The sequence below is a fragment of the Leuconostoc lactis KCTC 3528 = DSM 20202 genome (assembly GCF_014651235.1).
GTDB lineage: Bacteria > Bacillota > Bacilli > Lactobacillales > Lactobacillaceae > Leuconostoc > Leuconostoc lactis.
This window is the reverse complement of record NZ_BMWM01000003.1, coordinates 1-57,671: the sequence shown is the minus strand read 5'-3', so window position 1 is coordinate 57,671 and position 57,671 is coordinate 1. Positions and strand designations below refer to the sequence as shown.

The window sequence follows — 57,671 nt, the reverse complement described above, 5'->3', positions numbered from 1 at the left end:
GCCGTCAAACCAATCAAACTAATGAGTGTGACAGTTGAGACACGAATGATTTCTGAACGGCCTTCACGCAAGTAAACGCCGAAGACGATATCCCAAAATGAAGCGCCTACAGATTGTGCGGCTTCAACAATACCGCCGTCGACTTCTGATAAAGCGACTTGCATTTGGCGCGCATAGAAAGGAAAGACACCAAGTGACAACGGTACCAACGCTGCGGTTGTCCCGATTTGTGTGCCAACCAAGAGCTTCGTAAACGGCGCAATGGCGGCCAGCAAGATAATAAACGGTACGGCACGGAAGATTGAGACGATTTTATCTAGCAGCCAAAAGAGCGTGCGATTTGGGGTGATCCCGTTAGGCGCTGTAATCACCAAGCCAACCCCAAAAATCAGGCCAAGCAAACCGCCAAATAGCGCAGACCAGAAGGTCATAAAGAGTGTTTCGTTAATAGCCGTTAGCCAACCAGTATCACCAGTCCAGCCTTGATAAACCACATTTGGAAATGTCTGTGCGAACCATGTCTGCATGATTATTGCCCTCCTTTAAGGATTTCAATTTCAACGTGATGATCAGCTAAGGTTGAAATCGATGCTTTAAGTTGTTCAGGGGTTCCTGATAGAATGACGAGTAGTGAGCCAACCGGTGTATCTTGTAAGACTTCGATGTTACCGTACAAAATATTGGCCGTCACATTGAAATCACGGAAAAGCCCAGCGATAAGTGGTTCATCGGTTGTCTCGCCGACATAAGACAAGCGGACAAAGATTTCGTTGGGTTGTAAGTTTTGCACCATTGGTTGGGCTGTAACTGTCTCAATCGCCTTATCAATGTTCGTCGCCGTTTCGATGAATTCTTTTGTTAATTGTTCCTTTGGTTGGGCAAAGATATCTAACAGTGAGCCACGTTCAATGATTTCACCATTTTGCATGACCGCGACTTTATTGGCGATTTCTTTGACGGCCTGCATTTCGTGGGTGATGAGCACAATTGTCAAACCAAATTCTTGGTTGAGCTTTTTGAGCAAGGCCAAAATTTGATTCGTTGTCTTGGGATCCAGTGCAGAAGTGGCTTCATCGGAAATTAAAATTTCAGGATCATTGGCCAAAGCGCGGGCGATGGCCACACGTTGCTTTTGACCACCAGACAATTGTGATGGATATTGTTGCGCGCGATCAGATAAGTCAACCAATTCAAGGAGCTCAGCCACTTTTTTAGCTTTTTCTTTTTCAGATAGTGGGCTGTGTTGGAGGGCAAACGCCACGTTTTCTGTTACCGTGCGTTCGTTTAGCAAGTTGAAATGTTGGAAAATCATGCCGATTTTGCGTCGGCGATCACGGAGCTTTTGGCTAGAAATGCGGGTAATTTTACCGGTCTTATCATCACTTTGAAAGAAAACTTCGCCGTTGACGACCACAGAACCACTGGTTGGTTCTTGTAGGAGGTTAATGACACGTACTAATGTTGATTTACCAGCACCTGAATAACCAACAATACCGTAAACGTCCCCCCGTTCAACATGGACAGAGACGTTGTTTACCGCAGTAATCGTCCGTTTTTTTTGATGGAAAGCGACAGTAATATTGTCTAATGCAATAATGGGTAGACTCATTCATTTACTCCTTTAGTTGAGATGCTTGATAACTCTTAATTAAAGCTTTGACGGCATCAATATGTTGGTCATAATCAACCAAACGAATATGCTCGTTTGGCGCATGGTCGAGGTTATTGGCATAACCAACGCCAAGGCTGGCAATTGGGGCCTGCAAAGCCGCATAAATTGTTGCCATTGGACCCGTGCCAGGTGATGTCGGCATGACCACGGGTTCTACCTGATAATAAGCTTTGGCCACAGAGATGACCCGTTGAATTTCTGGGTCAGACATATCGCTGCGATAACCAGCTAGCCCCAATGTTTTGGTAACAGTGATATCCGCAAAACCTTGTGCAGTCAAATGATCAGCAATGCGTTGTAACGTGATGTCTGGTGACATATTGGGGACTAAGCGCGCTTCTAATTTAGCCGTGGCGGTCGCGGGTAAGACAGTTTTAACACCTTTATCATTATAACCTGAGATGATGCCTTGGACATTAAGGGTTGGTTGGAAATACAAGGTTTCTTTTAAATCTTGGCCGTTACGATCTGTATAAAGTGGTACTTTTAGGCCGTGCTGTGCCACTAAATCTTCTCGTGTTAGCGGTAACTGGCCAATTAAAGCTTTTTCACGTGCGTTTGGTGCGATGACTTCATCATAAAAATGCGGTACGGCAATATTGCCTTGTTGGTCAAATAAAGCGGTAATAGCTTGGGATAAGCGGATAGGGGCCGAGTCAACAACAGCCGACAATGATGAATGTAGGTCACTATCTGCTGTGTTAGCGGTTAATTCAAAGGTCACAATCCCTTTATTCCCGCCATAAATTTCGACAATGTCGTCCGCATTTTTACCACCAGATTCCCAAAGTACCAAATCAGCCTTGATGGTGTTGGCATGTTTTGCCAAATATTCTGGTGAGTATTGTGAGGCAGTTTCTTCGGCACCTTCGACGATAAAGATGATATTAACCGGTAAGGTTTGGTTATTTTCTTTTAAATACTCGGCAACTGCCGCTAGACGCGCAGTTAAATTGCCTTTATCGTCGTCAACGCCGCGGCCATATAGCTTACCATCCCGTGCTGACAATGTCCAAGGCGCCGTCGTCCACAGGTCAAGGGGTTCGGCAGGTTGGACATCATAGTGGTTATAAATCACAAGGGTCTTGGCATCGGGTTGGTCACTGGTGAATTCAGCCAGTACAAAGGGGGCAAAATAGGTGTCATCGTAGGTTACTTTAGCACCAAGTTGGCGAAAAGCGTTGGCAATCGTTGTGGCTGCTTCGGGTAGTGACGCTGCCTGAGCGGAAACACTCGGAATGGCCACAAGTTCTTCAAGTAAAGTGAGGTAGTCTTGTCGGATTGTCATATGTGTTCTCCCGTTAAACATATGTACCTGTAAGCAAGCTTACAGATGGTAAGGATTTGTGGTTACTTCTTGTAATCCCAAACGGTAATTTCGGCATTACCGTAGTACTTTTTCACTAATTCTTTTGTTTTCTCAGTTTGCAATGACTTCACCACGTCCTTTAGGACTTGCTTATCTTTGTCCTTTTTGTTGGCTGCGATAAAGTTGAAGTATTGCTCAGAGTTCTTATTCAAACTTTCAACAAAAATGGCTGAATCAATATTCAAGTTGGCCGACTTGGCATAATTGGTGTTGACAACCGCAGCGCCAACCTTAGGATCATTTAGGGATGCTGCTGTTTGTGAGCCATCAACTGGGGTGATCTTCAAATGCTTTGGATTTGAAATAATGTCCTTTGGTGTGGCTTGGGTCGTATCTTTGAGCTTGATAAGACCAGCATCGGCCAATAAATGGAGACCACGGTTTTCGTTTGTTGGATCGTTGGCAATGGTGATTTGGTCACCATCTTGAATGTCACTAACTTGCTTGTATTTATCGGAGTAAATACGTAATGGTGTCGTCCAAGTGTCACCAATTGGGACAATATCTGTTTTATATTGCTTATTCCAGTTTGCCAAGTAAGGGTAGTTTTGGAAAGCGTTCAAGTCAATTTCTCCAGCAGATAAAGCCTTGTTAGGTTGGAGATAATCCGTGAACTTCTTGGTCTTTAAGGTGATACCGTACTTCTTCTTGGCGGTTTCCTTGACCGATTGCCAAATTTCGTCCTCGTTCTTGTCACCAGCCATGACACCAATTGTGACCGTTTTGTTGGCCGTTTCTTTGCTGTGACCACCAAAACTAAAGTAAGCACCTACGGCAATGGCTGCAACAGCAACACCGCCAATAATCCAATTCTTTTTTTGACTCATGCGACAATCTCCTTTATAGCGGGGGTGGGTGGTTAGCGAATGATTCGCTGATCTGAACGTCCCATGCCAACTGATGTGACGCTCAGATCAGTAAACCAATCGTTACTGATCAAACTTTACTTAGAGAAATCTTTTCCCCAAGCGGCGAGTTCGGCGCCGTCATAAACCTTATCGATAACAGTTTTTGTGGTTTGTGTTTGGTAAGCCTTAACAACATCTTTGAGGGCTTGTTTGTTCTTATCTTTTGCATTAGCGGCGATAATGTTGACCCATTGATGAGAATCTTTGTTGATGGGTTCAACGAAAATGGCCTTTTTATAATCCAGACCAGCAGTATCAGCGTAAGTCCCGTTAACCACGGCACCTTGTACATCTGATAACGCACGCGCTGTTTGATCAGCGGCTAATTCCTTAATTTTTAAGTCTTTTGGATTCTTAGTAATGTCCTTGACAGTTGCTGTTTTTAAGCCTGGCTTCAAATCAATGAGGCCGGCGGCCTTCAAAACGTAGAGGGCACGACTTTCATTTGACGCATCGTTTGGAATGGCAATTGTATCACCAGCTTTGAAATCAGAAACATTCTTATAAGTGTTACTATACAAACGAATTGGTGAAATAACCGTGTCACCAAGTGCGACGATCTTGTTACCCGTTGCTTTATTAGAGGCATCAAGGAACGCATAATGTTGAAAGGCGTTAATATCAATGTCGCCATTGGCAAGGGCTTTGTTTGGTTGGTTATAATCTGAAAATTCTTTGAATTTCAAGGTAATGCCGTAATCCTTTTTGGCTGTTTTAGCCACTGACTGCCAAATTTGGCTATCTTGCTTGGAACCAGACATAATACCGACAGTGACCACTTTGCCGTCAGTCTGTTGGGCTGGCTTACCAAAACTGGCGTAGCCAATTCCGCCAATGGCCACAATTGCGGCGCCACCAATTAACCAATTTTTTACTTTACTCATGTGTTATTCTCCCAAATGTTGTCATGAATGATGTGATTTTAGAAAAGACAGATCAGTTTAACAGGGACAAAAAAACCGCCTCTGTATGCCTAAATACAGAAGCGGCTAAAAAAGCGCGTTACCATTCTGAGTTGTCAGTCAATATTACTATTGACTTGCTCACTAACCATCGGGCATCGGGAGATGATCCTAGCCGAATGGTGTGCCCAGTAACGAGGGCCAAACCGTTGCCGACTAAATGGTAAACCAATTCGCCGACACCAATCACAGGTCATTTTCACAATCTCACGCACGCTAATTTTCATCAACCATTAGCTTTCTGGGCTTTGCTCAAGTGCTACTTTTCTGTTCAACTTGTTTATTTCTAAAATCGTTAAGTTTTATAATACGCACTGGTTTAATATTTGTCAACACCTTTTTTTGAAAAATCAAAAAGTAATGTGAAAATCGTGAGTAAAATCACGCTAGAGCCAATCAACGTGTAATGATCAAAGAGGTACACAAAGCAAGTTGAGACAAACGCGCCAACCAAAAAGGCTAAGACAATGAGGGCAAACAACCACGCATCGTGCCGAGCTTGCCGGTCTTTGGTGTAAAAGAAAGTCATCAGGTTAGCGCCAACATTGCGGAGATTACCAGTTGACATCACGCTGGTAAAGGGCAACCCTTTAACCTTAGGAAAAGCGTCTAATTGGATAGCTAAAAAGAAGGACAGTAACGTGATATAAAGGGTACTTGAGATATAATGACTCAAGCACACAACGAGCAAGACGCCAAAAGTTTCGACAAGTAGGCTGTGTTGTTGTTGGGAGAGTTTTCCAATCTTGAATTCTCGTTTGAGAATACCGTTAAAAGCAGCGCCTAATACGAAAAAAATAATGGGTAAAATAAAGCTTTGTGCGGCAGTAAATTGCCCTTTGGCCAGTAAGAAGCCGGCTTGAATAATATTACCCGTTTGTAAGCTGGCAAAACGCTCGCCGTGATATTGAAAGGTATAGGCATCGACAAAGCCAGAATTAGCTGCTAAAAGGAGTGCGATATAGAGACGCTCATGAATCGGATGAGTCGGTTTTTTTGACATAAAATAAAGCGGCACGCAATTATAACTGCCAATGACAGTGATCGTTGCGTGCATCCTTCCAATGATTTTTATCATTCCATTTTACGCTATTTTCAGGGTAAAAGACATTAAATTCTGTCTCATAGTGAACCGTCGGTAACTTGCGTCATAGGCGTCCCTTTGTTATAATAAAGGTATAATCATTCCTGAGGGAGTAACTGGCGGATTTTCCGCGATAATACCGTCAAAGCGAGTAAGGTTAAAGACCTTACTTATATCGAACATGTGGTTCCGGTATTGTCTTAAATAGTGAGACTCATGTAAACAACTCGTGCCGGCGCATTGTGTTGTTTATGTGGGTCTTCTTTTTTTAAGTGAGACGCAGGGATGAAGGCACAAAGCCTAGGAGGAGAAATATGGCAGAGAAGCCACTATATAACCAAGATGTGACGACCATCATTGCCGAGTTGAACACGGATGGGCAGCGGGGGCTAAGCACACAAGAGGCTGCCAAGCGTTTGGCTGAAAATGGTCCAAATCAGTTAAAAGAAGCGACCAGCACGTCATTGCTACAAAAATTTATCAATCAATTTAAAGATTTGATGATTGCCATTTTGTTAATTGCAGCGATTGTTGCTGGCTTTACTGGCGAAATGGTTGATGCGATTTTCATTTTGGCAATCGTGATTATTAACGCCGTTTTTGGTGTTTTTCAAGAAGCGAAGGCTGAAGACGCGATTAATGCGTTAAAAGAAATGTCGACGCCGAATGCGAATGTTATTCGTGACGGCAAAGACATGGTTATCAAGTCAACAGATTTGGTAGTTGGTGACATTGTGCGTTTGGAAGCCGGCGATATTGTACCGGCTGATCTGCGGTTGATGGAATCAGCCTCATTGCAAATTGAAGAAGCCTCATTAACTGGTGAGTCTGTACCAGTTGATAAAATTGCGGCTACTTTAAAGGCGACTGACTTGCCATTAGGTGATCGCAAAAACTTAGCTTTCATGAACACTAACGTCACGTATGGTCGTGGTGTGGGGATTGTCGTGCACACCGGTATGCAGACTGAAATTGGTCATATTGCTGGGATGTTAGACGCAGCTGCAGAAACACGCACGCCTTTGCAAGATAATTTGATCCAACTTGGTCGTGTCTTGACCTATTTGATTTTGGCAATTGCAGCCATCACGTTTGTTGTGGGACTGTTGCGTGGTAAAGAAACAATTCTAAACATGCTGCTCACGTCAATTTCATTGGCAGTTGCGGCGATTCCGGAAGGACTTCCAGCGATTGTGACGATTACGTTGGCATTGGGAACAACCCGAATGGCAACCCGTCAAGCCTTAATTCGTAAGTTACCAGCAGTGGAAACACTGGGATCAACTGATATTATTGGTTCTGATAAAACGGGTACGTTAACGCAAAACAAGATGACAGTTGAAAAGTTGGTTGTGAATGCTGAAATTTCCGATGCGGCAACGACAGAAGAACTAACAGGCACTTACGCACGACTAGCTGATATTTTAGCGTTAAATAATGATACAAAACGTACGGATAATGGTTATGTTGGTGACCCAACTGAAACGGCATTAATTGCGTTTAATGAAAATCATCAACGTGATTTGGATAAGTTGTTTGCCAAAATGCCGCGTGTTGCTGAAATTCCGTTTGATTCGGAACGTAAGCTCATGACAACCATACATCCCGCACCACAAGGTTACATGATCACGGTTAAGGGTGCACCGGATGAATTATTAAAGCGTGCGACACAAATTGAAATGCATGGTGAAATTGTCCCATTGACACCAGCAATTCGTGAAAAATTGTTGGCGATTAATTCTGAATTAGCCATGCAAGCCCTACGTGTCTTAGGTTTTGCTTATAAATTATCTGATACGATTCCACCGGTGATGGATCCGGATGCCGTCGAAAATGATCTTGTCTTTACAGGTTTCGTGGGGATGATTGACCCTGAACGTCCGGAAGTGTCTCAAGCCGTGGCGGAAGCTAAAATGGCTGGTATTCGCCCAATCATGATTACGGGTGATCACCGTGATACAGCGGCAGCGATTGCGATGCGTTTGGGTATTTTAGATGAAGCGGATATGGATAAGGCCGTTATCTCAGGTTCTGACTTGGATAATATGAGTGATGCTGAATTCGCGGACAAAGTTGACCGTTATAGTGTTTATGCTCGTGTGGCACCAGAACACAAGGTTCGAATCGTGACGGCTTGGCAGAAGAAGGGCAAGGTGGTTGCCATGACTGGGGATGGTGTCAACGATGCGCCAGCATTGAAAGCCGCTGATATCGGTATTGCCATGGGGATTACCGGAACTGAAGTGGCTAAGGGCGCTTCGGATATGATCTTGGCTGATGATAACTTTGCCACAATTGTGCATGCGGTTGAAGAAGGCCGTAAAGTCTTTGCCAATATTCAAAAAGCGCTACAGTATTTGTTGGCATCTAACTTAGCCGAAGTGATTTCAATCTTTGTGATGACGTTGCTTGGTTGGGAAATTCTCGCACCAATTATGATTTTGTGGATTAACTTGGTGACTGATACCTTACCAGCGATTGCCTTAGGTCTTGAACCAGCGCAAAAAGATGCGATGACGAAGAAGCCACGTGGTCGTGGTGCTAGCTTCTTGTCGGGTGGTGTTGGCCCAGCCATTATTTGGCAAGGTATCTTACAAGCTGTAATCGTGTTATCAGTTTACGGCTTCTCATTGGCTTATCCTGTTCATGCCGGTGAAACAGCGGCGCACCAAGATGCCCTAACCATGTCATTTATGACACTTGGTTTGATGCAAATGTTTAACGCGATCAACGTGAAGTCAGTTTATGGTTCAATGTTAGGCCCACAAGCCTTCCGCAATAAGTTATTCAACTGGGCCTTGGTTGGCTCATTGGCTGTGATGGCGGCAGTTGTCGTGATCCCACCGTTGAACCCAATCTTCCACGTGTCGCATTTGGATGCTTACCAATGGGCAGTTGTCTTAGTTGCTGGAATTAGTATCATTCTGGTCGTTGAACTGGTAAAATTAGTACAGCGAAAAATTTTCAAAAAAGGATAAGAGACATTGCCAAAATTTAATCCAAAACAAGCCCAAATTTATATTCAAACATTACAAAATGTTTTGACGAATACGGAAGATACTGCAACACGCGTTTCACCTTTCTTTACAAAGTTAGATGATGCGAAGGAAGCAGGTCAAATTGCTGATATTCCTACTGCAGAATTTGCTGAAATTAAAGCCGAATTCGAAGATGCGGTGGCAAACTACAAGGCCAATGCGGCACAATTAAATGCTGCTTCAGCACCAGTACGTTTGTTAGGCGTGCACAAGTCACTGGCAACGGCGTACACGAAGTATGCCGAAGCGACGCAACTAATGGCTGACGCCGTGGTTGTGGCTGATCAAAGTGTGGATGCTGATAAGTATGCCCAATCTGAAGAAGAACAAGGTATTTACTTAGAAAAGATTCATGCAGCCGTAGCCAAGATTATGAACGCTAATTTGTAATCAAAAAGCCGACATCGTGTCGGCTTTTTTATTTGGCGTCTTCAGGCGCAATACCATACACTTCGATGTGAAAACCAGTAATATTTAAGGCACTAGCTTGTCGGGCAGCTTCAAGTAGTGGTCCGACATCAAAGTTTTCCGCATCAATAATGGCATTTGTTTGGGTATTGATAATATGATAGTGTGGCTGGCCGTAGTAATCAAAGTGACGTTTACCATCATTTAAGGTATCAATTGCGATGACGATGCCAGCCGCTACTAGGCGTTCTAAAGTGTTGTAGATTGTAGCTAAACTAATCTCTGATAAATCACGGTGGATCATTTCCGCGGTGGGGTGGGTTTCATGGGTCATGAGATAGTCTAAAATGGCGAGACGTTGGCCAGTTACCCTCAGCCCATGTTTTTTTAAAATGTCGCGGTGTATCAGCTCTGTCATAACGGCCACTCCTTTGCTTGTCATGTTTAGTATACCATGCCAAATCGCTTGTTTCTCAGTTAAACCCTGTACATCGTCACCAGGATTATGCACATGAGTTGAACACTTTTTAGGTCATCTGCCGTTTTTTTTGGCATAATAGAGATATGTTAAATCAAGTGAAATATTATTGGCAGAAACTAGATAATCGCTGGCAGTTGGCGACGTTAGGAGCGTTGTTTTCGCGTGCCCAAATTAATTATGTTGGTCCAACTTTTGCGTACTACGCCTTGCTAACGGTTTTTCCGATGCTGATGTCAATTGCCATGATTGTCTCGCTTGCCAATGTGAGTCAAGCCGCCTTAATGACAACACTTAATAGTATGTTGCCACAGGATGTTGCCGCGATTGTTCGCCCAATTTTCAAATCGGTCATGGCGTCCAAGCAAGTATCGCTGTTGTCTTTTTCGGTGCCCTTCACTTTATGGACCGTGTCGCGGGTGATTGCAGTTTTCCGGTTGTCGTTTAATCGCATTGCGGATACTGACGAGCGAATTAGTACCATGTTAACGCGATTTTGGTCATTTTTGTGGCTGTTGGGCATTTTAGCTGGGTTTGGCGTGTTGTTGATTGGCGGCAATGTTTTAACCCTTGTCGTCAATCGTCTGCCAAGCAATCAGTTACCGCTGTTTATCCTACATCAGACGCGTTGGTTAATTTGGTTGGGGCTGTGGTTAGCGCTGATCATGCTAAACTACTTTTTACCGACCAAATCAGGTCGTGCGCCATTTAAAATAGTCATGTTAGGGAGTCTCATTGAATTGGGATTGTTGGAGATTTTGAATGTTGCCTTTACTTGGTATGTCAGGTTTGGGCTAAAGCGTTATGATTTCTATCAGTCAATGAGTTCAATTATTGTCTTGTTGATTTGGTTAAACTTAATTGCCACGATTTTGGTCACGGGGTATGTTTTGATTCATTGGTTAACCGTCTTGTCGGCACAACGACAAGCACGACAGGAGGATTCACATGTTTAATGCGCAGGATTTTGATATTTTTAACGAGCCGACACTCTCTGGCCGCATGACGGCGATTCGGGACGTGATCGACCCTAAGTTTGAGCAGGCTGCTGCAGTCATTTTGCCAATTTTAGCGACAGATGGGCAACACTGGACAGCCCACATTGCCAAGCATTTACGGCGGACAACCAATGCGCCAGACAACACATGGGTCGCTTTTGCGCCCAATAAACGTGGCTACAAAATGATGCCGCACTTTGAACTGGGCTTGTGGGCTGATCACCTCTATCTTTATTTGGCAGTTGAAGAGAATATGAAACCGCAACAAACACCTGACATTGTCGCTAAGTTACAACGCGCACGTGAACAAGTGGCACAACTACCTGCAGGATATGTGTTAAGTGCTGATCACATGGTCAACGCGACGCAACCGCTAACCTTAGCAGCTTATGATGACCTGGTTGACCGTTTTGCTAACGTACGGCATAGTGAAGTGCTAATTGGCTTAACAATGCCGCGCGGTGATGCCAGTTTACAAGGCGATCAGGCAACTGAAGTGCTTAGCACTGTCGTCAAAACTTTATTACCAATTTATCAAGTCCTCAAATAAAAAAACCGTGATGGGTTAATACCATCACGGTTTTTTAACGATAGATGAGAAGTAGGGATAAAGCAAACATTAAGACATACCCCATCTGTTGCCAGCTACCGATTTTGGCTTTGACGAATTGTAAAATAAAGGCCAGTAGACTAAAGAGGATGACAAAAATCGTCCCGATACCAATCGCATGGCTAAACACCGTGACCCAAAAGAGGCCAAGGGTTAGGATACTTAACTTCCGACCATCAGGATTGGGCATAATGATGGGGGTAAAGAAGAAGCCAAAACCAAACAACATGGGTAGTAGTTGATTGAGATAACGATGCGTGACAAAGCCGTTTGAAATGTAAAAGATGGTAACAGGGACGGCATAGGTTGCCAAAACACTTAAAAGCACTAAACCTAACCAATTTTGTAAGCCTAACCACTGTTGTTGTAGCACGATAAAGAACACGCTAAGCAGGAGTAACAACAAGAAAATCTCGTGTCGTGTCTGGATGAGCGAACTAAAGGTCAGTAAAATGCTCACGCCTAGGAAGGCATAACTCAGCAAACTACGTAAATTTTGGGTAATCAGCAGTGTAATCCCAATGGCTAAGGCCAGGGTGTAGCCAAATAATGGCACTAATTGCCAAGTCACAGTGGCTTCGGTTAACGTCTTGGTATGTAGTAGTGGCTGACGCCACCAAATGAGATTTAAGCTCAAAATAATAACCACGAGTGGGACCCATTGGCGCCAGTCTAAAAAATTCACTGGGTGAAAGTTTTCATAGGCACGGCGTTCGCGCGGATCAGTCGTGATGCGACGGGGCATGGGGCGACCGTCTGGTAATTGATGTGATTGTAAATGAATTGGATAAGTCATATTGTTATTGTACCTTAATTTGCCGGGCCTGCGTAGCGTTTTGGTCACAAGAATTTGCAATCTAGTGGTGACTTTGTTATGCTAAAGATACAATTTAAACAGCTATCAAGAGCAGGCGAGTGATACAGCACTTTGACCCTGCACCAACCGGAAAAATATGGCAGCATGTTTTGTCACGGTGGTCCATCTGTACAGATAGTCGTCACGTTAGCGCGTTCCGACTTATCCGTTGGGAGGCGCTTTTAATTTGCGACCGTGTAGCTTTTTATTTTGAAAATTGAAGGAGGTCATGTTTATCATGACAAAGTATTTTACCTCAGAATCCGTTTCAGCTGGTCATCCCGATAAGATTGCCGATCAAATTGCCGATGCCATTTTGGATGCCGTTTTAGCGCAAGATCCTTATGCGCGCTCTGCCGTTGAAGTGACAACATCAACAGGCGATGTCTCAATTTTTGGCGAATTATCAACCTCTGCTTATGTGAATGTGCGCCAAATTGCGATGGATACCATTCGTGAAATTGGCTATAACCAAGCGGAACTTGGCTTTACGGCAGATTCTGTGAACGTTTCTAACCGCATTGTGGAGCAATCAGGTGACATTGCGCAAGCAGTTGACAGCGCAGATGATGATCCAGAACAATTGGGTGCTGGAGATCAAGGCATGGTCTTTGGCTACGCCACCAACGAAACGGATAATTATTTACCGTTAACATTGGCCTTATCACATCGTTTGATGCGTCAAATTCGCGATGTCCGTGAAGCTGGCACATTAAATTACTTGCGCCCCGATGCTAAGGCAGAAGTGAGTGTGGAACTGGATGATAACAACCAAGTGACACGGATTGCGGCAGTCGTTTTGTCAACGCAACACGATGAAACAGTCACTTTGGACCAACTGCGAGAAGATGTCCGTCGGTTAGTGATTGATCCTGTTTTGCCACAAGATCTGGCCGACGATGAAACGATTTACTACATTAACCCATCTGGTCGTTTCGTTCTTGGTGGCCCACAAGCAGATTCTGGTTTGACAGGTCGTAAGATTATTGTCGATACTTATGGTGGGGCGGCCCATCACGGTGGTGGCGCATTTTCTGGTAAGGATGCCACTAAGGTCGATCGCTCAGCGGCTTATTTTGCCCGTTATGTGGCTAAAAATCTGGTGGCTGCCGGTGTTGCTGATAAGTTAGAATTGCAAGTTGCTTACGCAATTGGCGTGGCACAACCTGTGTCATTAAACATTGAAACTTTTGGCACAGCCAAAATTGACGAAGACAAGATTCGTGACATTACGGCACAACTCTTTGATTTCCGACCTTTGGCCATCATCAATCATTTAGATCTCCGTCGTCCAATTTATAAGCAAACAGCCGCGTTTGGTCACTTTGGCCGGACAGATATCGATTTACCTTGGGAAGCATTGGATCAAGTCGACAAGATTAAAGCATTGATGTAAATGCTGGTATTTTGAATATGTTAGAATAGGGTATGGCTAAAAAGCAAGCGACAATTCAATTTTTAATGTTTGGTATTGCGGTCGGCGAGAGTATGACCGTGCTATCCAACAGTGAACAAGGGGCCCTACTGTCCGATCCAACCTATTTTAAGCAAGAGCTACGCTGGGGGTCACAAACGAGTTTGTCATTGACGACCGTTGCGAGTTTGTCGCGTGGTTATCAGTTAACTGACGTGATGAATCATTTCCAAAATTGGTATAAAAAGCACCAATTTGCACCCGAACGAACGCGTCAACGCATTGATGTCGTCACTAAAAAGGCGATGGATAATTATAGTAAAAATCGAGACACCCTGGCTTCTGGTATTTTAGAAGACGTGGCGGATAGTGAAGATATTTTAGTTCGGATGTTACCCGTTGCATTATATTTGCATCATGAATATGGCGTGTCATTTATTAATGATGAATCCGCCATGTTGACCCTACATCGCATTGCAGGCTTAACGCATAATGCAGAAGGTGCCTTGGTGAGCGTGGGGATGTTAAGCCTTATTGTGAGCCAGATTCTTGAAAAACAACCCATTCGGGATGCCGTAGAAAACGGCTTGGCCTTTGGCTTTGAATATTATTCTCGCCATAAGGTTTTTGAATCAGAATTAAACGCATTTGAGGAACTTAACTTGCCGGACTTTGCTAATATTCCGGTTGGTAACATCGTGTTAGATGGTCGCAGTGCCAGCACATTAGAAGCGATTATTTGGTCGTTATTAAATAGTCAGAACTATACTGAAGCGATGAAAAATGCCTTCATGCACGGCCACGCCAATAGTATTGTGCCAACGGTTGTTAGTGCCATTGCAGCTATTATTTACCAAGAAGATTTGGTCATTCAAGCTAGTGAACATTTGACATCACGAAAGTTGATTGTCAGTGTGACCAACCAAGCAGAACGTTTAGGCCGTTTTAATTAAAAAAGCGTTATCTCTATTGTTAATAGAGATAACGCTTTTTTAGAGCCAAAATGGATAGGATTGATAATCAATGGTCAAACCAAAAGTACTAGGTTGCAATGTTTCACCATCAACTTGGCCTGGTTGCATGTCACGAACGTAAATTTGTGTGCCGTGTTGGAGCGGGATAGTTGTCACGTTTGGGTGAGCAAGATGACTACCATCCTTTTTTAAGGCCATAAATAATTTTAGAAACTGGAGAAATGACATCTTTTTGGCGATGACGAGGTCGAGACCTTCCTGAGTTAAGTCAGCCGTTGGGAGTAGGGCAATGCCACCACCAAAAAAGGGCTGGTTGGTAATCGTCACCAAAAACGCCTGAGTAAACTGTTGGTACTGATCGCCAGTCATGACAGTCATTTGGAAGGCTTGTTGTTGGAAAAAAGCGGCTAAAGTTGTGGCTAGATAACTGAAGTGTCCTAACCCTAGGCGGTTCAGCCGTTTTTTCCAAGGTGATTGGTTGGTGTGATCAACCACTAACGCATCAAACCCAATGCCCAAATTGTTAATGAAGTATCGCGTTGTCTGATACAGCCCATCATCTGTCATCCGACCGACATTAAGTTGCCGGGGCTGGGTTGTTTGTTTAAGATGATACAGCGCCTCACTAGCTGTCCCTAAATGCGCTGCTCGGGCAAAGTCATTACCCGAACCAAGTGGGATATAGGCTAAGGGAATGGGGGCTTCACGTTGAGTTTGTAATAAGCCATTTAATACTTCGTTTAAGGTGCCGTCCCCACCGATCGCTAAAACAACCGCCTCGGGGTCTGTGACCGTATTAGCGATATTTTTTGCCAATTTGACTGCGTGGCCAGCATATTGGGTATCGGACCAGCGCACGATTGTGCGTAAATGTTTAATTTGACTGATAATATCGCCGTGTGCTTGGTTACCAGCCTGAGGATTGTGAATCACGTAAAAATTCGGCATGATGGTTATTCTTTCGATAGAAACTAATTTTATTGTAACAAAAAAAGCCCCAAAGGGCTATGTGTGGTGATTATCCTAAGAAGTGGCGGAGTTGCGCCATGCGGTTAATTAAAGCCGTAATGGCAATTGGCGCACCTTCTTTAATTTGCACAACTTGCAAAGCGATTTCGGCATGCTGTTGTTCTTCACGGGTTTTAGGACCAATTTCAAGGTCGAAAATATCTTTGACAATCATAATGTCGCGTTCAACATCGGCCCAAGCAGGACTTTGTGTCTTCAAGATTGCGAGTGCATCAAGATTGACAAAGCGGGCGAGTTCACGGAAGTCATCCTTCATACTTGGGTAATTCCGGACAAACGCTGACAGATGATCAGCGTTTAAGTTTTCAAGAGCTCGACCGAAGCCGATGAATTCTGGTGGCACACCGATTGAATAAAAGGCACCGGTGAAGTTGATGGCACGTGGTAATTCAATACCGTCAACTGAACGTGAGTAACCTAAGACCCCAACGTGTTGGCGACGGTCACGACGCTTTGGGAAGGCCTTGAAAATCGGTTGCATATCAGGCACCAATTGGTCTAGGGTGTGCGCATAAAATTCAGCTGATTCTTCAGCGACTTCGGCTAAGATCTTTTGGTCAGCAGCTGAAATCTTCAATGGTTCAGCGGTTGGCAACTTTTCCTTTAGTTCGGCAATCGCTTGTTGGACATCAGCAAGTGGGAAATCATAGCGGAAAGCAGACTGAACTGTTGCCGTACGAACACCAGGGAATTCTTTGACGTAACGATCAATACGGTGTGGTGACAAGCCACCACGGAAAATCGCTGAACCAGTCCCTGAAATTGGATAAATTTCAATGTTTTCTTCACGGGCAAATTCATGTAAGCGCGCAATGGCCAACTTGTTACCCGTAATTGAGCTCATGAAACCAGCTGTCAACGCTGAATCAGATCCAGCCAGGAAAACACGCATATACTTTGGTCGGAATCCAAAATGTTCTTCATGCAACTTGAGGTAGTCTTTCAAAATTTCTGGTGCGTGAAATTGGGTGTAAAAATCCTCAAATAGGGGAATAATTTCAATATAAGGGGTGTTTTTATCTGAACGGGTAAACTCAACTGACTTAAAGTTGGCTAGCTTTTCAAACAAAACTTGCATCTTTAGCAACTGATCAGCGCGTTGTGCCATTGGCAAAATGGCTTCAAATAATGGCCGTTGTTCAAAGCCTAAATCATGCGCGAAATCTTCTGAACTTAAAATGGCAGTCATCGCTTGCATCAAGTTATAGCCTTTTTCTTCCCAAATGTTTGGGAAGCGGAACGTCAAGAATTTATCACGACCAATTTGTTGGTCTTTAAAGTAATCATATTCGGTGCTAAATAGGCGATCAATGACGGCAGCATCGGCGTGCTTACCTTCCCAATCCCACATGTATTCATCAACATTTAATTCACTGAAATTTTCAAAAGCTTCGTTCATTTCGCGATAGGCGCTGATAAAAGGTTGTTGGGATGCATCCCAGAAAGGTGCATTCGCATTATCGGGGTGTTGCGTACCCATAATCGTAGGGATTTTTCGTTGTGTCATGATGGCTCCTTCATATTGTACTTCTACTATTCTAGCATATTGGGCTCGGTTTGAAAATGTTAATGTCAAGTTTTATACGTTGACCTCTGCATAAAAGAAAATAATGTTCGGTATTTATCGATTCAAGGCAACAAAAAAACACCCAAAAGCGGGTGTTTTGTCATTAGACCATGATCAACATTGGTAAGATCATTGGCTTACGTGCTGTTTCACGATACAAGAAACGTGATAAGTCATCAATAACGGCTTGACGAATATCAGCTTCAGTGGCGTTAGCGTTATTCATCACACGACGCATCGTGCCAAAAATAATCCGACGGCCTTCATTAATTAAATCACCAGACTCACGCATGTATACAAAACCACGTGACAAAATATCTGGGCCAGAAAGAATTTCTTTTTTCTTTAAGTCAATAGTTGCCGTCACCACGACCAAGCCATCTTGTGAGAGCTTTTGACGATCGTGCAGGACAACTGATCCGATATCACCGATACCTGAGCCATCAATGTAAGTGTCTTCGCCAGGGAAATGTCCCGCAATACGGGCATTTTCGCCATCAAGCGCTAAGACATCACCATTTTCCAAAATAAAAGTATGGTCTTCAGGGATATCGAGTTCGTGTGCCAATGAGGCATGAACTTTCAACATCCGATATTCCCCGTGCACGGGCATGAAGTACTTTGGCTTCATGAGGGCTAACATCAACTTTTCTTCTTCTTGGCCACCGTGACCAGAAGTATGAATGTTGTTGACCTTACCATAAATGACATTAGCACCGCCTTCTTCCAGCTTATTAATCACTTCATTGACTGAAGCGGTGTTACCTGGAATAGGAGATGATGAGAAAATAACGTTGTCATTTGGCTTCAAGCGAATTTGCTTGTGCGTGCCTTCAGCAATGCGAGCCAAAGCGGCCATCGGTTCACCTTGTGAACCAGTTGATAAAATCAACAGTTCATCATCAGGGATATGCTTAATCTCAGATTGTTCAACCAGCATGTCATCTGGAATGTTCAAGTACCCTAAAGCACGACCATTGTTAACAGCTGATTCCATTGAACGACCAAAGACAGCAATTTTACGCCCATGAGCAATCGCAGCATCAGTCGCCATGCGGACACGGTTCATGTTTGAAGCGAAAGTCGCAAAGATGATACGGCCCTTTGTAATTTTGTCAAAAATTCGGTTAACCGATTTGGCCACCCAGGCTTCTGACTTGGTCCATTCAGCACGTTCAGCGTTGGTTGAATCACTCATCATGAGCAAGACACCTTTTTCACCAAGACGCGCCATTGACCACAAGTTAGGTGGCTGCTTTGTTGTTGGTGTGAGATCGAACTTGAAATCACCAGTTTCAACAATTGTCCCAACTGGGGTGTGCACCGCAACACCAAATACATCAGGAATTGAGTGGGTTGTCCGGAAGAATTCAACACTTAATTTATCAAATTCAAGGACAGTCCCATCCGTAATCTCGTGTAATTCAACGCGATTGAGCAGTTGTTTTTCTTCGAGTTTGTTCTTAATTAACGCCATTGCTAGTGGCCCAGCATAAACTGGAACGTTAACAGCTTGTAAAAAGTAGGCGATTGCACCGATATGGTCTTCGTGTCCGTGGGTGATAACCAGTGCTTTCACGCGATCGATATTATCGACTAAATAAGTATAGTCAGGAATAACGTAATCGATACCAAGTAGTTCATCTTCGGGGAACTTAATACCCGCGTCAACAACGATGATCTCATCTTGATACTCAATACCATACGTATTCTTACCGATCTCGCCTAAACCGCCTAGCGCATAAACGCCGACTTCGTTTGGTTTAATATCTACAGAATATGTCATAGTTTAGAATGTTGTGATTTCGAAGTTTGGGTTAGCTTTTTCGTAAGTCAATGCCTTATCTGAAAGTTCTTCGATAAATTCAACGTTGTAGTTGGTGTTGTCTTCAATAATTTCCCGTGCTTGTGGCAAGCTTTCTGCCGACAAGTAGAGTGAAAGGGTTGTTTCACGCTTGGGATTGCGTTCAGGATGTTCCTGGTAATAAACTTTGTAAATCATAATGCCTCCAAAATATCGTTAATTTTTTAATTTGTCACGAACGAAAACCTATATTATAGTGTACCACATAGCACGCGAAAACGGGAATGTTGTCGGCTTATTACTTGATTATTCCCATTATCATTGTTAAATTTGATGTAGGGGGGCGAAGACATGTCAGTCAAATCGATTACCGTTTTTATGGGCTCGCAACTTGGTGCAGATCCAGAATTTACGACAATTGCATCAGCGCTTGGACAAGCATTAGCGCAACGACAGATCACACTTGTATACGGGGGTGGTCGCGACGGCCTGATGGGTGTTACGGCACGTGCCGCAATGGCACATGGTGGCCAAGTCATTGGCGTGTCGCCAAAAAACTTAGCAGAAGAGACGATGCCGGCAGCTGATATCACGCAATTGATGACCGTTGAGACCATGTCTGAACGCAAAGAATTACTGATGTCACTTGCTGATGCGTTTATTGTTTTACCGGGTGGGTTTGGCACGCTTGAGGAATTAGCACAAGTGTTAAGTTGGGCCAGAATTGGCTTACATCACAAACCACTCGTACTATTCAATGTGAATGGGTACTATGACCATTTGTGGGATTGGCTAGCAGATAGCGTAACAGCTGATTTTGCCGTACCAACGGACTTAGCAGCGGTGCGGTTATACCAAAGTGTTGACGACGCGTTGCGCTATCTTGCTACCATTTGAAGGTATGAGAACAGGGGAAATCATATGCCAGAATACACAATGTTAGCCGACTTTATTCGGGTTTACATGTCATCACTAAAACACATGGAAACCATGCTCTCACAGCCAATGCGTGAATATGGGCTGTCTTTTGAGCAGTGGTTGATTATGGCAGCCATTGCGCGCAGCGAAACGCCACTGACTTTAACTGAAATTGCGGCTGAACGAAAAGTGACCAAAGGCGCTGTTGGCCGCCAATTAAAGCCGATGCTGGCGTTAGATTTTGTGGTGCAAACGCCAGATGAAAACGATCGACGGCGCATCCTCCTTTCCTTGACACCAGAAGGGCAGCGCATTGAGGCGGAGTTGACGAAGCGCGTGCGCGCCCGTGGGAAGGCCTGGATTGAGGCGTTTGGTCTCGAAGAATCCCGTGATTTACTAAAGGATATTCATCGATTTGATGAGTTGATTATGAAACCAGCGCTCAATGGGAAAAACATTGAGAAATCATGGGGGTTGTGGTAAAATTTTATTTTGTATGAAGACTGCATCATAGGCGGTTTTCTGGTATAATAAACTAAATTATTTATAAAAGAGGATATTGATCATGGCAATTGGCATGAATGATTTAAAGAATGGTTTGACAATTGAGTATTCAAACTCAATTTGGCGCGTTTTGGATTTCCAGCACGTTAAGCCAGGAAAGGGTGGCGCATTTGTCCGCTCAAAGTTGAAGAACTTGCGTACAGGCGCTGTGAACGAAGTGACTTTCCGTCCTGGTGATAAGTTCGAACAAGCTGATATCACAACACGTCCAATGTCTTACTTGTTTGCTGAAAACAATGGTCGTGTCTTCATGGATGTTGAAACTTACGAACAAATTAACTTGCCAGATGACAAGATCGAAGCTGCTTTGAAGTTCTTGCTTGAAGGTATGGAAGTTAAGATCACAATGTTTGGTAACGAAATTTTGGGTGCTGAATTGCCATCAACAGTTGCTTTGAAGGTAACGGAAACACAACCAGGCATCAAGGGTGCGACAGCAACTGGTTCAGGTAAGCCAGCAACAGTTGAAACTGGGGCAACAATTACTGTGCCTGACTTTATTAACGAAGGTGAAACAATCATCGTTAATACTGAAGACGGTTCATATAAGGGCCGTGCCTAATTACAAAGTGTGAACTAACACAAGCTGATGGTGCTAACACGGCACAATTGTTGTCATGTTATCCAGTGGCTGCGTGTTGTAGGGAACACAGATAAAAAGTTCCCTAGGGGAACTTTTTATTTTAAAAAATATTTTCGAGGATGACATCATGGCCAGAGAAATTAAGCGTAGCAAGCAAGCTACAAAGAATATTATTTTAGCAACGCAACATACTGTTGCGGGGACAACACAAGTGACGCCAGAAGTCATTGAAGTGATTGCACAAATTGCAACGCAAGAAGTACCAGGTGTTTACTCAATGCGTGGTAAGTTGTCAGATCACTTTACGAACGCCTTTGGTTCAAATGCACGTGGTAAGGGTGTCGAATTAACACAAACTGACGCCGGTTTGATGATTGATGCTTATGTGTTTTTGCAATATGGTGTGGCTGTGCCAAAGGTTGCGCTTGACATTCAAAATGCCATTCAATCTCAAATCACATCCATGACAGACTTAAATGTTGTACAAACAAATGTCCACGTGAGTGGGATTGTGCCAGAAAAAGTATCCAATCAATTTGATCCAGATAATCTATTTGGTGAAACAGAAACAACTGAGGTGGCCGATTAATGGCGAATTTATCACGACATGAGTCACGTCAAGCAGCTTTTCAGGTGCTGTTTGCCCTTGAAAAAGATCCTAAGAGTAATAACATTGACAATCTTTACGATATCGTCTTAGATGGTAAGGACTACGATGATTATTTGCCACGCCTTGTTAATGGTGTTTTGGGGACAAAAGCAGATCTTGATGCGCATATTACGGCCCATTTGTCTACTGGTTGGGCAATTAATCGTATCAACAAAGCAGATCTTGTGATTTTGCGCTTGGCCATTTATGAATTAAACAATCAACTGGTACCTTATAAGGTAGCGATTGATGAAGCATTAATTTTGGCTAAAACATTTGCTGATGAAGACGACCGTAAGTTTGTTAACGGGTTGTTAAAGCATTTTGCGCCAACTGATACACCCAAGGTCGATTAGATCGTTAAAAGTCGCTTGGCGGCTTTTTTTCTTAAAAACAATTATTGGGTCATGATGACGAGACGACAAAAGAATGGAGGAAAGGATGTTATCCTTTCGGGACAATGTCCAAATAGAAAATGGCAATTTATGATTTAACCAAAACGCCGGCTGACAGTTACGATACACACACGCATCTTAATGATGATAAGTTGTTTCACGATGTGCCTGCTTATATTTGCCGTGCCAATGAATTCCGGGTTATGGAAATGAACATTGTGGGTTATGATGCAGTGGGTAACGCCCGTGCCTTAGAAATCGCCCAAGCGCATGATAATATTTATGCGGTATTAGGTTTCCAACCCGAAGATACGGTTGACTTTGACGCAGCAGCTGCACAAACGCTTGAAGCACAATTACAAGCAGACAAAGTGGTTGGTGTTGGGGAAACAGGGCTAGATTACTACTGGGAAACAGCACCCCATGATGTCCAAAAGCAAGCATTTGAAACGCATCTTGCTTTGGCAAAAAAGTATCATCTACCCGTTATTATCCACAACCGTGAGGCATTTGATGATGTGTATGCCATGTTGAAGGCTAGCGGCGTGACAAAAGGTGTGATGCATAGTTTTTCTGGTACGCCTGAACAAGCGCTAGCGTTTGTTGACTTGGGGATGCATATCTCATTTAGTGGGGTTGTGACCTTCAAAAAAGCAGAAGAAGTGCGTGAAGCGGCCAAAGCGGTACCACTTGAACGAGTGCTTGTTGAAACAGATGCGCCTTATTTGGCACCAACGCCATTCCGAGGTAAGGATAACGAACCTGCTTTCGTTAAGTATGTCTTGGATTCATTAGCGGAAACGCTTGATATGACCCCTAAAGCATTGACGGAAATCACGCGTACCAATGCGCATCGTCTCTTTTTAAATCATGACTGACAAACCAAAAATCAACGAAATGATTGTAGTTGAGGGGCGGTCGGATACACAAAATTTGGCGCGGGCAGTGATTGCTGACACCATTGAAACGGGTGGCAGTGCCGTGACACCCGATGCCATCATGCGCGCTAAACACGCGGCTGAAACCCGTGGGGTGATTATTTTGACCGATCCAGATTATAATGGGCAGCGGATTCGACAAATCATGTCGGCGCATGTCCCTGACGCTAAGCAGGCTTATATTACGCAAGCTGCAGCTCGGGCGGCAAAAGATAATCCGCATAAGTCACTGGGCGTCGAGCATGCCGAACCAGCAGTGTTACGTGCCGCTTTGGCACAAGTGATGACACCGAAAGTGGCACAAACCAGTGATGTGGATCAACATTTTCTGTTACAACACGGGTTATTAAGTGGCCCACAGGCACGGTTACAGCGGCAAATACTTGGTGAGGCCCTACATATTGGCTATACTAACGGTAAACAACTCATGAAACGCTTGCACCAATTTGGCATTACACAAAACCAAATACGCGCAGCACTACAAAGGACACAAGAACATGGCAGAGACAATTGATATTGCAAACCCAACCCGTACCCAAGCGATTTTGACACAATATGGGCTCCATGCTAAGAAAAAGTTTGGACAGAATTTTTTAACGGATTTATCGGTATTACATGGTATCGTCGATACTGCTGAAATTACAGCTGATGATTATGTGATTGAAATCGGGCCAGGAATTGGGGCGCTGACGGAACAACTTGCCCGTCGTGCAAAACGCGTTCTGGCGTTTGAAATTGACCCACAAATGGTGGCGGTGTTAGCGGAAACGTTGCAACCCTATCATAATGTGACAGTCGTTGAACAAGATATTTTAAAAGTTGATCTCGCGCAAATGATTGCAACTGAATTTGGTGTCGGGGCGCGGGTGAAAGTTGTCGCAAACTTACCTTATTACATCACCACGCCAATTTTGATGCAGTTACTGCGGTCTAACATTGCGTGGGATAATATTGTCGTGATGATGCAACGTGAAGTCGCCGATCGCTTAAACGCGGCGGTCGGGACAAAGGCATATGGTGTGTTGACTTTGACGGTCGCCTATTTTGCCCAAGCAACCCTAGCCATTAATGTGCCGGCAACATCATTTAACCCATCACCAAATGTCGATTCAGCCGTTGTGAAGCTCACACCACACACACCAGAAATAGTAGTTGATCAGCCAGAACGCCTTTTCGGTGTGATCAAAGGGAGCTTTTCACACCGACGCAAGAGTCTTTGGAACAACATGCTGCAAACTTACGGCAAAGATGCTGAAGCAAAAGAAAAAATAACGGCCGCCTTGACGGCCGCTGACATTGCACCATCTGTTCGTGCCGAACGGCTTGATTTAACTCAGTTTACACAGTTGTATTTGGCTTTGCGCGCTTTTGGGTTAACACAATAAACGTATATTTTTTCGATTATTACGTGTAATATACAGTATAATTTGCAATTGCGCGTGTTTCGTGCTAAAATGAGTTAAGTTTTTCACGAAAGGTGGTATAAAAATGCCAAGTAGTTTACAAGACATCAAAACTGAGCTTGATGCCCATGTCGGAGAAGAAGTGACGGTTGTGGCTCAAGCTGGCCGTAAGAAAATCACTGAGCGTAGTGGTGTGTTACGGTCGACTTTTCCATCACTGTTTGTCGTGGAATTAGATGAAAATGCGAATTTTGAACGCGCATCTTATAGTTATACCGACATCTTAACCAATAACATTAACATTACATTTGCCGATTAAACAAAATGCCCGTATGGGCTTTTTTTGTAGTGATGAGAAAATATTACGATGAACAAACAAGCATTTTATGCCATTTTGACCTTACTACTGATTCCGCTGGGAATCTGTTTAATTATTTTAAAAACGACGGTGCCGTCATCGGGACCCAAACATAGTCCAGTTCAGATTGTTACCGATCGAATTGCTTACCAACAGTTGGCTAAAGCCATTGTTGCAGAGGATGGCCGCGTGACCGTTTTAGATGGTAAATTGACAACGTCGCAACAACAAAAACAATTTAAGGGTGCAGAGGTTGTCCTAACTGATAATCATGCTAGCCCACTACTCACCCAACGGCAGAAATTACATTTACGTTCTAAAATTTTAGTCGCCAGTGATAGTTTTCAAGGACCAGACGCTAACAATTACTGGTTGAGTCCCCAAGTTATTTTGCAAACCATTTCCCGCCTATCGGATCTTTTAAGTGATTTGGATCCACAAAATCGGGATTTTTATATTCGACAAAGTCAGCAGTTATTGGCACAAACACAACCGTTAGCCGATGGGATTGCGCGTTTACAGGCGGAAAAAAATGTTCAGTATTTAGCCACAAATCACGCGCATCAGGTCTTTATGACCCAACTGGGTTATCAGCCAGTACAGCAAGATTTGGCATCTGCTACGACGGCTGATTTCGATACGTTAGCGAAAAAAATGCAGGATCATACCATTCGCTTTGTGTTGACCGCCAGTCAAGATCAATCTGAGCAAGATCAACGCGTCATGCAGTTAGCGGCGCAATATCAAGTGCCGATCATTACTTTTAATCAAGTTTTGCCAGCAGGCGAAAAAGTATGGGATTGGCAACTCAATTTTGTGAACCAATTACAAGCAGCACTAAAACCAGTAGAGGGTGGAAAATAATGGGCATCATTGAAACAAAAGATTTTGGCGTGCGTTATGGTGAAAAAGTTATTTTTTCAGACGCAAATATCGACATTCCGGCCGGTCGTTTTTTTGCCATTTTGGGCGAAAATGGTGCGGGCAAGACCAGTTTTGTGAAAGCACTCATTGGTCAAAATGTCCAAACGGTTGGGCAATTATCACGACAAGTAAAGCGGATTGGTTTTGTCCCGCAGTTTCGAGATATTACCCGTGACTATCCTTTGCAAATTTCTGAATTCGTTGGCCTGACTTTTAACCGTGGTTGGCGTTTGTGGTGGAATACCAAAGAAAAACAAGCCATTCAGGCAGCGCTGTCACGGATGGATTTGTTGGCAATTGCTGACCAACGATCGGGGTTGGTTTCAGGTGGCCAAAAGCAACGCGTTTTTGTGGCCCAAGCGTTAGTTCAACAACCTGATTTATTAATCCTTGATGAGTCAACAGCGAGTCTGGATCACGAACACAAGGTACAATTGCTTAAAACCGTGCAACAGTTACAAAAAGAGCAGCAATTGACCATTCTATTTATTACGCATGAATTGAAGTTAATTTCACAGTTTGCTGATGGCTATCTGTTGTTTGAAAATGGCCGGGTGACGCAGGGCGATAAAGTAGCCTTACAAGCCTTGACGAAGCAAATGACGCATATGCATGAAGCGCACGTGCATGAAGAAAATGAGGTACATGATGTTCAATTATGATTTTATGCAAAATGCGTTTATGGCTGGCACAGTCGTTAGTATTGTTGCTGGAATCGTTGGCACGTTTGTCGTGGCGCGAAATTATGCCTTTCTGACACATAGTTTAAGTGAAATTGCCTTTGCGGGTGCGGCCTTTGGTTTGTTTATTGGTTGGCCAGCGTTGTTAGGGATGATGGCTGCAACCAGTGTTTCATCATTAGCCATTGGGGCCTTGGAGTCCGGTTACACGAAGCGAGATAATGTCACTAGTGCCATATCGGCATTAGCCATTGGCTTGGGGATTCTCTTTTTAGCCTTAGGGCATACGAGTACAACGGCCGCGACAGGTATTTTATTTGGCTCAGTGCTAGGTATTAGTCGGCAAGATTTGTGGTTATTGCTGGCGTTGGCTGTTTTTGTCATCGTGGTCTTATTGTTTAATTACCGCGCCTTACGACAACTCGCTTTTGACGAAGCGGGCATGTTTTTGCAAACACGTCGTCAAAAAGCAGTCCGTTATATTTTTCTGATTACGATTGCGCTGTCTGTCAGCATTTCATCACAACTCGTCGGGTCACTTTTGATTTTTGTTTTGGTCACGCTACCAGCTGCGAGTGCCAAGTATTATGTGACAACGACAGTACGCTTGATTGGGCTGGCGATTGTGTTTGCCTTGTTTGGCACTTGGTCAGGCTTGACGTTGGCGTATCTTACCAACTTGCCGACGAGCTTCTTTATTGCCATGATTGAGGTGATCATTTATTTGACCTCCGTGTGGCAATTCAAAAAGAATGCCTAAATACCGAACATTGGATCGCTTTTGATGTTATAATTATTGTTAAATATTAATAAAGGAGAATATGTGCTAAGTTTGTTTTAGCACAACGATATATTATGAAAACACGCCGCTCTGATCGACTGGTTGACATGGCACGTTACATGCTTGAACGCCCACGGACATTGATTTCTTTGTCTTATTTTGCCAAACGTTATGATTCAGCAAAATCTTCCATTTCTGAGGATCTTTCAATTATCAAGCGGACGTTCCAAGAACGGGGCACTGGCTTATTAGAAACTGTTCCTGGTGCAGCTGGTGGGGCACGCTTTGTCCCTTATATGACGGAAGAGGAAGCCAAGGAATTTATTGAACAAATTCGGCAAGATGTTGATGATGAAACGCGTGTTTTACCAGGTGGCTATGTCTATTTGTCTGATTTGTTGGGTCGGCCAGATATTTTAAGACAAGCCGGTCGTTTAATTGCAACGCAATACTTACGCGAAAATATTGATGCTGTCATGACTGCTGCCACTAAAGGGGTGCCGTTAGCTCAGGCGGTCGCTGAACAACTCAATGTACCGTTTGTGATTGTGCGTGATGATGCGAAAGTAACCGAAGGGCCAACTGTATCAGTTAACTATTTGACGGGTTCATCTAAGCGTGTCGAAAAGATGGAATTGTCACGACGTTCATTACGGACGGGTTCACGGGTGCTGATTGTGGATGACTTCATGAAGGCAGGCGGCACGATTCAAGGAATGCAGACGCTGGTCAGTGAGTTTGACGGGACTGTCGTTGGGACAGCGGTCTTTGCTGAAGGGCGTTCAGCCACACGGTTGTTGGATCGCTTCACCTCGTTGTTGCATGTGGATACGAACCTGAAGAATGGGGCACCAATTTTGGTGACTGCTGGTAACTATTTAGAAGAAATATATAAACACGAGGCTTAATTTTTCATGAATGATGACGTAAATGTATTAGTTTTGGCAGCCGGTCACGGCTCACGGATGCGGTCAACCACACCGAAAGTATTGCATCGGGTAGCTGGGAAGACGATGATTGACTGGGTCTTAGATGCAGTGGCACCGTTAACGCAAAGTAAGCCGATTACAGTAATTGGTGTGGGTGCAGAGAGTGTTCAGGCACATGTTGGTGATCGCAGTGATTTTGTCCTACAAACAGAACAACTTGGGACAGGACATGCGGTACAGCAAGCGCAGGCTAAGCTTGGTGATAACCATGGCGTGACCTTGATTATGTCAGGTGATACACCAATGTTTCGACCAGAAACGTTGGCTGAATTTGTTCAAACACACCAAAATTCTAAAAATGCTGTGACCGTACTTACCGCCATTGCTGATGATCCGACTGGCTATGGGCGTATTGTACGTGCAGATGACGACACGGTTTTAAAGATTGTTGAGCAAAAGGACGCTAGTGTTACAGAACGTCGTATTCAAGAAATTAATACGGGTGTTTATGTGTTTGATAATCAGTTGCTGTTTGAAGCGTTATCACAAGTGAAAAATAACAACGCGCAAGGTGAATATTACTTGCCGGATACGTTGGATATTTTGCGCCAATCTGGTCACCAAATCGGTGCACACACGTTGCATGATTTCACAGAATCACTGGGTGTTAACGATCGTGTGGCCTTAGCTGTTGCCAATCGGGTGATGCATGAACGGATTAATCATCGCTTAATGGTGGCGGGTGTCGAGTTAATTGATCCTGCTAACACTTATATTGATGCTGACGTGACCATCGGGGCAGATACAATTGTTGAAGGTGGTGTGACGATTTTAGGGCACACGACGATTGGTCACAATAATGTGATTACTCAAGGTTCACGGATTGAAGATAGTCAAATTGGCGATGACAACGTGATTACAGCATCACATATTGAGTCAGCCGTTTTGGCAGATCGTACGACAATCGGACCTTATGCTCACCTACGACCAAAGGCTGAACTAGGTGATGCGGTTCACGTTGGTAACTTCGTGGAAGTTAAACAAGCCAAACTAGCGGCTAACACTAAAGCAGGTCACCTCACTTATATCGGGAATGCCGATGTTGGCGAATCAGTTAACATTGGTGCGGGTACCATTTTTGTGAATTATGATGGGGTGAATAAGTTTAACACCACAGTTGGTGATCGTGCCTTTATTGGGTCAAATACGAAGTTGGTGGCGCCTGTGACAATTGCTGATGAAGCCATCACGGCTGCTGGCTCAACGATTACGGCGGATGTACCGACTCATGCTATGGGCATTGCCCGGTCGCGCCAAGTCAATAAAGCCGATTTCTGGGATCGCATGCCACATAAGTGAGCAGTGATCACACAAAAACGTCCTGGAGAATTGTGGTGACACAAGCCAGGACGTTTTTTATGTTAAGATATGAGTATTAAAATTCTGGGAGCAAAAATATGGAAATCACCGGTGAACGGGCATTAGAAAATATTACCGCATCACAAGCTTTCACTTTGGTCGTGGCACAGCCAGATCAGGACGATATTGCGTTAGATGCGCTATTTGAGGCGCTCGATACGCATATTGCTGATCCGAACTTTATCCATTTAGCCCTCACAATCAATGGTGGTATTGCAGCGGGTGGCACAACCTTAACGTTAGAAACGAATGTCATTAACTTGCCGCAACGTTATACGAATCAGCTCAAAAAATTAATCTGGCCAGAGAAACCAGATAACGATGTGAATCTTTATATGATTGTGGAAAATCCGCTGGTGAGCCAGTCACAGTTAAAAATTGCTTTGGCGAGTTCGGTGACAGCTTATCAAGATGATCCAGATAGTGTGAAAAGTAAAATTGCCCAATGGTTTACGGCACAACTGCAAGTGATTGTTGAACAGCAAACTATGGCCGATGCAGAAATTACTGAGGATTAAGCCTGGTAAGTAATGCGACCGGTAATCCGTATTAATTGCTGGTTTTCTGATCGGCAAGTGAAATCTAGCATATGTGGCGCACTCGTATTTTTGACACCATCAAAATGCCCTAAATCGTAGGTGGCAATCACATATTGGGCTAGTGCGTGTTTGGTGTAGCCAGCAAAGTCGGGGACTAAAATATCTGACAAGCTGTGATGTGTTGGGTTTGCTTGTGTCATAATGATGTGCTTTTCAAGTTTCGTCAATTTAATCATAAGGGTATTATAACAGGTTATTTGTGTTGAAAATTTTCAAATTTTTTTGAAAAAAGTGTTGACATTATGTTGATACTCTGGTATGATAATTATATGCGATGAGTCGAAGCGCTTGAAAAATTAGCGCCGAAGGCGGCCTGCTGTGTTAAATCACAAATCTGGGATAGATGCAGGTGTTAATGGTGGTTGTGGAACCCCATTTTCTCACCATGACTAACAGTGCTTGCACTGAGGTGACGCGACTTTGCTATTGGTGTCACCACCAATAGTCGCCCGTAAGAGCGAATCTTACATGCCAAACTAACACCTAACTTCGGTTAGGTGTTTTTTAGTGCTCTCAAATGATACATCGTATGATGTATCAGGGGGCGTGGTATGTTAGAACAATTTGAACAAGTGAAGGTTATTTTAAGTCGTGGAAAACGCTGGTTACTGCTTATCTTGATCATTGTGGGTAGCCTACTGTTGTTTTTTGCCAGTCGGTTGCCAATTGGCCATGACTCAGCAAGTAAGGCAATGCCAAGTCATGTATCAAACCATGCGGCTGATCAGAAACAAGTTGACCAAAAACAAGGTAACCGTGCTGAACATACTGAAACCAAAGTATTAATTGATATTAAAGGTGCGGTAAAACAGCCAGGTGTTTATGATGTCAGTCAACAACCACGACTACAAGCGGCAGTAGCTAAAGCTGGTGGTTTGACTGATCAAGCAGAAATATTAACGATCAATCTGGCACAAAAATTAACCGATGGTCAAATGGTTTATATTCCAACAAAAGGGGAACATTTAAGTGAGCCGGCTACAGCATCAACGCAAGCCCAAAAAGATAAGGTTAATTTAAATACGGCCACGGTGGCTGAGCTCCAAACGCTAGAAGGCATCGGTGAAAAGAAAGCCGAACAAATTATTGCTTATCGTGAAGCAAATGGTGGTTTTAAACAAATTTCAGACTTAAAGGCTGTTTCTGGAATTGGGGAAAAACGGTTTGAAACGTTAAAGGACAGCTTAACAGTCTGATGAAAAACCGCGATTTTCTGATTGTTAGTCTCAATATTGCAGCGATAAGTGGCTGTATTTATCGCTTGAGTGCCATGACGATGACGTTGTGGTTGTTCGCTATGATCGTATTCTGGCGGCATATCAGTGTGTACCGCCTTGGGTTATTTATCGGTATTGGGTTACCTTTTTTGTGTTATTTCATGTGGGATGCGCAGATGTTAAGACAGCAAGCCAACAAAGAGACGTCAGCCATGACACACGTTTCTGGTCGGATTTTACCAGATGACATAACGGTTAATGGGGCAACGGTACGTGGGCAATGTCAACTTGATGACAGTGGCGAAACCGTTATTTTTTTCTATCAGGTCAAATCTGAGCAAGCAAAACAACGCTGGCTAACTATTCGACAACCGGTTCATCTGACTGGTCAAGGCTCGATGAAACGTTTGCTGCCCGCAACCAATTTTAATCAATTTGATGCGCAAGACTTTTATGCTACGCAGCACATTACGCATCAAATCACATTATCGCAGTGTACTGTAACCCAGTCCACAGCCCAATCAATCTGGCAAAAGTTGGCAGATCAACTGCACGGCTGGCACGCGCAAGGGATTGTTTCGGCGCAACGCTTACCCCAGCCATTAGGTGAATATGCCCAGGCGTTGATTATGGGCACAGCATCGCGAGCGCTTTATGAGCGCAATCCAGGTGTACAAACATTGGGGTTGATTCATCTCTTTAGTGTATCTGGCTTTCAAGTGACGTATCTTTTGGCCCTATTAGTGATCGTGTTGCGTCGTTTATGGTGTCCACAAGAGTTAACAGCGGTATTTGGAGCCGGTGTGTTATTGGCGTACTTTGTTTTTGCGGGCGCACCAGGCATATTGGTGCGTGCTGTGATTGCGGGATTTTTTAGTCTGAGTCGCTCATTTGGGTACCGCGCCTTAGCACAACCGGTTGTCTGGTCGATGAGTTTACTTGGGAGTCTCCTTTACCAACCGGCAATTTTATTGACTTTAGGCGGGCAACTTTCTTTTGCGGTGACCTTTTGTCTCTTATTTACCCGACAGTTAACTTTTTGGCAAACGAATTTATGGCTCAGTATGGTCAGTTTTGTGTTAATCACGCCACAGCAATATACCTGGCATCTTCTGCAAACATTGGCTAATTGGGCCGCTATTCCGCTTTTTAGTCTTGTGATTGTGCCGTGTGTCTTAATTGGTTGGTTAGCGCAACCTTTAGTTGAAGTCGTGAGGTGTATGAACAGCGTGATTGCGTTTTTTGCACGGACGTTAGACGGTTTAGCCCAGTTACCTGGACAACTCATTATTGGGAAACTACCGTGGTGGCTGATTATCTGTCTCTTGATATTGGCTGTTGTGAGTTTTGTGACCCATAAAAAAATAGCCTATGTCGTGCGCTGGGCGTGGGCTATTTTACTGGTGATGGGCATCATGAGTATGAAGTATCCGCTACGTGGTGAATTTACAACATTTGATATTGGGCAAGGGGATGCCGCGTTACTTCGGATACCTGGTAATCAGGTGGTGACATTAATTGATACGGGCGGTGTGCCACAATTTAGGCAACAACAACCGTGGCAACAAGTCTCGGGGCAACAAGTGTCGGGGCAACGATCAGCTGGTGAAACAGTCATTGTCAACTATCTTCATAGTTTAAGTATTGGGCGTGTGGATTATTTGGTCTTGACCCATCATGATTTAGATCATATTGGTTACGCCAAAGTGATCTTAGAAAAAGTGGTGGTCAAATACGTGGTCGTACCAGCTGGTATGGCACAACAAACCGCTTTTCAACAAGAGATTCAACCATTTCTAGGGCGTGCTAAAGTTGTTGAAGTTACCGCTGGCACAGCATTACCCCATTTTCCAGGTCAAATTTTACATCCATTTCACAGTGGTCATGCTGAAAATGACGATAGTATTGCGATATGGAGTCGGATTGGTGGTCAAAATATTTTGACGGCTGGTGATCTTGGTCAAGCTGGCGAGGCCGAACTTGTCGCACGGTACCCCGATATGCGGGTTGATATGCTAAAGTTAGGCCATCATGGCTCAAAAACAGCGACTAATCCAGTGGCTATTAGTCATTGGCAACCGAAAATTGCCTTGATTTCTGCTGGTCGAGAAAATCGTTATCATCACCCGCATTTAGAAACATTAAAAACCATTCAAGAAAACGGGCTAACGATTTATAACACGCAAACAAATGGTATGATTAGATACAGTTATGTCGGAGAAAAAGGGCGTTTCGAGGTTAAATTTCCAAATGAATCTGCAACAATTACAACAACAAATACAAAATGATGCCTTAGCCAATTTTTATGTTGTCATCGGTGACGAACCGGCATTAAGTCAACGTGCCCATAGTGCGTTTAAAGCGCTCATTCAGCCAGAAGATGTCGAGATGAATTATAGTCAATTTGATTTGGCTGTTCAGGGTGTAGATGAGCTGCTTAATGATGCAATGTCGATGCCGTTTTTTGGCAATCGACGGGTGATTATTGTTCGAAATCCGGAATTTTTAACGGCCAAAGGGAAAATTTCAGATCACGACCAAAAAAGTTTACTACAGCTATTAGCACAGCCGGTGACTGAAAATATTGTGGTCTTTTTGATCAATGATTTAAAAATAGATAGACGCAAAAAAGTGACCAAAGCCATTTTACAAGCCGCAGAAACGGTTGATGTGCCTGCTTTGAATGAACAGCGAGCCCGGCAAGCGATCACACAACAATTACAACAACGTGCTTATAAAATTGATGCGGACGCGATGCAGGAACTCTTAGTGCGGACGAACGCCCAGTATTCAGCAATGCAAAATGAGCTACCTAAGTTGGTCGCTTATGCCACCCAACATAAGCACATTTCGTTAGAAGCTGTCTCAGCACTGGTGCCCAAAACATTAACAGCGACGGTGTTTGATTTAGTTGATGCTGTGATGACACAACGTGTTAAACAGGCGTTGACAATTTATCGTGCCTTATTGCAGAATGGTGAGCCAGCGCTGCGGATTAATGCTGTCTTGACAGGACAATTTAGATTGTTATTACAGATTGCGGGGATGACGGGGACAGATCAAGATATTGGTAAGGCTCTAGGTGTGCATCCTTATCGTGTCAAACTGGCTAAAGGCATGCTCAAAAAATATGCGTTGCCGGCATTACGCGCTGGTTATCTGGGCATGGTGGCGATTGAAATTAAATTAAAATCAACCACACAAGATCCGGAAATGTTATTTGAACGATTTATCTTAAAAACAGCATAAAAAAACACCTTGGAAATTTTCCAAGGTGTTTTTTTATTGATTACTTGACGTACTTTGCCAAACGTGACTTTTCACGTGAAGCCTTGTTCTTCTTGATCAAACCCTTTGAGTAGGCGTGGTCAATTGCAGAAGAAGCAGTCTTGTATAATTCTGCCAAATTGTCTTGACCGGCAGCAGCAGCTTTTTCAAAACGCTTAACAGCTGTACGGTAAGCACTGATTTGTGGTTCGTTACGATCGTGTTGCTTTTTCGTAAGACGAACACGTTGAATTGCTGATTCAATAACAGGCATATGTCTTTTCTCCTTAAATTTGATACGAGGTTTTCATGTAATCTAAAAAGATTAACGACGCAAACCTAAGCGTTGGATCAATTCACGATAACGTTGAATATCAGTGTTGCGGAGGTAACGCAGTAAGTTACGACGGCGACCGATCTTCTTCATCAAACCACGTTGTGAGTGGAAATCATGCTTGTGAGCTGCCATGTGTGCATTCAACTCGTTAATATCAGCAGTCAAAACTGCGATTTGTACTTCAGCTGAACCTGTATCGCCTTCGTGACGAGCATATTCTTTGATGATTTCGTTCTTACGTTCTTGTGTAAGGGCCATAATCATATCCACCTTTCTAAAATGTCGCCAATAACTGTGTAAAACGACGGTGAGACGTTAAACAAAGTGATTGGTCATGTTGTTTATACAACAAATTTAATTATACGCCTATATTATTAAAATGCAAGCGTAGGGAAAGCGTGAGTTATGGTAGAATAAATAAGTATATATGAAGTGTTGATTGTGCAGCGTATGCAAAGCATGACGCATGTTTAAAGGAGTAAGTAAATGTCTGAAACAACGATTTCAAAAGAAGAAGTTGCTCACGTGGCTAATTTGGCTAAATTAGCATTTGATGATGCTGAATTAGAACAATTTACAACACAATTGGGAGATATCTTAAATATTTTTGACACACTCGGAGAAGTGGATACAACAGATGTTGAACCAACTTATTCAGTGACAGAAAATGTCAATCATTTGCGTCAAGATGTGGCTGATAATTGGCATCAAAAGCAAGCCTTGTTAGATAATGCACCAGAATCTGCAGCCGGTTTGATTAAGGTGCCCGCAATTTTGGATGGCGAAGGAGAATAATCATGACTTTTAACTTTTTTGATAATGACTTAACTACGTTACATGACAAATTGGTTAAGCAAGACGTGACAGCGGTCGAATTGGTGCAAGGGGCTTTGGATAATATCGCCAAAGTTGATGACAAACTTGAAGCCTTTATCATGACAAATCCGGAAGCAGCGTTAGCTCAAGCGCAAGTAGAGGATGACAAACAAGATTTCACGCAAACATTAGCTGGTATCCCATTTGCATTGAAGGATAACTTGGCAACGGAAGGCATTCAAACGACCGGTGCGTCACATATCTTAGAAGGTTTCAAGCCAGTCTATAATGCAACCGTTGTGGATAAGTTAAAGACTGTTGGGGCGGTCTCAGTTGGTAAGACCAACATGGACGAATTTGCCATGGGTGGCTCAACAGAAACGTCATACTATAAGACAACAACTAATGCATGGGACCAAACGAAAGTGCCAGGTGGTTCATCTGGTGGTTCAGCAGCAGCGGTTGCGGCTGGTTTGGTACCATTTGCTTTGGGATCAGATACTGGTGGATCAATCCGTCAACCAGCGGCGTTTAACGGGATTGTTGGCTTAAAGCCAACTTATGGTCGTGTGTCACGTTGGGGCTTGTTTGCCATGGCGTCATCACTTGACCAAATCGGACCATTTACCCGTACTGTGAAAGATAATGCATTGGTCTTAAATGCCATCTCTGGTTTTGATGCGAAGGACTCAACGTCATCAGAACGTGAAGTACCGGATTTCACAGCGCAATTAACGGGTGATGTCAAGGGCCTGAAAATTGCCGTACCAAAGGAATACTTTGGTGACGGGATTGATCCAAAGGTTGCTAGCACCGTTAAAGCAGCGATTACCCAACTTGAGGCACTCGGTGCAACAGTGGATGAAGTCAGCTTGCCACATACAAAGTATGGTGTTGCGGCTTACTATATCATCATGTCTTCTGAAGCCTCATCAAACTTGCAACGTTATGATGGTGTGCGTTATGGCTTCCGTGCCGATGACGTGAAAAACTTGGAAGAACTTTACATTAAGACACGTTCAGAAGGCTTCGGGGATGAAGTCAAGCGTCGAATCATGCTTGGAACATTCTCACTGTCAGCTGGTGCGTATGATGCGTTCTTTAAGAAGGCAGCGAAAATTCGGACATTGTTAATTGAAGACTTTAACAAGGTCTTTGCCGATTACGATGTGATTGTTGGGCCAACGGCACCAACAGTCGCTTATGGTTTGGGCGAAGAAGTGGATGATCCAACAGCGATGTATTTGGCGGACGTCTTGACTATTCCAGTGAACTTGGCTGGGCTACCTGGGATGTCTGTCAATGCTGGTTTTGTTGATGGCCTACCGGTTGGCTTGCAAATTATTGGCCGACCATTTGATGAAGCAACAGTTTACCAGACTGGTTATGCCTTTGAACAAGCGAGTCGTTTGTTTGAACAAAAGCCAGCAATTGCAAAGGACATACTAAGCTAAGCGGGAGGAATAACGTTCACCTGATTAGCAGAGCAGATGAACGGATGACAATTATGGGAACAGGAAATTTTGAAACAACGATTGGTCTTGAAGTCCACGTTGAAATGCAGACAAACTCAAAGCTGATGTCACCATCACCAGTGCACTATGGTGATGAACCCAATGAAAACACCAACGTGATTGACTTTGGTTATCCAGGTGTTTTGCCAGTGGCCAACAAAGGGGCATTAGAATTTGGGATGCGGGCGGCTTTGGCACTCCATGCGACGATTTCACCATTTATTCGTTGGGATCGTAAGAATTACTTTTATCCGGATAATCCAAAGGCCTATCAGACAACCCAATCACAGACACCTTTGGGCACGAATGGTTACTTGGATGTGAAACTTGAAGACGGCAGCGTTAAGCGTGTTCGTATCAAGGAACTACACGTCGAAGAAGATGCTGGTAAAAATACTCACGGTACGGATGGTTATTCTTATGTCGATTTGAATCGTCAAGGTACACCTTTGATTGAAATTGTGTCAGAAGCAGACATTGCATCACCTGAAGAAGCGTATGCCTATTTGGAACAACTCCGCCAAACAATTTTGTTTACGGGTATCTCTGAAGCCAAGATGCAAGAAGGACAGATGCGTGCCGATGTCAACATTTCATTGCGGCCATATGGTTCTGATACTTATGGGACTAAAGTCGAAATGAAGAACATCAATTCATTCAACTACGTGCGTAACGCTTTGTACTTTGAAGAAAAGCGTCAAGCAGAAGTGTTGCGAGCTGGTGGTGTGATTCAACAAGAAACCCGACGTTATAACGAACCAACTAAGTCAACAATCTTGATGCGTGTCAAGGAAGGGGCCGACGATTACCGTTACTTCCCAGAACCTGATTTGGCACCAGTGGTGATTGACCAAGCTTGGATTGACAAAGTAGCAGCTGAATTGCCAAAATCTGCGGCTGAACGGCAACATGATTATGTGACAAACTTGGGTATTGAACCTTATGATGCTGAAGTGTTGACGCAAACGTTGGCAATGGCCAATTTCTATGATGCGACAGTAGCAGCAGGCGCTGACGCTAAGCGTGCGGCGAACTACTTAATTGGTGATGTGAATGCTTACATGAACAAGCATCAAGTCGAATTGTCAGAAACGCAATTAACCCCAGAACATTTGGCCGGTATGATTCGCTTGATTGAAGATGGGACCATTTCAACAAAGCAAGCTAAGCAAGTGTTTGAAGCGATTATGGTTGGTGAAGAACCAGAAGCATTTGCCAAGAAGCATGGTTTGGTTCAAATTAGTGATCCAGCTGTCCTATTGGAATGGATTACAACTGTGTTGGATGCTAACCCACAGTCAATTGAAGACTTTAAGGGTGGTAAAGACCGCGCAACAGGCTTCTTGATTGGGCAACTGATGAAGATGTCTAAGGGGCAAGCAAATCCAACTGTCATGAATAAACTATTATTGGAAGAGTTAGCCAAGCGTTAATTTCTAATAGTTAACTGACGATGATGGTCGTCAGTCATAACAGGCTTTTGCCTGTGTACATAAGTTTTTAAGAAAGGAATGTGTGAGCACGGCAACGTGTCAAGTAACGTGTTCATAACACTTACGCACAAGCGAACATGAGAGCAAGAATTATCTACAACCCAACATCTGGGCGTGAGGCTATCAAACGTGAAATGTTGGATATTTTGCAACTTTATGAATCAGCAGGGTATGAAACGTCAGCCTTTGCCACAACGCCAGAACCTATGTCAGCAGCCAAAGAAGCTAAGCGTGCGGCTGAGGCGGGGTTTGATTTAATTGTTGCGGCCGGTGGCGATGGGACGATTAATGAAGTGGTCAATGGTTTGGCGCCTTTAGAAAAGCGGCCGATGATGGCGGTGATTCCAGCGGGAACAACCAATGATTACGCCCGTGCGTTGAAGTTACCACGTGACGAACCTTTGGAAGCTGCGAAAGTGATTTTGCAGCATGAAACCATTAAGATGGATATTGGGGAAATTGACCAAGCTGGTCAGACCAAATATTTCATGAATATTGCCGCTTTGGGCACAATTAGTGAAGTGACTTATGCGGTCCCATCATTGATGAAGTCATTGTATGGTTACTTAGCTTATTTGGTGAAAGGGACAGAGCTCATTACCCGAATTAAGCCGGTTAATGCCCGCGTGACCTATGATGACGGTGAATATTCTGGTAAGATTTCAATGATTTTCTTAGCCCTAACCAATTCTGTTGGTGGGTTTGAATCGATTGTGCCTGATGCGAAGTTAGACGACGGTAAGTTCACGTTATTGATTATTAAAGAATCTAACTTGGGCCAAATTTTGCAAATGGTTGCCCAAATGTTAAATGGTGGCAAGCATGTGGATAATCCCCAAATGATTTATAAAAAGACCAATAAAGTTGAAATCACGCCATTAGATGATGATCAATTGAAGGTTAACTTGGATGGTGAATATGGCGGGGATGCACCGATGTTATTCACAGATCTGCAACAACACATTGAGTTTGTGGCCAACCGTTCTGGCATGCCAGAAGCGGCCACTATTTCCGACAAAACAAAGCAACAGTTTATGGCGGACGTCGAAAAACTCGACGTTAAATAATGTGACATTAAAGTGCGTATCAAAAGGCGCAACAAGAAAGTGAGCGAAATGCTATGGCAAAAGCCAATCGGGTTTACCCCCAAAAAGCCCCTGTAACCAAGAACCAAGAAGTTGAAGGGGAAGTTGTTGACATTACTTATCAAGGCATGGGTGTGGTTAAAATTGATAACTTTCCCATCTTTGTTGTCGATGCGATTCCAGGAGAAATTGTGCGTCTGGGTATCACGAAAGTGCAAAAGAATTTTGCCTTTGGTCGTGTAATCAAGCGTCTGCAAGAATCACCAAATCGCGTGCAAAATGCCAATCAAATTGCGATTACAACAGGCATTGCGCCGTTGGCAAATTTGAAATATGACGCACAACTTGAATTCAAGCAACGTCAAGTTGAACAATTATTTAAAAAAGTCAATATTGACGTTGATGTCAGCCCAACCATTGGGATGGCTGATCCGACCAAGTATCGTAACAAGGCCCAAGTCCCTGTGCAAGAAATCAATGGCCGCTTGGAAACTGGTTTTTATCGTCGTGGGTCACACAACTTAGTCCCTGTGGAAGACTTTTACATTCAAGATCCGAAGGTAGACGAAGCGGTGACGGTAACGCGTGATATCTTACGTGATCTTGGCTTATCAGCCTATGACGAAACAACTAAAAAAGGTGTTGTACGCCATATTATGGCACGTCGCGGATATTATTCACACGAATTAATGGTCGTGATTGTGACCAACACCAAGCGTTTGCCACAAGCTGATGAAATTGCGACACGTTTGCAGGCAAAACTCCCTGAATTAAAGAGCTTTATCCACAACATTAACCATGATGATACCAATGTGATCATGGGACAATGGAATGAAACCATTTGGGGCGCTGATGATATCCACGACCAATTGATGGGCAAAGATTTTGTCATTGGACCGAACTCATTTTATCAAGTAAACCCACAAACAACCGCCACGTTATACACGTTGGCAGCTGAAAAAGCTGGTTTGAAACCAACAGATATTGCTGTCGATGCTTATTCTGGTATTGGAACCATCACGTTGTCAATTGCTGACAAGGTAAAGCATGTCTATGGTGTTGAAGTCGTTGAAAATGCGGTAGCCGATGCGGAACAGAATGCGCGTAACAACCAAATTGACAATGTGACTTTTGTCACGGCTGATGCCCCAGAACAAATGGTGGCTTGGGCAGCTGAGGGCTTGAATCCTAATGTTGTCTTTGTAGATCCACCACGTAAGGGATTGACAGCGGAACTGATTTCCGCCGTAGCCGCTATGGCACCAGAAACGTTTGTCTATATTAGCTGCAACCCAGCGACTTTAGCGCGTGATGCCGTCCAAATTTTAGCTGAAGGATTTGAGATTGATGGCCCAGTCCAACCATTGGATCAATTCCCACAAACCACGCACGTGGAAACCATCACGGTTTTCAAGCGTGTTAAAGGATAAGCAAATATGTTTTAAAAAAGTAGGTTAATGTTTGACAAATATAACCGAACTCTGTATTATATATTAGGGCTCCCATTTATTGGGACAGACGTTAAAAGCTCCCAAGTTCAACTTGGGGGCTTTTCTATTTTATTTTTACCCCCTGAATCGTTGCAAGCGCCTAGCGCTATATCATGAGGAGGCATCATGGCAGATAAACAAGTAAAGTACATTTTCGTCACAGGTGGTGTTGTGTCATCTTTGGGGAAGGGTATTGTCGCGGCATCGCTTGGCCGTTTATTGAAGAATCGTGGGTTGAAATTAGCGATTCAAAAGTTGGACCCATACATCAACATTGATCCAGGGACAATGTCACCTTACCAACACGGTGAAACCTTTGTGACGGGTGATGGTCTTGAAACTGATTTGGACATGGGTCACTATGAACGTTTCATGGATATTAACACGAACATGTATTCAAACGTGACGACAGGCCGTATTTATTCAGAAGTATTGGCTAAGGAACGTCGCGGTGACTATAATGGTGGGACAGTGCAAGTCATTCCGCACATTACCGATGCCATTAAAGATAAGATGAAAAAAGCTGCGGAATCAACAGACGCTGATGTGGTGATTGTTGAAGTTGGTGGCACAGTTGGTGATATTGAAAGTTTGCCATTTATCGAAGCTTTGCGTCAAATGAAGTCAGATCTTGGTAACGATAACGTCTTTTACATTCACACGAGCTTGATTGTTTACTTAACAGCAGCTGGTGAAGCCAAAACTAAGCCAACGCAACATTCTGTGGCGCAGTTGCGGTCATTGGGTATTCAACCTGATATGATTGTCTTGCGTACTTCTGAACCACTAGAAGATAGCTTGAAGCAAAAGATTTCAACCTTTACGGATGTTAATGCCAATGCGGTGATTGAATCACGTGACGTGGAATCATTGTATGACATTCCAATGAACTTGCAAGCACAAGGCATGGATGACGTCGTTTTGGAAAAGTTGAAGATTGACGCGCCAAAGGCTGACATGACAGCTTGGACAGCGATGGTTGATCACATCAAGCACCCAAAGAAAACAGTCAACATTGCCTTAGTTGGTAAGTATACGGATTTGCCAGATGCGTATATTTCAGTTAATGAAGCCTTAAAGCATGCGGGTTACGCTCAAGATGCTGAAGTGAACATTAACCACATTAAGTCAGAAACTGTGACAGCTGAAAACGTGCAAGAATTGTTAGCTGATGCCGATGGCGTGATGGTACCTGGTGGCTTTGGTGCCCGTGGTACTGAAGGTAAAATTCAAGCGATTCGCTTTGCTCGTGAAACAAACACGCCGTTCTTGGGGGTTTGCTTGGGGATGCAGTTGGCTTCCGTTGAATTTGCACGTCACGTTCTAGGCTATGAAGATGCGAATTCAACCGAACTTAATCCAGAAACGCAAGCACCAATTATTGATTTGATGAAGGATCAAGAAAACGTGGAAAATCTTGGTGGGACATTGCGTTTGGGTCTTTACCCAGCCATGTTAAAGCAAGGCACACTAACAGCTAAGGCTTACGGCGATGTTGAAGAAGTTGAACAACGTCACCGTCACCGTTATGAATTTAACACAAAGTTCCGTGACGAATTTGAAAAGGCCGGTATGGTCTTTGCGGCAACATCACCAGACAATCGTTTGATGGAAGTGATTGAATATCCAAAGAATGATTTCTTCGTTGCAGCACAGTACCATCCAGAATTCCTCTCACGTCCGGATCGTCCAGAAGGTTTGTACCATGACTTTATTGGTGCAGCCTTACAACATGAAGCATAATTAAAATGAGAAACACGCGAACGCGTGTTTTTATTTTCGACCAAAATGCTTGCGTGGCTTGGTATAATAAAACTATGTTAGCAAATCCATCACAACACATTGAACAAAAACTCGCGTTACTGCCAGCAGAACCTGGGTCATATCAAATGAAAGACCAGAGCGGCAAAATTATCTACGTGGGGAAGGCCAAAAACCTTAAAAACCGTGTCCGGTCTTATTTTAAGCAAGATCATACAGGTAAGACCGCTGAATTGGTTCAAAATATTGTGGATTTTGATTATATCGTGACGAATTCTGACAAAGAAGCCTTTTTGTTGGAAAATGAGTTAATCAAGAAATACAAGCCGTACTACAACATTCGATTGAAATATGGCACGGGCTATCCGTACATTAAAATTACCAAAGAACGTGATCCCAAAATGGCCATGGTTAACGAAGTTAAAAAAGATGGTGGGTTTTATTTTGGCCCCTATCCTAACGTGTTTGCAGCTCAAGAAACGTTGCGCTTTTTGGAAAAAAACTATCCCTTACGCCGCTGTAACGGCTTTCAAGGTCGGCCTTGCCTGTATTACAATATGGGGCAATGTTTGGGTGCTTGTTGGCATGAAGTACCAGAGGCTGAATACGCAGCCCAAGTTGACCAGATTAAGCGTTTTTTGGATGGGGATACGGCTGCCGTTAAAAAGGTCATTGCTGAGAAAATGACAGCCGCAGCAGAGGCGTTAGCTTTTGAACAAGCAGCTGACTTACGCGATCAATTGAAATATATTGACGAAACGGTTGAAAGTCAACGGGTGCTGTCAAAAGATACCACGCCGCGTGATTTATTCAATTATCATCTGGATAAAGGTTGGATGACTGTTGAGGTCTTTTTCCTTCGGCAAGCCCGTCTCATTCGGCAATTTAAACAAACATTTTCGGTCGTTGGTTCCGCTGATGAAGAAATGATGAATTTTATTCAACAATTTTATGCGCAGCGCAACATTCAAAAGCCAAACGAAGTCTTAGTACCAAAAGGGATTGATACCGCCGCATTGACTGAAGCATTGGGCGTCCCCGTGCGAATCCCGGTGCGGGGTGAAAAGCGTGATTTGCTGGATTTAGCGCAAAAAAATGCCCGCATTGCGCTAGAAGAAAAGTTCCGCTTGATGCAACTTAATGAAAAGAAAACCACGGGTGCCATGCGCGAGATTACCGATGCCTTGCATATTCCCATGGGCCATCGGATTGAAGCTTTTGACCACTCACATACCCAAGGGGTTGAAATTGTAAGTGCGATGGTGGTGTTTGAAGATGGCGTGCCGAATAAGGACCTCTACCGGAAGTATAAAATTAAGTCTGTTGATCATGCGGATGAATGGGCGGAAACGCAAGAAGTCATTCGTCGGCGCTATTCCCGTTTGTTAAAAGAAGGTGGGGAGATGCCGGATTTGATTTTAATGGATGGGGGCGAGATTCAGCTCAATGCCGCTAAAGAAGTACTGGTGGATGAATTGGGTCTCACGCACGTTCCAATTGCGGCCATGGTTAAAAATGATAAGCATAAGACTGCTGATCTCATTGATGGCCATACTGGAAAAGTGGTGACCTTTGACAAACAATCTGAAGGGTTCTTCTTAATTCAGCGGGTACAAGAAGAGGTGCACCGTTTTGCCGTCAGTTTCCATCGACAGTTACGCAGTAAAAACACGTTAGCGTCACGACTTGATAGGATTGATGGTGTCGGGCCTAAGACCCGACAAAAACTTTTGCGTGAATTTGGATCGCTCCCAAAAATTGCAGCGGCTTCAATCGCCGACCTACAGGCTATTGGTATTAATGAAAAACTGGCACGAGTCATTCACCTCAGTTTGCAGTCAGGCGCTTGAGTCACGGCGTAATAGTCGCATGAAGTTGTTTTTTATGGTAAACTAGAGTATTAAAATATCGCAAGCTTACCTCGGTAAGCAGACAAGGAGAAGGGGGGCGCAGCGACACGCACGAATCAGGCTTTTGCAGCTGGACGATCGTGCGTGAGGCAACAAGTTGCGCGCAATCAAACTATGGCATTCGTAGATCAAGCAGAAATTGAAGTAAAAGCCGGTAAAGGGGGAGACGGTATTGTGTCTTTCCGTCACGAAAAGTTCGTCGCAATGGGCGGGCCTTTTGGTGGTGATGGTGGGCATGGTGGCTCAATCATTTTGAAAGTCGATGAAGGGTTACGTACGCTGATGGACTTCCGTTATAACCGACATTTTAAAGCACAACCAGGTGGTAATGGTGGCACAAAGGGGATGACAGGTGCGTCATCCGATGATCGCTATATTAAAGTACCACAAGGCACAATCGTGAAAGACGCCGATACAGGTGAAGTTTTGGGCGATATGCTTGAAAACGGACAAGAACTGGTTGTTGCCAAGGGTGGTCGTGGTGGCCGTGGAAATATTCATTTTGCCACACCAGCCAACCCCGCACCGGAATTATCAGAAAATGGTGAACCAGGTGAAATTCGGAATTTGAAGCTCGAATTAAGAGTTTTGGCAGATGTTGGGCTAGTTGGTTTCCCATCAGCAGGTAAGTCAACGTTGCTTTCTGTGGTGTCAAATGCGAAGCCAAAAGTGGCCGCATATCACTTTACGACGTTAGCACCCAACATTGGGATGGTTCGTTTGCCCGATGAACGTGACTTTGTCATGGCGGACTTACCAGGATTGATTGAAGGTGCAGCTCAAGGTGTTGGGTTAGGTTTCCAATTCTTACGTCACGTTGAACGGACGAAGGTCATCTTGCACTTGGTTGACATGTCAGGAATTGAAGGCACGGATCCGTATACGCAATACCGTAAGATTCTTGACGAATTACAACAATATGATGAAACCATTTTGGCACGACCACACATTATTGTGCCAACTAAAATGGATATGCCGGATTCAGCCGACAATTTGGTGAAATTCCGGGAACAAGTAGCTGCTGATTCAGGCTTACCAACACAACCAAAGATTATGCCAATCTCAGCTTTGACGCGTGATGGCGTCCAGGAGTTGATGCGTGTTACGGCCGATACTTTGGCAACTGCACCATCACCAGAAAGTTATCGGCCAGTCGTTGAAGCCACACCGGCTGAAAAGACGTATGAATTTAAGCCAGAAAAGCATGACTTTACAATTGAATGGGATGAAGATTCTGAGCAATGGGTTGTTGGTGGTGCTGAAGTTGAAAAGTTGTTCTTGATGACCAACATTCAGCGTGATGCCACGATTATGCGTTTTGGTCGCCAATTACGTCACATGGGTGTCGATGATGCCTTACGTGCTGCTGGGGCCAAAGATGGGGATGATGTCCGCATCAATAACTCAGACTTTGTCTTTGAATTTAGTGATTAAACGTAAAAGTTATCCAATTCGGATAACTTTTTTATTTGGTCTAATTATGAGTTTGTGAAGGAAAGAACACTGATATAGCGATGAATTTCACAAATTTTTTTTGACCATTACCAGCTAAAAAGTGCTATGATAAGCTTATTGAAAAAAATGGAGGAATGGGTAGTTAATGATCGGCTTGTCTTGCTTAAGTGTCGGTCAGCGCGTTAACTACCCTTGATATCAAATGTCAGATCAAAAGTACGGTGCAGATATTGTTGCAGATAGCTTGACGAACCATGGGATTGATTTGGTTTTCGGGATTCCCGGTGCCAAGATTGATCGTCTCTTTACGACGTTGGAACATCCAGCCCCTGGTCAAAAAGTGCCAAAATTAATTGTGACACGTCACGAACAAAATGCGGTCTTTATGGCACAAGCTTTTGCGCGTATTACCGGTAAGCCAGGTGTCACAATTGTCACATCAGGTCCTGGTGTGGGTAACTTGGTGAGTGGTTTGATGACAGCAAGTGCTGAAAGCGATCCTGTAGTTGCGATTGGTGGTCAAGTACCACGTAAAGACTTGTATCGTTTGACGCACCAATCAACGAAGTCAGTGGCACTGTTTGCCCCAATTACGAATTATAGTTCAGAAATTCAAGATCCAAATAACATTTCAGAAATTATTGCGAACGCTTTTGCGGCTGCTAATGGCGCTAAAAAAGGGGCAGCCTTTGTTTCATTGCCACAAGATGTTGATGATGCACCCGTGTCAGTTGAAGCTTTGCCACCAATGCCTTATGCCAAGCAAGGGGCAGCAGCCTTAGCTGATTTGGATTGGTTAGCTGAACAAATCAAGCAAGCTAAGTTGCCAGTTTTGTTGGTTGGCGCGCGTGGTTCTGACGATGATACGGTTGCCGCTTTGCACAAGTTGTTGAAGCAAACGACATTGCCAGTCGTAGAAACATTCCAAGGTTCAGGCGTTATTTCTCGTGAATTGGAACCAGAAACATTCTTTGGCCGTATTGGTTTCTTCCGTAACCAAACAGGGGACAAGTTGTTGAAGCAATCTGACTTGGTCATCACGGTTGGTTATGATGCGATTGAATACGAACCACGTAACTGGAATAAAGAAAATGATTTGAACATTGTGGCGTTGGATACAACACCGGTACAAATCGACAATAACTTTGTGCCAAAGCGTCAACTTGTGGGTGACTTGGGTCAAAGCTTAGACTTATTAACAGAACGTGTGGCTGGTTATGAATTACCTGTGGATAGTCAAGCCGTTTTGAAGACATTGAAGGCGGATTTGCGCGCGTCAGACGAACCAACTTACACGCCAGCGCAAGGTCATTTGAACCACCCATTAAACATCATCAAAGCGATTCAAGCGCATGTGACGGATGATATGACTGTGGCAACTGATATTGGCTCACACTACATCTGGATGGCGCGTCACTTCAAGTCATACGTTGCCCGTCACTTCTTGATTTCAAATGGTATGCAAACGCTTGGTGTTGGTTTGCCATGGGCAATGACAGCAGCGATGTTGCGTCCAAATGCCAAGGCAGTGTCGGTTTCTGGTGATGGTGGTTTCTTCTTCTCATCAATGGAATTAGAAACAGCTGTTCGTTTGAAGTTGAACACCGTGCATATTGTGTGGAATGACAACGCCCACTATGACATGGTCAAGTTCCAAGAAGAAATGAAGTATGACGGTCGCTCAGCCGGTGTTGATTTTGGGAACATCGACTTGGTGAAGTATGCTGAAAGTTTTGGCGCAAAGGGATTGCGTGTCAACACACCAGATGAATTGAATGCGGTACTTGATGAAGCCTTTGCATCTGAAGGCCCAGTAGTGGTGGACATCCCAGTTGACTACTCACATAACTTTGAATTAGGGTCACAAATGATTGATGCCCAAGGCTAAACGAATCGTATTTAGCGGGTTGACCATTTATTAAAAATTGATATAATAGTATTGTAAACGCTTTCAGCGTTTGCGATTATTCAGTTCGCCGAGAAGTTCTGAATCTCAAACTTGTTTCCTGAGAAACAAGTTTTTTTTATTGGGATAGGCTACCGTAAAGATTGACAAAAAAAGACTGAACACCATATTGGTGTTCAGTCTTTTTGCTAATTAGTGGTAAATTCTGTTGCTAAAATACCCATCATCATACTGTCGTGATATTGACCTTCGGCAAAGAAGTGTTCGCGTAAAATACCTTCTTCTTTGAAACCAACCTTCTTGTAGATGTGGATGGCTGCGGCATTATCTACATCAACGTACAGATAGACCTTGTGCATGTTCAACACTTGGAAAGCATATTCAACGCCCGCCCGAATAGCTGCTTGCGCAAAGCCAAGACCTTGATGGTCGGGATGAATAATAATTTGAATTTCTGTATGTCGATGTAACATGTCGATATACATTAACTCGACGACGCCGATAAATTGGTCGTCATCTTCCACAACAAATCGACGCTCAGTCTGATCTAGGATATGGCGTTCATAGAGCAGTTGCAGTTCTTCAAATGATGTATACGCTTCTTGAAACCACAGCGCCATGACTTTTCGGGAATTTTCCTGTTGATAAATATAAGGTAAATCCCTTTTTTCCAACGGTCTAATTTTCATGATGAAGTCCTTTCAGTTGGTCGATAACGCCTTAAACAGCGACCGGTGCCTTAATTGGAGCTTCACTTTCATAATCAAGCACCTTAATGTCAGCCATCGTGTAATCAAAAATTGATTTAACGTCCGGATTTAACCATAACTTTGGTAGTGGGTGCATCGGGCGTGAGAGTTGTTCTGTGATTTGATCCACGTGGTTGTTATAAATGTGCGTGTCACCTATTGTATGCACAAAGTCACCCACTTCATAACCGGTTTGTGCGGCCATCATATGCAACAAAAGTGAATATGACGCAATGTTGAACGGCACACCCAAGAAGAAATCACCCGAACGTTGATACAACTGAAGGCTTAATTTGCCATCAGCGACATAGAATTGACTTAAGACGTGGCATGAAGGCAAGGGGGCTTGCGGCGTTGTATCAGCATTCCAGGCTGTCAAAATAAGGCGACGAGAGTCAGGCGTTGTTTTAATCTCTTCAACTAAGCGCGCAACTTGATCAACGGTCTCGGCACTAGCTGTCACACTGCTCGTTTCCCAACCACGCCAGAGCTTGCCATAGACGTCACCTACGTAACCAAATTTTTCCATGAACACATCTTCGTTTAAAATCTTGTCGACAAAAATCGCTTTTTGCGTTTGATAGACGGCTGCAAATTCAGGATCAGTTTCTGCGCGATGGCCAAAGTTGGTCATATCAGGACCGGTATAATCGTTTGATTCTACCCAGTTTTTAAAGGCCCACTCATCCCAAATATGGTTGTTATGTTGTAGTAGGAAACGAATGTTATTATCGCCGCGCAAAAACCAGAGTAGTTCGGATTTGATTAACCCAAAGAAAACTTTCTTGGTTGTGAGAAGGGGAAAGCCTTCTTGTAAGTCAAAGCGCATTTGCGTACCAAAGAGGGAGTGCGTACCCGTTCCGGTACGGTCGCCTTTGAGGTTACCTTCAGCTAATATTTTTTGTGCTAAATCAAGGTATTGCTGTTCATTTTTTGACATCGTATTGATCGCGTAACAAGCACGTTACGCGGTTCCTTTCTCAAAATCATCTATCTTAAATATTAACGAATTTTACCGTGGTTGGCAAGTTTGTTCGCATCTGAGGAAATCGTGATTTGCTTGATGTGACGGGCTTTTGGGCAAAGTTAAGTTGGCTATTTCGCTATTAAAACAGTGACTTCATGACTTAAGTTAGATTATGATAAGTATTTCGAGTATTCGTTTTCTAAACGGATAAATTATGCTAAAATAAAAATAGTTCGTTATTAACAAATAATTCAAGGTTTTTGATGTGAGATCATTCATGTGTGACGAAACGCGATAAGTCAATTTGATTGGCTGTCTCTTGTGAAAAGGGCACTTGTTGCAACGGCACTTGCTTTTGTTGCAAGAGTTCTTCAGCAAAAGGATCGTTACGATAGTTACGCATGTAGTTAATCTTTGACACGCCTGCTTGTAATAAGAGCTTCGTACAATGGACACAGGGGACATCGGTGACATAAACCGTCGCGTCAGCGACGCTAATACCCATTTGTGCGGCTTGCATCAGGGCATTTTGTTCCGCATGAACAGCGCGGATGCAATGCCCATCAACGATTAAGTCGCCGACATCGGTACAGTGTGGGGTGCCAGCAACGGCCCCGTTATAACCACTGGCGATAATCCGGTTGTTTTTGACCAAGACGGCCCCGACATGCAAGCGGGTACAAGTTGAACGTGTTGATAAAATGGCGGCTTGGGCAATAAAATATTGATCCCAGCTAATCCGTTGATCTGACATAATAAACTCCAATGACTTAGTTTTGTTAAGAAAAATATAACATAAAAGTGCGGACAAACGAAGGAGCATTTTGATGACTGAAATACTTGATGGCGCAGCTGTGGCAAAGCTCACGAATGCCAAGACTGCTGAACGTGTGGCGAAGCTGGACAAGCCAGTAACGCTTGCTGTAATTTATGACCCACAAAATGACGGGAGTCGTTTATACGTTGGCATGAAATCTAAAAAAGCAGCGACATTGGGTATTCAAACAAAAGATATTCCAACTGACGCCAATGCAACCACGGAAAGCGTGTTGCAATTGGTGGCTGAATTGAATGCGGATGATAACATTACGGGTATTTTAGTCCAAAGTCCTTTGGCTGAAGGTGTCAAAGAACGTGAAGTTTTCTCAGCGGTTGCTCCGCATAAAGACGCTGATGGTTTAGGTGCCACAGTACAAGGGATGCTCTTTGCAGACGCGTTGGCGGATTACACCGTCGCAGCGACGCCGCAAGGTGTGATGACATTGCTTAATCACTATGGTATTGAAACGTTTGGGAAGCAGGCAGTGGTCGTTGGTCGGTCACAACTGTTTGGCCGACCAATGTTTGCTTTACTCAATAACGCGGATGCGACGGTGACATTAGCGCATCGTTATACACCAGCCGCTGACCTAAAAAGATATTTGAGAGATGCTGATATTGTTGTTGTCGGTGTTGGTAAGCCAAACTTTATTAACGGCGCCGATTTGAAACAAGGCGCTGTTGTCGTTGATGTCGGCATGAATTATGTTGACGGTAAAGCGGTTGGTGATGTTGACTTTGCGTCTGTTCAAGGTATTGCCAGCTACATTACCCCAGTGCCTGGTGGTGTTGGGCCAATGACGATTGCGACCCTATTAGAAAATACAGTCACACTTGCTGAACAACAGCAAGCCAATTAAAAAGGACAGGTCTTGATGACCTGTCCTTTTATAGTTGATCACCACTGGTTATCGTCGTGATACCAGTTGGTGTTTGCAGTTGTAGATAACCGTCATCAGTCACTTGTAACAGTTGTCCGGTAAGGCTTTGATTAGATTGGGTGATTGTCACTGTTTCGCCCAAGCCAATTAAATGCCGCCGATAAGCTGGTAAATACGTGCCAGATTGGTATTGTTCGTACATTTGGAAAAAGTCTTGAATGATTTGTGCGGCAACTGCGTTGCGTGACAAGGTCAATTCTGGTGTAATGGCACCCATTGGTTGTGGTTGTGTGGTATGCGGTGGGGTGAGATTTAGCCCAATGCCAACAACCAAGCCCGAAAAAGTTTGGCTTTCTAAGGTCATAATCCCTTCAGTGAGAATGCCGCCGACTTTTTGCTGATTGAAATATAAGTTGTTCAGCCATTGATATTGCAGGTCAACCCCAAAGAGGGTCCGAATACTTTTCGCCACAGCAACGGCAGTACTAATCGTTAATAAATGGGGTTTGACAGTATCTTGAAAAGTCAGGGGTAAGGCAATACTCAAATAAAGCCCCGTTTGGCTAGGCGAAAAGAATGACCGACCTAAATGACCGACCCCGTGTGTTTGAATGTTTGAAATGACTACTAGCGGCGCGTTGAGCGTCTCGTCTATTAAGGCCAACTTAGCATAACGATTAGTAGAGTCTAATGAATCAAAAACGCGAATCGCCATTGGCACGCCCAAGAGGTGCTGGATTTCGGTACTGGTCATTTTTTCATTGGGGATATAACGGTAACCTAAACCACGCTGACTTTCAATCATAAAGCCGGCTTCAGTCAATTTATTGATGGCTTTCCAGACGGCAGCACGAGAAATGTGAAGCTCACTGGCAATGGTTTCACCGGATACCCATTCGTCGGCATGGTTGACGAAAATATGGAATAATTTTTCTACAGTTGTCATACGTTTATTTTAGCAAAAATAAATCTGTTGATGTAGATGGCATTGTGGATTAAAGGCATGTTGACACCGAGGACAGGCTGTTTGTGTGAGATAGGCGTTGCCTGTCATCTCTAACCCACATGACCCACAAAGGGCCCCTAAGGCAGTTTTAGCAACGGGTACAAATTCATGCGTTGTCAGCGTATTGTGGCATAAATAGCAGGCGTAATAAGCCTGGCACTGCTGGCATTTATTGGCAATAATATCGACCTCAGTGTGCCAATGGGTGCAACGCCCAGCAGCATCAGTTCCGATACCTAAGATATTAAACATGGGTAAGTTGGGGAAAGCGGCGCCGTAACGCCAGTGTGACCACTGTGGCAATGACAGCCTTCGCACAATCACCTGGTACATATGTGAGTTGTAGTAACAAGGCCTGTGGGAGCGGCATATGGGTCACAATGTGTAACCCAATTGCGCCGCTGACATCAACCAGCACCACACCAAAAATTAAAATAACGAGTAATAATGTCACAAAATTGGTTTTTTTCAAACGATCAAGGGCTTGCACGCTCAGCCCAATCAGTGCAGCTGCAACGGGATAAGACCAAATATAACCGGCTGTTGCGCCGAAAAAATGTGGGAAGCCACCAGCCCCGCCAACCAAGACAGGTAACCCGATGGCGGCCATGAAGAGCCAGAGAATAATTGCGAGTGCGCCGTTACGCCAACCAAGGAGGGCGCCAGCCAGCATAATGCCGAGATTTTGCACGGTAATGGGTACCAAGCCAACGGGGATGGCGGGCAGGTAAGCCATGACAATCAGTAAAGCAATCATCATGACGGTGAGGGTGAGCTTTTGTGTTTTCATGTTTTTTCCTTTGTAAACCTATTTAATTTTTTAAGTTTACAATTAAGTGGCGTGGTTGTCAAGACAATTAAAAAAACGACAGGGCGACTGTCGTTTTTTGCGTGTTATTTTTGATAAAAGAAATTGTAGACTGTCTCAACGACTGCTTCGTTACCGACAAAATACAAGGTATCACCCCGTTCAATCACAGCATATGGTCCTGGTGAGACGATGAGTTCATCATGATGTAGGATGGCCACCAACGTGGCACCTGTGCTTTGCCAGAGGTTAAGACTGCCGACTGATAAGCCAAGTTTAGGACTATCGTCATGTAACTCAAGTTCATAGGGTGTCAACGGACTATGACGATGGCGTTGGACGCGTTGCGTTTGGTCAAACAGGCGTGAAAAGGTTTGTTCTAATGTATGAATGTCTTGTTTTTGTTGTGCGATCAGATCATTAATTTGGCCGTGCAAGGCTTGGATATCAAACGTTGTTTCCGACTGCTTCAAAAAGGCCTTGGCGCGTTCACGGGATAAGACCTCAACCCCACTGCCATGAATTGGTTTCACAATCTGCAAATCAGCGAGCACACTGACAGCTTTGCGTGCCGTTTCTGACGAGACACCGAAGGCCACGGACAGTGTTGAACGCGCATGTAACTTGCTACCAACGGGGTAATCGTTGTCAGCGATTTTCTGTGCAATTTGATAGGCGATTTTACGATAACGTGGTTCTCTAATTGTTCGCATATGGTTCTCCAAAAGTTACCTCATTTGACAAAAGTGACCACTTGTGACAGAATAGAAGACATCACTTTGAGAGGCAATCTAGTTTTTATAATAAGTTGTCACTTTGCAGTATAAGTTAAATCGCAAACAGAGTCAATGGGAGATGGGTAGAAACGCTCATTTGAAACGAAGTGGAGGATTTCATGACGAATAAAGTCGAGATAAAGCACCTAACCAAAATATTTGGGAAACGCCCAAAAGCGGCGTTGAAGATGGTGAAGCAAAATAAGAGTAAGAACGAGATTGTCGAAAAGACAGGAAGTACGGTTGGTGTGTATGACATCAACATGACCATTGAAGAAGGCGAAATCTTCGTGATTATGGGCCTTTCAGGTTCTGGAAAGTCAACCTTGATTCGTTTGCTCAATCGATTGATTGAACCAACGGATGGACAGCTCTTTATTGATGGACAAGAAATTACGAAATTTAATAAGAAACAAATGCTGGATATTCGACGTAAAAAGATGAGCATGGTGTTCCAAAATTTCGGGCTATTTCCCCATCGGACGTTGCTTGAAAATACGGAATACGGGTTAGAAGTACAGGGCGTTGACAAGGCCGAACGGCGTCAACGGGCAGAGAAAGCTTTAGATAACGCGAAGTTACTGAGTTTTAAGGACCAATACCCAGCGCAACTATCTGGTGGGATGCAACAGCGTGTTGGTTTAGCCCGTGCGTTGACCAATGATCCTGATATTTTACTGATGGATGAAGCGTTTTCAGCCTTAGATCCGTTGGTTCGTGGTGAAATGCAAGAAGAACTATTGGAGTTGCAGGCCAATGTCCGTAAGACCATTATCTTTATTACCCACGATTTAAATGAAGCCTTACACATTGGTGACCATATTGCCATTATGAAAGATGGTCAGTTGCAACAAGTCGGCACGGGTGAAGAAATTTTGACCAATCCAGCCAATGATTATGTGCGAACATTTATCGGTGGTGTTGATCGGACAAAGGTGTTGACGGCGGAAAGTATTATGATTCCAGCCTTAACGACGAACTTGACTGTCGATGGCCCAACGGTGGCGTTGCGTAAGATGTCGGATGAAGAAGTTTCTGGTCTGGTTGCTGTCAACCGTAACCGTGAACTTCTTGGTTATTTGTCATCTGATGCGGCCGTGACTGCGCGCCGTGATAAAACACCACTAACTGAGGTGGTGTCTGACATGCCAACGGTTTCATTAGATACGTTAATTGTGGATATTATGCCAATCATTTACGATGCCCAAACCCCTGTTGCGGTTGTTGACGACAGCAATCGGGTCAAAGGTGTCATCATTCGTGGTGGTGTTTTGGAAGCGTTAGCTGATACACAAGGAGAGGACGAACATGCTTAATATACCTAAATTACCCTTAGAAGACTGGGTGACGGCGGGCGTTAACTGGTTAACCGATCACCTATCTGGCTTATTTAATGTCATGCAACACGTCGGGCAAGCTGTCATGGATGGTTTGACCAACGGCTTGACTGCGATTCCAATGCCGTTAATGATTGCTGGTATCACGTTAATTGCCATTTTAACCACACCTAAAAAAATTGGCTTCCCAGCGTTTACCTTTTTTGGGTTAGCCATCGTGGCCAACCAAAATCTGTGGGAAGACTTGATGAGTACGTTGACATTGGTTATCATGGCTTCGGTTATTTCGTTAGTCATCGGTATTCCATTGGGAATCCTAACTGCTAAATCACCAAAAACAGCAGCCATTGTGAAGCCGATTTTGGACTTTATGCAAACGATGCCTGGTTTCGTTTATCTGATTCCGGCAGTGGCATTCTTTGGGATTGGCGTTGTGCCAGGGGTGTTTGCCTCAATTATCTTTGCTTTACCACCAATGGTGCGGATGACGGATCTTGGTATTCGCCAAGTCCCTGTATCATTAGTTGAAGCAGCTGATTCGTTTGGTTCAACGACTTGGCAAAAGTTAATCAAGTTAGAATTGCCGAGTGCGCGTAACACGATCTTAGCTGGTGCGAACCAAACGATTATGTTGGCCTTGTCAATGGTTGTGACGGCCTCAATGATTGGGGCACCTGGCTTAGGACGTGGTGTCTTGTCAGCTGTGCAACATGCGGATATTGGTTTAGGTTTCGTCAATGGTCTTGGGTTAGTGATTCTGGCGATCATTATTGATCGCTTTACGCAAAAGTTAACGACACAACCTGGCCAAAAGGCTGAAACCAAACCTTGGAAACGCTGGACAATCTTAGCCACAGTGCTTGTTATGATTGCTGGCGGGGCCATTAATGTGATGACAACTCAAAAGGCGACAGGCCAACGCGTGAACCTTGGTTATGTGGAATGGGATTCGGAGGTCGCGTCAACTAACGTGTTAGCGGAATCTTTGCGTCAACACGGTTATCATGTGACCATGACACCACTTGATAATGCTGTTTTGTGGCAATCTGTTGCGAAGGGACAAATTGATGCTTCTGTCAGTGCTTGGTTGCCATATACCAATAAAGTGTTATACAACAAATTTAAAAATGATGTCGACATGTTGGGGCCTAATTTACGCGGTGCCAAAACGGGATTAGTTGTGCCTGATTATATGGCGGCTAATTCAATTGCTGATTTATCTAATCAGGCGGATAAAACCATTACGGGAATTGAACCTGGCGCCGGTGAAATGGCTAGTGCGCAAAAAACATTGGACAGTTATGATAACTTGAAGGGGTGGCAGTTGCAAGGTTCATCATCTGGTGCGATGGCCATTGCGCTTGATAAGGCCTACAAAGCTAAAAAGGATATTGTTGTGACAGGTTGGTCACCACATTGGATGTTTAGTAAGTATCATTTGAAGTATTTGGCTGATCCAAAGGAAACAATGGGTAAGGGTGAAAATATTCAAACCTTTACACGTAAAGGCCTGAAACAAGATAACCCAAAACTTGGGAAAGTCTTGGATAAATTCCATTGGACGAAAGACGATATGGAAAGTGTCATGTTAGCCATTCAGAACGGTAAATCACCGAAGGCTGCGGCTGCTGACTGGCTCAAGTCACACAAAAAACTCGCTGACAGCTGGTATGACTAGTCAAAAAAACTACGACAATTTGTGGTGTACCCCGAAAGTTAAAGCAACTTTCGGGGTTTTATTTATGACTAAAATTTCAAAACAAATT

General features: G+C 43.9%; 58 protein-coding genes (1 of these 58 running past the window's edge). 36 read left to right on the top strand and 22 right to left on the bottom strand.

Annotation, left to right across the window (positions count from 1 at the left end; translation table 11 throughout):
• From IE039_RS01945 to IE039_RS01915, 6 genes are all read right to left on the bottom strand, one after another.
• Positions 1-527: the 5' portion of a methionine ABC transporter permease gene (locus tag IE039_RS01945; protein WP_010005472.1), read on the bottom strand. 169 nt of this gene lie to the left of the window's left edge; 527 of the gene's 696 nt are visible here — the first part of the coding sequence; it begins with the start codon at positions 525-527; its stop codon lies beyond the left edge, outside the window.
• 2 nt (positions 528-529) lie between these two features.
• Positions 530-1,609: a methionine ABC transporter ATP-binding protein gene (locus IE039_RS01940; RefSeq protein ID WP_189428643.1), complete on the bottom strand. Its 1,080-nt coding sequence runs from the start codon at positions 1,607-1,609 to the stop codon at positions 530-532.
• Positions 1,610-1,613: 4 nt separating this feature from the next.
• The gene (locus tag IE039_RS01935) at positions 1,614-2,960 is read right to left on the bottom strand and encodes a M20/M25/M40 family metallo-hydrolase (RefSeq protein ID WP_189428642.1); all 1,347 of its coding nucleotides are present in this window, start codon (positions 2,958-2,960) and stop codon (positions 1,614-1,616) included.
• A gap of 62 nt (positions 2,961-3,022) precedes the next feature.
• Positions 3,023-3,868, bottom strand: coding sequence for a MetQ/NlpA family ABC transporter substrate-binding protein (locus IE039_RS01930; RefSeq protein WP_189428641.1), 846 nt, complete (start codon positions 3,866-3,868; stop codon positions 3,023-3,025).
• 116 nt (positions 3,869-3,984) lie between these two features.
• Complete coding sequence (locus IE039_RS01925) at positions 3,985-4,833, bottom strand: MetQ/NlpA family ABC transporter substrate-binding protein (RefSeq protein ID WP_189428640.1); 849 nt, start codon at positions 4,831-4,833, stop codon at positions 3,985-3,987.
• Between the two features lie 397 nt (positions 4,834-5,230).
• Complete coding sequence (locus IE039_RS01915; protein WP_189428638.1) at positions 5,231-5,914, bottom strand: YoaK family protein; 684 nt, start codon at positions 5,912-5,914, stop codon at positions 5,231-5,233.
• 395 nt (positions 5,915-6,309) lie between these two features.
• On the opposite strand from IE039_RS01915, the gene IE039_RS01910 reads away from it, so the two are divergent.
• Complete coding sequence (locus IE039_RS01910) at positions 6,310-8,973, top strand: cation-translocating P-type ATPase (protein WP_189428637.1); 2,664 nt, start codon at positions 6,310-6,312, stop codon at positions 8,971-8,973.
• A gap of 6 nt (positions 8,974-8,979) precedes the next feature.
• Entirely contained in the window at positions 8,980-9,423 is a 444-nt protein-coding gene (locus IE039_RS01905) for a chemotaxis protein (protein ID WP_189428636.1), read from the top strand.
• A gap of 28 nt (positions 9,424-9,451) precedes the next feature.
• Here IE039_RS01905 and IE039_RS01900 read toward each other — a convergent pair whose 3' ends face one another.
• Entirely contained in the window at positions 9,452-9,859 is a 408-nt protein-coding gene (locus IE039_RS01900; protein ID WP_029509585.1) for a Fur family transcriptional regulator, read from the bottom strand.
• 146 nt (positions 9,860-10,005) lie between these two features.
• On the opposite strand from IE039_RS01900, the gene IE039_RS01895 reads away from it, so the two are divergent.
• Positions 10,006-10,875, top strand: a complete 870-nt coding sequence (locus tag IE039_RS01895) for a YihY/virulence factor BrkB family protein (protein ID WP_010006230.1) — start codon at positions 10,006-10,008, stop codon at positions 10,873-10,875.
• Positions 10,868-11,467, top strand: a complete 600-nt coding sequence (locus IE039_RS01890; RefSeq protein WP_189428635.1) for a DUF1054 family protein — start codon at positions 10,868-10,870, stop codon at positions 11,465-11,467. Before IE039_RS01895 ends, IE039_RS01890 begins: the two co-directional genes overlap by 8 nt.
• 34 nt (positions 11,468-11,501) lie before the next feature.
• Here IE039_RS01890 and IE039_RS01885 read toward each other — a convergent pair whose 3' ends face one another.
• Positions 11,502-12,323, bottom strand: a complete 822-nt coding sequence (locus IE039_RS01885; RefSeq protein WP_189428634.1) for a hypothetical protein — start codon at positions 12,321-12,323, stop codon at positions 11,502-11,504.
• 298 nt (positions 12,324-12,621) lie between these two features.
• On the opposite strand from IE039_RS01885, the gene metK reads away from it, so the two are divergent.
• Complete coding sequence (gene metK / locus IE039_RS01880) at positions 12,622-13,779, top strand: methionine adenosyltransferase (RefSeq protein WP_189428633.1); 1,158 nt, start codon at positions 12,622-12,624, stop codon at positions 13,777-13,779.
• A gap of 32 nt (positions 13,780-13,811) precedes the next feature.
• A complete protein-coding gene (locus IE039_RS01875) occupies positions 13,812-14,750 on the top strand; it encodes an ADP-ribosylglycohydrolase family protein (RefSeq protein WP_189428632.1) in 939 nt (312 codons plus the stop codon).
• Between the two features lie 39 nt (positions 14,751-14,789).
• Here IE039_RS01875 and IE039_RS01870 read toward each other — a convergent pair whose 3' ends face one another.
• The 4 genes from IE039_RS01870 to IE039_RS01855 form a co-directional block, all read right to left on the bottom strand.
• Entirely contained in the window at positions 14,790-15,719 is a 930-nt protein-coding gene (locus tag IE039_RS01870; RefSeq protein WP_189428631.1) for a diacylglycerol/lipid kinase family protein, read from the bottom strand.
• A 70-nt stretch (positions 15,720-15,789) separates the two neighbouring features.
• Positions 15,790-17,307: a phosphoenolpyruvate carboxylase gene (ppcA, locus tag IE039_RS01865; RefSeq protein ID WP_189428630.1), complete on the bottom strand. Its 1,518-nt coding sequence runs from the start codon at positions 17,305-17,307 to the stop codon at positions 15,790-15,792.
• Positions 17,308-17,470: 163 nt separating this feature from the next.
• Positions 17,471-19,153 (bottom strand): ribonuclease J1, encoded by a 1,683-nt coding sequence (rnjA, locus tag IE039_RS01860; RefSeq protein WP_029509593.1) that lies wholly within the window; start codon positions 19,151-19,153, stop codon positions 17,471-17,473.
• A 3-nt stretch (positions 19,154-19,156) separates the two neighbouring features.
• Entirely contained in the window at positions 19,157-19,369 is a 213-nt protein-coding gene (locus IE039_RS01855; RefSeq protein ID WP_010000105.1) for a DNA-directed RNA polymerase subunit epsilon, read from the bottom strand.
• Between the two features lie 153 nt (positions 19,370-19,522).
• Here IE039_RS01855 and IE039_RS01850 point away from each other — a divergent pair, with 153 nt between their 5' ends.
• The 15 genes from IE039_RS01850 to IE039_RS01780 all read left to right on the top strand — a co-directional run bounded on the left by IE039_RS01850 (position 19,523) and on the right by IE039_RS01780 (position 30,230).
• Entirely contained in the window at positions 19,523-20,068 is a 546-nt protein-coding gene (locus tag IE039_RS01850) for an LOG family protein (RefSeq protein ID WP_189428629.1), read from the top strand.
• Positions 20,069-20,092: 24 nt separating this feature from the next.
• Positions 20,093-20,572, top strand: coding sequence for a MarR family winged helix-turn-helix transcriptional regulator (locus tag IE039_RS01845; RefSeq protein WP_010005612.1), 480 nt, complete (start codon positions 20,093-20,095; stop codon positions 20,570-20,572).
• 82 nt (positions 20,573-20,654) lie between these two features.
• Positions 20,655-21,215 carry an elongation factor P gene (efp, locus tag IE039_RS01840; RefSeq protein ID WP_010000108.1) on the top strand — a complete coding sequence of 187 codons (561 nt, stop codon included), beginning with the start codon at positions 20,655-20,657 and terminating at the stop codon, positions 21,213-21,215.
• A gap of 148 nt (positions 21,216-21,363) precedes the next feature.
• On the top strand, positions 21,364-21,825 hold the full coding sequence (locus IE039_RS01835; RefSeq protein ID WP_010005610.1) for an Asp23/Gls24 family envelope stress response protein: 462 nt from the start codon (positions 21,364-21,366) through the stop codon (positions 21,823-21,825).
• Positions 21,825-22,241 carry a transcription antitermination factor NusB gene (gene nusB, locus IE039_RS01830; RefSeq protein WP_010005609.1) on the top strand — a complete coding sequence of 139 codons (417 nt, stop codon included), beginning with the start codon at positions 21,825-21,827 and terminating at the stop codon, positions 22,239-22,241. The genes IE039_RS01835 and nusB overlap by 1 nt, the downstream gene beginning before the upstream one ends.
• 119 nt (positions 22,242-22,360) lie before the next feature.
• Positions 22,361-23,158: a TatD family hydrolase gene (locus IE039_RS01825; RefSeq protein ID WP_189428628.1), complete on the top strand. Its 798-nt coding sequence runs from the start codon at positions 22,361-22,363 to the stop codon at positions 23,156-23,158.
• The gene (rnmV, locus tag IE039_RS01820) at positions 23,151-23,732 is read left to right on the top strand and encodes a ribonuclease M5 (protein ID WP_010004937.1); all 582 of its coding nucleotides are present in this window, start codon (positions 23,151-23,153) and stop codon (positions 23,730-23,732) included. Before IE039_RS01825 ends, rnmV begins: the two co-directional genes overlap by 8 nt.
• The gene (gene rsmA, locus IE039_RS01815; protein WP_189428627.1) at positions 23,716-24,603 is read left to right on the top strand and encodes a 16S rRNA (adenine(1518)-N(6)/adenine(1519)-N(6))-dimethyltransferase RsmA; all 888 of its coding nucleotides are present in this window, start codon (positions 23,716-23,718) and stop codon (positions 24,601-24,603) included. Before rnmV ends, rsmA begins: the two co-directional genes overlap by 17 nt.
• A gap of 103 nt (positions 24,604-24,706) precedes the next feature.
• On the top strand, positions 24,707-24,940 hold the full coding sequence (locus IE039_RS01810) for a Veg family protein (RefSeq protein WP_010003835.1): 234 nt from the start codon (positions 24,707-24,709) through the stop codon (positions 24,938-24,940).
• Positions 24,941-24,988: 48 nt separating this feature from the next.
• Positions 24,989-25,843, top strand: a complete 855-nt coding sequence (locus tag IE039_RS01805) for a metal ABC transporter solute-binding protein, Zn/Mn family (protein ID WP_189428626.1) — start codon at positions 24,989-24,991, stop codon at positions 25,841-25,843.
• Positions 25,843-26,565 carry an ATP-binding cassette domain-containing protein gene (locus IE039_RS01800; RefSeq protein WP_189428625.1) on the top strand — a complete coding sequence of 241 codons (723 nt, stop codon included), beginning with the start codon at positions 25,843-25,845 and terminating at the stop codon, positions 26,563-26,565. Before IE039_RS01805 ends, IE039_RS01800 begins: the two co-directional genes overlap by 1 nt.
• On the top strand, positions 26,552-27,343 hold the full coding sequence (locus IE039_RS01795; RefSeq protein ID WP_048700759.1) for a metal ABC transporter permease: 792 nt from the start codon (positions 26,552-26,554) through the stop codon (positions 27,341-27,343). The genes IE039_RS01800 and IE039_RS01795 overlap by 14 nt, the downstream gene beginning before the upstream one ends.
• A 95-nt stretch (positions 27,344-27,438) precedes the next feature.
• Positions 27,439-28,272: a pur operon repressor gene (gene purR, locus IE039_RS01790; protein WP_029509603.1), complete on the top strand. Its 834-nt coding sequence runs from the start codon at positions 27,439-27,441 to the stop codon at positions 28,270-28,272.
• 6 nt (positions 28,273-28,278) lie between these two features.
• A complete protein-coding gene (glmU, locus tag IE039_RS01785; protein WP_010005267.1) occupies positions 28,279-29,652 on the top strand; it encodes a bifunctional UDP-N-acetylglucosamine diphosphorylase/glucosamine-1-phosphate N-acetyltransferase GlmU in 1,374 nt (457 codons plus the stop codon).
• Between the two features lie 98 nt (positions 29,653-29,750).
• Positions 29,751-30,230 (top strand): hypothetical protein, encoded by a 480-nt coding sequence (locus IE039_RS01780; protein WP_010005269.1) that lies wholly within the window; start codon positions 29,751-29,753, stop codon positions 30,228-30,230.
• On the opposite strand, the gene IE039_RS01775 is transcribed toward IE039_RS01780, so the two are convergent.
• Positions 30,227-30,487 (bottom strand): hypothetical protein, encoded by a 261-nt coding sequence (locus IE039_RS01775; RefSeq protein WP_010005271.1) that lies wholly within the window; start codon positions 30,485-30,487, stop codon positions 30,227-30,229. The genes IE039_RS01780 and IE039_RS01775 overlap by 4 nt on opposite strands.
• Before the next feature lie 375 nt (positions 30,488-30,862).
• On the opposite strand from IE039_RS01775, the gene IE039_RS01770 reads away from it, so the two are divergent.
• Genes IE039_RS01770 through holA form a run of 3 tightly spaced genes read left to right on the top strand, consistent with a single transcriptional unit; the run spans position 30,863 to position 34,777 of the window.
• The gene (locus tag IE039_RS01770; RefSeq protein ID WP_229782824.1) at positions 30,863-31,507 is read left to right on the top strand and encodes a helix-hairpin-helix domain-containing protein; all 645 of its coding nucleotides are present in this window, start codon (positions 30,863-30,865) and stop codon (positions 31,505-31,507) included.
• Complete coding sequence (locus tag IE039_RS01765; RefSeq protein ID WP_189428624.1) at positions 31,507-33,816, top strand: DNA internalization-related competence protein ComEC/Rec2; 2,310 nt, start codon at positions 31,507-31,509, stop codon at positions 33,814-33,816. The genes IE039_RS01770 and IE039_RS01765 overlap by 1 nt, the downstream gene beginning before the upstream one ends.
• Positions 33,779-34,777, top strand: coding sequence for a DNA polymerase III subunit delta (holA, locus tag IE039_RS01760; protein WP_189428623.1), 999 nt, complete (start codon positions 33,779-33,781; stop codon positions 34,775-34,777). The genes IE039_RS01765 and holA overlap by 38 nt, the downstream gene beginning before the upstream one ends.
• A gap of 40 nt (positions 34,778-34,817) precedes the next feature.
• On the opposite strand, the gene rpsT is transcribed toward holA, so the two are convergent.
• Complete coding sequence (gene rpsT / locus IE039_RS01755) at positions 34,818-35,069, bottom strand: 30S ribosomal protein S20 (RefSeq protein ID WP_010000129.1); 252 nt, start codon at positions 35,067-35,069, stop codon at positions 34,818-34,820.
• Positions 35,070-35,120: 51 nt separating this feature from the next.
• Positions 35,121-35,390 carry a 30S ribosomal protein S15 gene (gene rpsO / locus IE039_RS01750; protein WP_010000131.1) on the bottom strand — a complete coding sequence of 90 codons (270 nt, stop codon included), beginning with the start codon at positions 35,388-35,390 and terminating at the stop codon, positions 35,121-35,123.
• 228 nt (positions 35,391-35,618) lie between these two features.
• On the opposite strand from rpsO, the gene gatC reads away from it, so the two are divergent.
• From gatC to alsS, 9 genes are all read left to right on the top strand, one after another.
• Entirely contained in the window at positions 35,619-35,927 is a 309-nt protein-coding gene (gene gatC, locus IE039_RS01745) for an Asp-tRNA(Asn)/Glu-tRNA(Gln) amidotransferase subunit GatC (protein WP_029509609.1), read from the top strand.
• A 2-nt stretch (positions 35,928-35,929) separates the two neighbouring features.
• Positions 35,930-37,402, top strand: coding sequence for an Asp-tRNA(Asn)/Glu-tRNA(Gln) amidotransferase subunit GatA (gatA, locus tag IE039_RS01740; protein ID WP_010003976.1), 1,473 nt, complete (start codon positions 35,930-35,932; stop codon positions 37,400-37,402).
• A gap of 53 nt (positions 37,403-37,455) precedes the next feature.
• Positions 37,456-38,895, top strand: a complete 1,440-nt coding sequence (gene gatB / locus IE039_RS01735; RefSeq protein ID WP_029509611.1) for an Asp-tRNA(Asn)/Glu-tRNA(Gln) amidotransferase subunit GatB — start codon at positions 37,456-37,458, stop codon at positions 38,893-38,895.
• A 137-nt stretch (positions 38,896-39,032) separates the two neighbouring features.
• Positions 39,033-40,022 (top strand): diacylglycerol kinase family lipid kinase, encoded by a 990-nt coding sequence (locus IE039_RS01730; RefSeq protein ID WP_189428622.1) that lies wholly within the window; start codon positions 39,033-39,035, stop codon positions 40,020-40,022.
• A 53-nt stretch (positions 40,023-40,075) separates the two neighbouring features.
• Entirely contained in the window at positions 40,076-41,470 is a 1,395-nt protein-coding gene (gene rlmD, locus IE039_RS01725; protein ID WP_010004319.1) for a 23S rRNA (uracil(1939)-C(5))-methyltransferase RlmD, read from the top strand.
• A gap of 186 nt (positions 41,471-41,656) precedes the next feature.
• Positions 41,657-43,273, top strand: coding sequence for a CTP synthase (gene pyrG, locus IE039_RS01720; RefSeq protein WP_010004318.1), 1,617 nt, complete (start codon positions 41,657-41,659; stop codon positions 43,271-43,273).
• Positions 43,274-43,347: 74 nt separating this feature from the next.
• Positions 43,348-45,141 (top strand): excinuclease ABC subunit UvrC, encoded by a 1,794-nt coding sequence (gene uvrC / locus IE039_RS01715; protein ID WP_029509614.1) that lies wholly within the window; start codon positions 43,348-43,350, stop codon positions 45,139-45,141.
• Between the two features lie 174 nt (positions 45,142-45,315).
• On the top strand, positions 45,316-46,635 hold the full coding sequence (gene obgE, locus IE039_RS01710; protein WP_189428621.1) for a GTPase ObgE: 1,320 nt from the start codon (positions 45,316-45,318) through the stop codon (positions 46,633-46,635).
• 223 nt (positions 46,636-46,858) lie between these two features.
• Entirely contained in the window at positions 46,859-48,544 is a 1,686-nt protein-coding gene (gene alsS, locus IE039_RS01705; protein WP_189428620.1) for an acetolactate synthase AlsS, read from the top strand.
• Between the two features lie 206 nt (positions 48,545-48,750).
• Here the strand turns inward: alsS and IE039_RS01700 are convergent, their stop codons facing one another.
• The 3 genes from IE039_RS01700 to IE039_RS01690 all read right to left on the bottom strand — a co-directional run bounded on the left by IE039_RS01700 (position 48,751) and on the right by IE039_RS01690 (position 51,032).
• On the bottom strand, positions 48,751-49,251 hold the full coding sequence (locus IE039_RS01700) for a GNAT family N-acetyltransferase (RefSeq protein WP_029509617.1): 501 nt from the start codon (positions 49,249-49,251) through the stop codon (positions 48,751-48,753).
• A gap of 31 nt (positions 49,252-49,282) precedes the next feature.
• Positions 49,283-50,251 carry a thymidylate synthase gene (locus tag IE039_RS01695; RefSeq protein WP_189428619.1) on the bottom strand — a complete coding sequence of 323 codons (969 nt, stop codon included), beginning with the start codon at positions 50,249-50,251 and terminating at the stop codon, positions 49,283-49,285.
• A gap of 298 nt (positions 50,252-50,549) precedes the next feature.
• The gene (locus IE039_RS01690; RefSeq protein WP_010000145.1) at positions 50,550-51,032 is read right to left on the bottom strand and encodes a deoxycytidylate deaminase; all 483 of its coding nucleotides are present in this window, start codon (positions 51,030-51,032) and stop codon (positions 50,550-50,552) included.
• A 73-nt stretch (positions 51,033-51,105) separates the two neighbouring features.
• Here IE039_RS01690 and IE039_RS01685 point away from each other — a divergent pair, with 73 nt between their 5' ends.
• Positions 51,106-51,957 carry a bifunctional 5,10-methylenetetrahydrofolate dehydrogenase/5,10-methenyltetrahydrofolate cyclohydrolase gene (locus IE039_RS01685; protein WP_189428618.1) on the top strand — a complete coding sequence of 284 codons (852 nt, stop codon included), beginning with the start codon at positions 51,106-51,108 and terminating at the stop codon, positions 51,955-51,957.
• A 28-nt stretch (positions 51,958-51,985) separates the two neighbouring features.
• On the opposite strand, the gene IE039_RS01680 is transcribed toward IE039_RS01685, so the two are convergent.
• The 4 genes from IE039_RS01680 to IE039_RS01670 form a co-directional block, all read right to left on the bottom strand.
• Positions 51,986-52,924, bottom strand: coding sequence for a biotin--[acetyl-CoA-carboxylase] ligase (locus tag IE039_RS01680; protein WP_010005647.1), 939 nt, complete (start codon positions 52,922-52,924; stop codon positions 51,986-51,988).
• A gap of 9 nt (positions 52,925-52,933) precedes the next feature.
• Positions 52,934-53,236, bottom strand: a complete 303-nt coding sequence (locus tag IE039_RS08350; protein ID WP_010005648.1) for a CHY zinc finger protein — start codon at positions 53,234-53,236, stop codon at positions 52,934-52,936.
• Positions 53,229-53,774 (bottom strand): biotin transporter BioY, encoded by a 546-nt coding sequence (locus IE039_RS01675; protein ID WP_189428617.1) that lies wholly within the window; start codon positions 53,772-53,774, stop codon positions 53,229-53,231. The genes IE039_RS08350 and IE039_RS01675 overlap by 8 nt, the downstream gene beginning before the upstream one ends.
• Positions 53,775-53,878: 104 nt before the next feature.
• Positions 53,879-54,505 (bottom strand): GntR family transcriptional regulator, encoded by a 627-nt coding sequence (locus tag IE039_RS01670; RefSeq protein ID WP_010004879.1) that lies wholly within the window; start codon positions 54,503-54,505, stop codon positions 53,879-53,881.
• 182 nt (positions 54,506-54,687) lie between these two features.
• Here IE039_RS01670 and IE039_RS01665 point away from each other — a divergent pair, with 182 nt between their 5' ends.
• Together IE039_RS01665 and IE039_RS01660 are read left to right on the top strand one after the other, a co-directional pair.
• Positions 54,688-55,884 carry a quaternary amine ABC transporter ATP-binding protein gene (locus tag IE039_RS01665; RefSeq protein WP_010004878.1) on the top strand — a complete coding sequence of 399 codons (1,197 nt, stop codon included), beginning with the start codon at positions 54,688-54,690 and terminating at the stop codon, positions 55,882-55,884.
• On the top strand, positions 55,877-57,583 hold the full coding sequence (locus IE039_RS01660; RefSeq protein WP_189428616.1) for an ABC transporter permease/substrate binding protein: 1,707 nt from the start codon (positions 55,877-55,879) through the stop codon (positions 57,581-57,583). The genes IE039_RS01665 and IE039_RS01660 overlap by 8 nt, the downstream gene beginning before the upstream one ends.
• Positions 57,584-57,671: the final 88 nt, after the last annotated feature.

Excerpts from the sequence above, each read along its gene's own strand:
- IE039_RS01940 (WP_189428643.1), bottom strand. The coding sequence starts at position 1,609 with ATGAGTCTACCCATTATTGCATTAGACAATATTACTGTCGCTTTCCAT.
- IE039_RS01935 (WP_189428642.1), bottom strand. The coding sequence starts at position 2,960 with ATGACAATCCGACAAGACTACCTCACTTTACTTGAAGAACTTGTGGCC.
- IE039_RS01930 (WP_189428641.1), bottom strand. The coding sequence starts at position 3,868 with ATGAGTCAAAAAAAGAATTGGATTATTGGCGGTGTTGCTGTTGCAGCC.
- IE039_RS01925 (WP_189428640.1), bottom strand. The coding sequence starts at position 4,833 with ATGAGTAAAGTAAAAAATTGGTTAATTGGTGGCGCCGCAATTGTGGCC.
- IE039_RS01915 (WP_189428638.1), bottom strand. The coding sequence starts at position 5,914 with ATGTCAAAAAAACCGACTCATCCGATTCATGAGCGTCTCTATATCGCA.
- IE039_RS01910 (WP_189428637.1), top strand. The coding sequence starts at position 6,310 with ATGGCAGAGAAGCCACTATATAACCAAGATGTGACGACCATCATTGCC.
- IE039_RS01900 (WP_029509585.1), bottom strand. The coding sequence starts at position 9,859 with ATGACAGAGCTGATACACCGCGACATTTTAAAAAAACATGGGCTGAGG.
- IE039_RS01895 (WP_010006230.1), top strand. The coding sequence starts at position 10,006 with ATGTTAAATCAAGTGAAATATTATTGGCAGAAACTAGATAATCGCTGG.
- IE039_RS01890 (WP_189428635.1), top strand. The coding sequence starts at position 10,868 with ATGTTTAATGCGCAGGATTTTGATATTTTTAACGAGCCGACACTCTCT.
- IE039_RS01885 (WP_189428634.1), bottom strand. The coding sequence starts at position 12,323 with ATGACTTATCCAATTCATTTACAATCACATCAATTACCAGACGGTCGC.
- metK (WP_189428633.1), top strand. The coding sequence starts at position 12,622 with ATGACAAAGTATTTTACCTCAGAATCCGTTTCAGCTGGTCATCCCGAT.
- IE039_RS01875 (WP_189428632.1), top strand. The coding sequence starts at position 13,812 with ATGGCTAAAAAGCAAGCGACAATTCAATTTTTAATGTTTGGTATTGCG.
- IE039_RS01870 (WP_189428631.1), bottom strand. The coding sequence starts at position 15,719 with ATGCCGAATTTTTACGTGATTCACAATCCTCAGGCTGGTAACCAAGCA.
- ppcA (WP_189428630.1), bottom strand. The coding sequence starts at position 17,307 with ATGACACAACGAAAAATCCCTACGATTATGGGTACGCAACACCCCGAT.
- rnjA (WP_029509593.1), bottom strand. The coding sequence starts at position 19,153 with ATGACATATTCTGTAGATATTAAACCAAACGAAGTCGGCGTTTATGCG.
- IE039_RS01855 (WP_010000105.1), bottom strand. The coding sequence starts at position 19,369 with ATGATTTACAAAGTTTATTACCAGGAACATCCTGAACGCAATCCCAAG.
- IE039_RS01850 (WP_189428629.1), top strand. The coding sequence starts at position 19,523 with ATGTCAGTCAAATCGATTACCGTTTTTATGGGCTCGCAACTTGGTGCA.
- IE039_RS01845 (WP_010005612.1), top strand. The coding sequence starts at position 20,093 with ATGCCAGAATACACAATGTTAGCCGACTTTATTCGGGTTTACATGTCA.
- efp (WP_010000108.1), top strand. The coding sequence starts at position 20,655 with ATGGCAATTGGCATGAATGATTTAAAGAATGGTTTGACAATTGAGTAT.
- IE039_RS01835 (WP_010005610.1), top strand. The coding sequence starts at position 21,364 with ATGGCCAGAGAAATTAAGCGTAGCAAGCAAGCTACAAAGAATATTATT.
- nusB (WP_010005609.1), top strand. The coding sequence starts at position 21,825 with ATGGCGAATTTATCACGACATGAGTCACGTCAAGCAGCTTTTCAGGTG.
- IE039_RS01825 (WP_189428628.1), top strand. The coding sequence starts at position 22,361 with ATGGCAATTTATGATTTAACCAAAACGCCGGCTGACAGTTACGATACA.
- rnmV (WP_010004937.1), top strand. The coding sequence starts at position 23,151 with ATGACTGACAAACCAAAAATCAACGAAATGATTGTAGTTGAGGGGCGG.
- rsmA (WP_189428627.1), top strand. The coding sequence starts at position 23,716 with ATGGCAGAGACAATTGATATTGCAAACCCAACCCGTACCCAAGCGATT.
- IE039_RS01810 (WP_010003835.1), top strand. The coding sequence starts at position 24,707 with ATGCCAAGTAGTTTACAAGACATCAAAACTGAGCTTGATGCCCATGTC.
- IE039_RS01805 (WP_189428626.1), top strand. The coding sequence starts at position 24,989 with ATGAACAAACAAGCATTTTATGCCATTTTGACCTTACTACTGATTCCG.
- IE039_RS01800 (WP_189428625.1), top strand. The coding sequence starts at position 25,843 with ATGGGCATCATTGAAACAAAAGATTTTGGCGTGCGTTATGGTGAAAAA.
- IE039_RS01795 (WP_048700759.1), top strand. The coding sequence starts at position 26,552 with ATGTTCAATTATGATTTTATGCAAAATGCGTTTATGGCTGGCACAGTC.
- purR (WP_029509603.1), top strand. The coding sequence starts at position 27,439 with ATGAAAACACGCCGCTCTGATCGACTGGTTGACATGGCACGTTACATG.
- glmU (WP_010005267.1), top strand. The coding sequence starts at position 28,279 with ATGAATGATGACGTAAATGTATTAGTTTTGGCAGCCGGTCACGGCTCA.
- IE039_RS01780 (WP_010005269.1), top strand. The coding sequence starts at position 29,751 with ATGGAAATCACCGGTGAACGGGCATTAGAAAATATTACCGCATCACAA.
- IE039_RS01775 (WP_010005271.1), bottom strand. The coding sequence starts at position 30,487 with ATGATTAAATTGACGAAACTTGAAAAGCACATCATTATGACACAAGCA.
- IE039_RS01770 (WP_229782824.1), top strand. The coding sequence starts at position 30,863 with ATGTTAGAACAATTTGAACAAGTGAAGGTTATTTTAAGTCGTGGAAAA.
- IE039_RS01765 (WP_189428624.1), top strand. The coding sequence starts at position 31,507 with ATGAAAAACCGCGATTTTCTGATTGTTAGTCTCAATATTGCAGCGATA.
- holA (WP_189428623.1), top strand. The coding sequence starts at position 33,779 with ATGAATCTGCAACAATTACAACAACAAATACAAAATGATGCCTTAGCC.
- rpsT (WP_010000129.1), bottom strand. The coding sequence starts at position 35,069 with ATGCCTGTTATTGAATCAGCAATTCAACGTGTTCGTCTTACGAAAAAG.
- rpsO (WP_010000131.1), bottom strand. The coding sequence starts at position 35,390 with ATGGCCCTTACACAAGAACGTAAGAACGAAATCATCAAAGAATATGCT.
- gatC (WP_029509609.1), top strand. The coding sequence starts at position 35,619 with ATGTCTGAAACAACGATTTCAAAAGAAGAAGTTGCTCACGTGGCTAAT.
- gatA (WP_010003976.1), top strand. The coding sequence starts at position 35,930 with ATGACTTTTAACTTTTTTGATAATGACTTAACTACGTTACATGACAAA.
- gatB (WP_029509611.1), top strand. The coding sequence starts at position 37,456 with ATGGGAACAGGAAATTTTGAAACAACGATTGGTCTTGAAGTCCACGTT.
- IE039_RS01730 (WP_189428622.1), top strand. The coding sequence starts at position 39,033 with ATGAGAGCAAGAATTATCTACAACCCAACATCTGGGCGTGAGGCTATC.
- rlmD (WP_010004319.1), top strand. The coding sequence starts at position 40,076 with ATGGCAAAAGCCAATCGGGTTTACCCCCAAAAAGCCCCTGTAACCAAG.
- pyrG (WP_010004318.1), top strand. The coding sequence starts at position 41,657 with ATGGCAGATAAACAAGTAAAGTACATTTTCGTCACAGGTGGTGTTGTG.
- uvrC (WP_029509614.1), top strand. The coding sequence starts at position 43,348 with ATGTTAGCAAATCCATCACAACACATTGAACAAAAACTCGCGTTACTG.
- obgE (WP_189428621.1), top strand. The coding sequence starts at position 45,316 with ATGGCATTCGTAGATCAAGCAGAAATTGAAGTAAAAGCCGGTAAAGGG.
- alsS (WP_189428620.1), top strand. The coding sequence starts at position 46,859 with ATGTCAGATCAAAAGTACGGTGCAGATATTGTTGCAGATAGCTTGACG.
- IE039_RS01700 (WP_029509617.1), bottom strand. The coding sequence starts at position 49,251 with ATGAAAATTAGACCGTTGGAAAAAAGGGATTTACCTTATATTTATCAA.
- IE039_RS01695 (WP_189428619.1), bottom strand. The coding sequence starts at position 50,251 with ATGTCAAAAAATGAACAGCAATACCTTGATTTAGCACAAAAAATATTA.
- IE039_RS01690 (WP_010000145.1), bottom strand. The coding sequence starts at position 51,032 with ATGTCAGATCAACGGATTAGCTGGGATCAATATTTTATTGCCCAAGCC.
- IE039_RS01685 (WP_189428618.1), top strand. The coding sequence starts at position 51,106 with ATGACTGAAATACTTGATGGCGCAGCTGTGGCAAAGCTCACGAATGCC.
- IE039_RS01680 (WP_010005647.1), bottom strand. The coding sequence starts at position 52,924 with ATGACAACTGTAGAAAAATTATTCCATATTTTCGTCAACCATGCCGAC.
- IE039_RS08350 (WP_010005648.1), bottom strand. The coding sequence starts at position 53,236 with ATGTTTAATATCTTAGGTATCGGAACTGATGCTGCTGGGCGTTGCACC.
- IE039_RS01675 (WP_189428617.1), bottom strand. The coding sequence starts at position 53,774 with ATGAAAACACAAAAGCTCACCCTCACCGTCATGATGATTGCTTTACTG.
- IE039_RS01670 (WP_010004879.1), bottom strand. The coding sequence starts at position 54,505 with ATGCGAACAATTAGAGAACCACGTTATCGTAAAATCGCCTATCAAATT.
- IE039_RS01665 (WP_010004878.1), top strand. The coding sequence starts at position 54,688 with ATGACGAATAAAGTCGAGATAAAGCACCTAACCAAAATATTTGGGAAA.
- IE039_RS01660 (WP_189428616.1), top strand. The coding sequence starts at position 55,877 with ATGCTTAATATACCTAAATTACCCTTAGAAGACTGGGTGACGGCGGGC.